The organism is Pedobacter sp. A2324, from assembly GCF_059693705.1.
Window position 1 is genome coordinate 346,029 of sequence record NZ_JCASSK010000004.1, and the last position, 57,671, is coordinate 403,699.

At 41.7% G+C, this 57,671-nt stretch carries 49 protein-coding genes (1 of these 49 only partly in view); 26 read left to right on the plus strand and 23 right to left on the minus strand.

The window, feature by feature from the left end; all coding sequences use genetic code 11:
* Window positions 1-164: 164 nt before the first annotated feature.
* From AC570I_RS14150 to AC570I_RS14160, 3 genes are all read left to right on the plus strand, one after another.
* Entirely contained in the window at window positions 165-1,907 is a 1,743-nt protein-coding gene (locus tag AC570I_RS14150) for an ABC transporter ATP-binding protein (RefSeq protein WP_497405934.1), read from the plus strand.
* A 205-nt stretch (window positions 1,908-2,112) separates the two neighbouring features.
* Entirely contained in the window at window positions 2,113-3,366 is a 1,254-nt protein-coding gene (locus AC570I_RS14155; protein WP_497405935.1) for an NAD(P)/FAD-dependent oxidoreductase, read from the plus strand.
* A gap of 197 nt (window positions 3,367-3,563) precedes the next feature.
* Window positions 3,564-6,152, plus strand: a complete 2,589-nt coding sequence (locus AC570I_RS14160) for a phosphatidylglycerol lysyltransferase domain-containing protein (RefSeq protein ID WP_497405936.1) — start codon at window positions 3,564-3,566, stop codon at window positions 6,150-6,152.
* Between the two features lies 1 nt (window position 6,153).
* On the opposite strand, the gene AC570I_RS14165 is transcribed toward AC570I_RS14160, so the two are convergent.
* The 3 genes from AC570I_RS14165 to AC570I_RS14175 are packed head-to-tail and all read right to left on the minus strand — an operon-like array spanning window position 6,154 to window position 8,127.
* The gene (locus tag AC570I_RS14165; RefSeq protein WP_497405937.1) at window positions 6,154-6,828 is read right to left on the minus strand and encodes an AcvB/VirJ family lysyl-phosphatidylglycerol hydrolase; all 675 of its coding nucleotides are present in this window, start codon (window positions 6,826-6,828) and stop codon (window positions 6,154-6,156) included.
* A complete protein-coding gene (locus AC570I_RS14170; protein WP_497405938.1) occupies window positions 6,825-7,553 on the minus strand; it encodes an AcvB/VirJ family lysyl-phosphatidylglycerol hydrolase in 729 nt (242 codons plus the stop codon). Before AC570I_RS14170 ends, AC570I_RS14165 begins: the two co-directional genes overlap by 4 nt.
* Window position 7,554: 1 nt before the next feature.
* Window positions 7,555-8,127 carry an outer membrane beta-barrel protein gene (locus tag AC570I_RS14175; protein WP_497405939.1) on the minus strand — a complete coding sequence of 191 codons (573 nt, stop codon included), beginning with the start codon at window positions 8,125-8,127 and terminating at the stop codon, window positions 7,555-7,557.
* A 369-nt stretch (window positions 8,128-8,496) separates the two neighbouring features.
* On the opposite strand from AC570I_RS14175, the gene AC570I_RS14180 reads away from it, so the two are divergent.
* From AC570I_RS14180 to AC570I_RS14245, 14 genes are all read left to right on the plus strand, one after another.
* Window positions 8,497-9,576, plus strand: coding sequence for an efflux RND transporter periplasmic adaptor subunit (locus AC570I_RS14180; protein WP_316800750.1), 1,080 nt, complete (start codon window positions 8,497-8,499; stop codon window positions 9,574-9,576).
* A 21-nt stretch (window positions 9,577-9,597) separates the two neighbouring features.
* A complete protein-coding gene (locus AC570I_RS14185; RefSeq protein ID WP_497405940.1) occupies window positions 9,598-12,759 on the plus strand; it encodes an efflux RND transporter permease subunit in 3,162 nt (1,053 codons plus the stop codon).
* A 4-nt stretch (window positions 12,760-12,763) separates the two neighbouring features.
* On the plus strand, window positions 12,764-14,197 hold the full coding sequence (locus tag AC570I_RS14190) for a TolC family protein (RefSeq protein ID WP_497405941.1): 1,434 nt from the start codon (window positions 12,764-12,766) through the stop codon (window positions 14,195-14,197).
* Between the two features lie 166 nt (window positions 14,198-14,363).
* On the plus strand, window positions 14,364-14,573 hold the full coding sequence (locus AC570I_RS14195; protein ID WP_497405942.1) for a hypothetical protein: 210 nt from the start codon (window positions 14,364-14,366) through the stop codon (window positions 14,571-14,573).
* Window positions 14,574-15,066: 493 nt separating this feature from the next.
* The gene (locus tag AC570I_RS14200; RefSeq protein ID WP_497405943.1) at window positions 15,067-15,444 is read left to right on the plus strand and encodes a DoxX family protein; all 378 of its coding nucleotides are present in this window, start codon (window positions 15,067-15,069) and stop codon (window positions 15,442-15,444) included.
* 103 nt (window positions 15,445-15,547) lie between these two features.
* Entirely contained in the window at window positions 15,548-15,979 is a 432-nt protein-coding gene (locus AC570I_RS14205; RefSeq protein ID WP_047799262.1) for a DUF2147 domain-containing protein, read from the plus strand.
* 6 nt (window positions 15,980-15,985) lie between these two features.
* Window positions 15,986-17,002 (plus strand): WD40/YVTN/BNR-like repeat-containing protein, encoded by a 1,017-nt coding sequence (locus AC570I_RS14210; RefSeq protein WP_497405944.1) that lies wholly within the window; start codon window positions 15,986-15,988, stop codon window positions 17,000-17,002.
* Between the two features lie 125 nt (window positions 17,003-17,127).
* Window positions 17,128-17,943 (plus strand): TerC family protein, encoded by an 816-nt coding sequence (locus tag AC570I_RS14215; protein ID WP_047799260.1) that lies wholly within the window; start codon window positions 17,128-17,130, stop codon window positions 17,941-17,943.
* 96 nt (window positions 17,944-18,039) lie between these two features.
* A complete protein-coding gene (locus AC570I_RS14220; protein ID WP_497405945.1) occupies window positions 18,040-18,735 on the plus strand; it encodes an HAD family hydrolase in 696 nt (231 codons plus the stop codon).
* Window positions 18,732-19,568 carry a phosphoribosyltransferase family protein gene (locus tag AC570I_RS14225; protein WP_497405946.1) on the plus strand — a complete coding sequence of 279 codons (837 nt, stop codon included), beginning with the start codon at window positions 18,732-18,734 and terminating at the stop codon, window positions 19,566-19,568. The genes AC570I_RS14220 and AC570I_RS14225 overlap by 4 nt, the downstream gene beginning before the upstream one ends.
* Window positions 19,569-19,570: 2 nt before the next feature.
* Entirely contained in the window at window positions 19,571-20,125 is a 555-nt protein-coding gene (locus AC570I_RS14230; protein ID WP_497405947.1) for a TerD family protein, read from the plus strand.
* A gap of 3 nt (window positions 20,126-20,128) precedes the next feature.
* Complete coding sequence (locus AC570I_RS14235) at window positions 20,129-20,743, plus strand: TerD family protein (RefSeq protein ID WP_497405948.1); 615 nt, start codon at window positions 20,129-20,131, stop codon at window positions 20,741-20,743.
* Window positions 20,744-20,761: 18 nt separating this feature from the next.
* Window positions 20,762-21,862, plus strand: coding sequence for a toxic anion resistance protein (locus AC570I_RS14240; protein WP_497405949.1), 1,101 nt, complete (start codon window positions 20,762-20,764; stop codon window positions 21,860-21,862).
* Window positions 21,863-21,864: 2 nt separating this feature from the next.
* Window positions 21,865-22,827 (plus strand): hypothetical protein, encoded by a 963-nt coding sequence (locus AC570I_RS14245; RefSeq protein WP_497405950.1) that lies wholly within the window; start codon window positions 21,865-21,867, stop codon window positions 22,825-22,827.
* A gap of 14 nt (window positions 22,828-22,841) precedes the next feature.
* Here the strand turns inward: AC570I_RS14245 and AC570I_RS14250 are convergent, their stop codons facing one another.
* The 7 genes from AC570I_RS14250 to AC570I_RS14280 form a co-directional block, all read right to left on the minus strand.
* Window positions 22,842-23,702: a dienelactone hydrolase family protein gene (locus AC570I_RS14250; RefSeq protein WP_497405951.1), complete on the minus strand. Its 861-nt coding sequence runs from the start codon at window positions 23,700-23,702 to the stop codon at window positions 22,842-22,844.
* Window positions 23,687-24,448: a peroxiredoxin family protein gene (locus AC570I_RS14255; RefSeq protein ID WP_497405952.1), complete on the minus strand. Its 762-nt coding sequence runs from the start codon at window positions 24,446-24,448 to the stop codon at window positions 23,687-23,689. Before AC570I_RS14255 ends, AC570I_RS14250 begins: the two co-directional genes overlap by 16 nt.
* Window positions 24,449-24,578: 130 nt before the next feature.
* Complete coding sequence (locus AC570I_RS14260) at window positions 24,579-25,499, minus strand: helix-turn-helix domain-containing protein (protein ID WP_497405953.1); 921 nt, start codon at window positions 25,497-25,499, stop codon at window positions 24,579-24,581.
* A 23-nt stretch (window positions 25,500-25,522) separates the two neighbouring features.
* The gene (locus tag AC570I_RS14265; RefSeq protein ID WP_497405954.1) at window positions 25,523-26,620 is read right to left on the minus strand and encodes an efflux RND transporter periplasmic adaptor subunit; all 1,098 of its coding nucleotides are present in this window, start codon (window positions 26,618-26,620) and stop codon (window positions 25,523-25,525) included.
* 12 nt (window positions 26,621-26,632) lie between these two features.
* Window positions 26,633-29,917 (minus strand): efflux RND transporter permease subunit, encoded by a 3,285-nt coding sequence (locus tag AC570I_RS14270; protein WP_497405955.1) that lies wholly within the window; start codon window positions 29,915-29,917, stop codon window positions 26,633-26,635.
* Window positions 29,918-29,929: 12 nt separating this feature from the next.
* The gene (locus AC570I_RS14275; protein WP_497405956.1) at window positions 29,930-31,321 is read right to left on the minus strand and encodes a TolC family protein; all 1,392 of its coding nucleotides are present in this window, start codon (window positions 31,319-31,321) and stop codon (window positions 29,930-29,932) included.
* A 130-nt stretch (window positions 31,322-31,451) separates the two neighbouring features.
* Window positions 31,452-34,034: a PAS domain S-box protein gene (locus AC570I_RS14280; RefSeq protein ID WP_497405957.1), complete on the minus strand. Its 2,583-nt coding sequence runs from the start codon at window positions 34,032-34,034 to the stop codon at window positions 31,452-31,454.
* Window positions 34,035-34,368: 334 nt separating this feature from the next.
* On the opposite strand from AC570I_RS14280, the gene AC570I_RS14285 reads away from it, so the two are divergent.
* On the plus strand, window positions 34,369-34,611 hold the full coding sequence (locus AC570I_RS14285; protein ID WP_047799246.1) for a hypothetical protein: 243 nt from the start codon (window positions 34,369-34,371) through the stop codon (window positions 34,609-34,611).
* 60 nt (window positions 34,612-34,671) lie between these two features.
* Here the strand turns inward: AC570I_RS14285 and AC570I_RS14290 are convergent, their stop codons facing one another.
* The 4 genes from AC570I_RS14290 to AC570I_RS14305 form a co-directional block, all read right to left on the minus strand.
* Window positions 34,672-35,403 carry a hypothetical protein gene (locus AC570I_RS14290; RefSeq protein WP_497405958.1) on the minus strand — a complete coding sequence of 244 codons (732 nt, stop codon included), beginning with the start codon at window positions 35,401-35,403 and terminating at the stop codon, window positions 34,672-34,674.
* Window positions 35,404-35,405: 2 nt separating this feature from the next.
* Window positions 35,406-36,098, minus strand: coding sequence for a hypothetical protein (locus tag AC570I_RS14295; RefSeq protein ID WP_497405959.1), 693 nt, complete (start codon window positions 36,096-36,098; stop codon window positions 35,406-35,408).
* Window positions 36,099-36,261: 163 nt separating this feature from the next.
* Window positions 36,262-37,011: a DUF3667 domain-containing protein gene (locus AC570I_RS14300; RefSeq protein WP_497405960.1), complete on the minus strand. Its 750-nt coding sequence runs from the start codon at window positions 37,009-37,011 to the stop codon at window positions 36,262-36,264.
* Between the two features lie 7 nt (window positions 37,012-37,018).
* A complete protein-coding gene (locus AC570I_RS14305; protein WP_497405961.1) occupies window positions 37,019-37,264 on the minus strand; it encodes a hypothetical protein in 246 nt (81 codons plus the stop codon).
* Between the two features lie 141 nt (window positions 37,265-37,405).
* Here AC570I_RS14305 and AC570I_RS14310 point away from each other — a divergent pair, with 141 nt between their 5' ends.
* The 8 genes from AC570I_RS14310 (at window position 37,406) to AC570I_RS14345 (ending at window position 45,307) form a co-directional block, all read left to right on the plus strand.
* Entirely contained in the window at window positions 37,406-38,032 is a 627-nt protein-coding gene (locus tag AC570I_RS14310) for a TetR/AcrR family transcriptional regulator (protein WP_497405962.1), read from the plus strand.
* A gap of 94 nt (window positions 38,033-38,126) precedes the next feature.
* Complete coding sequence (locus tag AC570I_RS14315) at window positions 38,127-39,512, plus strand: mercuric reductase (RefSeq protein WP_497405963.1); 1,386 nt, start codon at window positions 38,127-38,129, stop codon at window positions 39,510-39,512.
* Window positions 39,512-40,474, plus strand: a complete 963-nt coding sequence (locus tag AC570I_RS14320; protein WP_497405964.1) for an ABC transporter ATP-binding protein — start codon at window positions 39,512-39,514, stop codon at window positions 40,472-40,474. The genes AC570I_RS14315 and AC570I_RS14320 overlap by 1 nt, the downstream gene beginning before the upstream one ends.
* Window positions 40,467-42,038, plus strand: a complete 1,572-nt coding sequence (locus tag AC570I_RS14325; RefSeq protein WP_497405965.1) for an ABC transporter permease/substrate-binding protein — start codon at window positions 40,467-40,469, stop codon at window positions 42,036-42,038. Before AC570I_RS14320 ends, AC570I_RS14325 begins: the two co-directional genes overlap by 8 nt.
* Window positions 42,038-43,189, plus strand: a complete 1,152-nt coding sequence (gene egtB / locus AC570I_RS14330) for an ergothioneine biosynthesis protein EgtB (RefSeq protein ID WP_497405966.1) — start codon at window positions 42,038-42,040, stop codon at window positions 43,187-43,189. The genes AC570I_RS14325 and egtB overlap by 1 nt, the downstream gene beginning before the upstream one ends.
* A 46-nt stretch (window positions 43,190-43,235) precedes the next feature.
* Window positions 43,236-44,207 (plus strand): L-histidine N(alpha)-methyltransferase, encoded by a 972-nt coding sequence (locus AC570I_RS14335; protein ID WP_316800780.1) that lies wholly within the window; start codon window positions 43,236-43,238, stop codon window positions 44,205-44,207.
* A 15-nt stretch (window positions 44,208-44,222) separates the two neighbouring features.
* Window positions 44,223-44,696 (plus strand): DinB family protein, encoded by a 474-nt coding sequence (locus tag AC570I_RS14340; RefSeq protein WP_497405967.1) that lies wholly within the window; start codon window positions 44,223-44,225, stop codon window positions 44,694-44,696.
* Between the two features lie 80 nt (window positions 44,697-44,776).
* Complete coding sequence (locus tag AC570I_RS14345; RefSeq protein WP_497405968.1) at window positions 44,777-45,307, plus strand: GNAT family N-acetyltransferase; 531 nt, start codon at window positions 44,777-44,779, stop codon at window positions 45,305-45,307.
* 424 nt (window positions 45,308-45,731) lie between these two features.
* On the opposite strand, the gene AC570I_RS14350 is transcribed toward AC570I_RS14345, so the two are convergent.
* The 9 genes from AC570I_RS14350 to AC570I_RS14390 form a co-directional block, all read right to left on the minus strand.
* Window positions 45,732-46,523, minus strand: a complete 792-nt coding sequence (locus AC570I_RS14350; protein ID WP_497405969.1) for an SDR family oxidoreductase — start codon at window positions 46,521-46,523, stop codon at window positions 45,732-45,734.
* 152 nt (window positions 46,524-46,675) lie between these two features.
* Window positions 46,676-47,476, minus strand: a complete 801-nt coding sequence (locus tag AC570I_RS14355; protein WP_497405970.1) for a helix-turn-helix domain-containing protein — start codon at window positions 47,474-47,476, stop codon at window positions 46,676-46,678.
* Between the two features lie 17 nt (window positions 47,477-47,493).
* Window positions 47,494-48,405, minus strand: coding sequence for a helix-turn-helix domain-containing protein (locus tag AC570I_RS14360; RefSeq protein WP_497405971.1), 912 nt, complete (start codon window positions 48,403-48,405; stop codon window positions 47,494-47,496).
* A gap of 65 nt (window positions 48,406-48,470) precedes the next feature.
* Window positions 48,471-49,274 (minus strand): SDR family oxidoreductase, encoded by an 804-nt coding sequence (locus tag AC570I_RS14365; protein ID WP_497405972.1) that lies wholly within the window; start codon window positions 49,272-49,274, stop codon window positions 48,471-48,473.
* Window positions 49,275-49,420: 146 nt separating this feature from the next.
* Window positions 49,421-51,919 carry a glycoside hydrolase family 2 TIM barrel-domain containing protein gene (locus tag AC570I_RS14370; RefSeq protein ID WP_497405973.1) on the minus strand — a complete coding sequence of 833 codons (2,499 nt, stop codon included), beginning with the start codon at window positions 51,917-51,919 and terminating at the stop codon, window positions 49,421-49,423.
* Window positions 51,920-51,921: 2 nt separating this feature from the next.
* Entirely contained in the window at window positions 51,922-53,844 is a 1,923-nt protein-coding gene (locus AC570I_RS14375) for a glycoside hydrolase family 43 protein (RefSeq protein ID WP_497405974.1), read from the minus strand.
* Window positions 53,845-53,917: 73 nt separating this feature from the next.
* Window positions 53,918-54,601 carry a DUF3823 domain-containing protein gene (locus tag AC570I_RS14380; protein ID WP_316800789.1) on the minus strand — a complete coding sequence of 228 codons (684 nt, stop codon included), beginning with the start codon at window positions 54,599-54,601 and terminating at the stop codon, window positions 53,918-53,920.
* Between the two features lie 8 nt (window positions 54,602-54,609).
* A complete protein-coding gene (locus AC570I_RS14385) occupies window positions 54,610-56,442 on the minus strand; it encodes a RagB/SusD family nutrient uptake outer membrane protein (RefSeq protein ID WP_497405975.1) in 1,833 nt (610 codons plus the stop codon).
* Between the two features lie 11 nt (window positions 56,443-56,453).
* Window positions 56,454-57,671, minus strand: the 3' end of a protein-coding gene (locus tag AC570I_RS14390; RefSeq protein ID WP_497405976.1) for a SusC/RagA family TonB-linked outer membrane protein. It continues 1,914 nt past the right edge of the window; the window shows 1,218 of its 3,132 coding nt (coding positions 1,915-3,132); its start codon lies beyond the right edge, outside the window — the gene reads right to left on this strand; it ends in the stop codon at window positions 56,454-56,456.

A 57,671-nucleotide genomic window follows, 5' to 3' on the forward strand; every position in this document is an offset into this window, starting at 1 on the left:
CCAAATGTCGGGATTATTTAACTGTGATTTGGCTCGAATTCAAAACTTATTGTTGTAATGTTGCCGATCAGGAATATGGTTAGCAGGAGCCTTGCAATATATCCTTATTATTGAAACCATTTTTGGGGCACGGCGTTGTAGCTTGTGTTGATTAATACCATATCATGAAGATACTGTTCAGATACCTGATTCCCTACAAATGGCTGATTGTTGCATCGCTGGCACTGGCTGCAGCATCGCAACTTCTGAGTTTACTTGATCCCGTTATTTTTGGGAAAATTATTGATGATTACTCAACAAATAAACTTGGCCTGAGCCAAAAGGAGCTGATATCAGCAGTAGTTTACTGGTTAGTAATCGCACTGGTGATTGCACTGGTTGCCAGGTTATGTAAATCGGTTCAGGAGTTTATTACTCGCAAGGCAGTGGCCAGCTTTGGAATGAGCATATTCAACGATGGCTTAAAGCAGACGCTTCGGCTTACCTTTCAGGAGTTTGAAGAAAACAGGAGCGGAACGACATTATCTGTATTACAAAAGGTTAAAACTGATGCAGAAAGGTTTATCAATGCTTTCATTAATATTCTGTTTTCATCGCTCGTTGGTATTGCTTTCCTTTTGTGGTATAGCATTAATAAAAACTGGTTGCTGGTTCCGGTTTTTTTTATTGGGGTACTGGTTCTGGGTTCACTAACAGGACTGGTTTCGAAAAGAATAAAGTTTATTCAACGCTCCATTAATCGTCAGGCCGATAAGCAGGCCGGTATTATCACAGAAAGCCTGCGAAACATCGAGCTGGTGAAAAGCCTTGGTTTAACTTTTGCAGAAATCAGACGGCTGAATGAACAAACTAAAAAGATATTTGATCTGGAAATGCTGAAGGCAAAAAAGGTGAGTAGTTTGTCTTTTCTTCAGGGTGGACTATTGATTTTATTAAAGCAATCTGTACTATTTATATTGTTGTGGTTAATATTCCGGAACATTCTCAGTACAGGTGAACTTATTGCCATGCAGTTTATTTCTACGGCTATATTTACGCCGCTACAGGATCTGGGTAATATGATCATTCTGTACCGGGAAGCCGATGCTTCGCTGAATACTTTTGATATGCTGATGCGAAAATCTATAGAGACGCGTCCTGAAAACTCAGTTGAAGTGGCAGACCTTGAAACACTGGCGTTCAAAAACGTGGTCTTTCGTCATAAAACAGCATCTTACAATGCCATCGACGATTTATCCTTCAGCATCAGTAATGGGCAAACGGCTGCCTTTGTTGGTCCCTCGGGATCTGGTAAATCAACGTTAGTGAAATTATTGGTTGGACTTTATTTGCCTATGGAAGGTGAAATTTCTTTCAATGGCATTACTTCCAGCCAGGTTCGCTACAATCCCCTTCGCCGGCAAATCGGATTTGTTACTCAGGAAACTCAGCTTTATGCCGGCTCAATCAAAGATAATATGCGCTTTGTAAACCCTGCAGCAACCGACCAGGAGATACAGGATGCCTTAAATAAAGCTTCTGCAACTGGTTTAATTGCCAAAGCAACCAACGGTATAGACACTGTGCTCGGAGAAAATGGCATGAAACTGTCGGGAGGAGAGAAACAGCGTATTTCCATCGCCAGGGCACTACTGAGAAAACCAAGGCTGTTGATTTTCGACGAGGCCACATCAGCGCTCGATTCTATTACTGAAGAAGAAATTTCAAAAACCATTCGGGAAATATCTGACAAGAGGGAACAAATGACGATTTTGATTGCACACAGGCTTTCTACCATTATGCATGCAGACACCATCTATGTATTGGAAAAGGGAAAGGTTTCTGAAGTCGGTTCACATGATTCGCTGCTTGATCAGAAGGGATTATATTATTCCATGTGGAGGCAACAAATCGGGGAACGCAGATAAGTAGTTTAAAACTATAGTTAATGTAACTTTTGATTAACGTTGCGCTGTTGTACCTTTGCGCGGAAATGATGAAAGTAATTTAGGTGTCTTAATCGACTGTAGATGCTGATCGATTCAAACTTTATGCGCCCCAGTGGGTTGATTAAAAACCGGATCTTATTTACATCCACCATTTGATCCCAGTGATCCATCAATATAAAATAAAATGAAAAAAGTTGTTATCATAGGAGGAGGTTTTGCAGGACTTAACCTGGCGAAAAAACTCTCCAAATCACCTGAACACCAGGTTACGCTGGTTGATCAGCATAATTACCATTTCTTTCCGCCACTGCTTTATCAGGTAGCCACTGCATTTATAGAGCCATCCAATATCAGCTATCCATTCCGGAAATTATTTCAGGAGAAAGGAATACGTTTTTTTATGGGCAAACTGGAGTCAATTGCGGTTGAAGAGCGCAGGATTACAACAAACAATGGTGTGCTGGACTACGATGTACTGGTACTTGCCATGGGAGCGGAAACTAATTTTTTTGGAAACGAAGAAATCAGCCAGAATGCACTCCCAATGAAAAGCATAGAAGATGCCGTAGAAATGAGGAATCATATTTTGCTACAGTTTGAAAAAGCCGTGCGTGCGGAGCATGTGGACGATAAAAGAAGGCTTTCTAATATAGTTATTGCCGGCGGAGGACCTACAGGTGTTGAACTGGCAGGTATGATGGCCGAAATGGGAAGAAATGTACTCGCAAAAGACTACCCGGAAGCAGGCTTTAAAATGGGTAAAATATACCTGGTAGATGGTTTAAAAACTTTGCTCGCACCCATGAGTGAAAAAAGTCAGAATGAGGCAATTAAAGTTTTGAAAAATTTAGGTGTTGAGATATTGCTGGATAAACTGGTGAAGGGATATGATGGGACCAAAGTGAGTTTGTCTGACGGTACGGATATAGATGCGGCAACGCTAATATGGGCATCGGGGGTTATTGCAAGGTCAGTAGAAGGAATCCCAAAAGAGTCGGTTGGAAAAGGCAGGAGAATTCTGGTGAACGCCAATAATCAGGTTAACGGATTAAAAGGGGTTTATGCCATTGGTGACCAGTGTCTCCAGCTTACCGATCCGAAATTTCCTGATGGGCACCCTCAACTGGCGCAAGTTGCCATTCAGCAGGGAGATTTATTAGGAGAGAACCTAATGCATGAAGTACAGGGGAAGCCTTTGAAATCTTTTGCTTATAATGATAAAGGCTCGATGGCGATTATTGCTAAATTCAAAGCTGTGGTAGATTTACCTAAAGGTTTTTTCAAAGGATTTTTTGCCTGGTTAGTGTGGTTGTTTATCCATATCATTCCAATAGCCGGATTTAGAAACAAAGCGAAACTGGCTTTTAACTGGTTATGGAGCTTTATTACCAACGATCCGACATTAAGGCTGATTATCAGACCAGATAAGAAAGATTAAAGTTTCTATTCGGTTTTACTGTAAAAATGGGCGCTTTGATGATTTCGAAGTGGTGTGTCTGTGGTGTAATAAAAATTTTACAATTTCTGTTTGATAATTGCGAAATCTTTCTAATTTCGTAACAGAACTAATAATTAATTATCCTACAAACTCACGCAGCAGATATCTGTCAGAGGTATTGTTGCATCCATTTTTTTATGCATAAAGCGAAATCATTCCTGTCAAGTCTGGTGTACAACAAGTTTTTCTGGCAATTTTTTCTGGCAATATTCATGTTGGGCATGGCCGTCTTCTTCATCAGGTCTCAACATGTAGAGGTTGTTCAAATCACCAGACAACTGGATACAGCAGTCCCGGCCTATATGGTTTTGGGTATGCTGCTAACAGGAGTTTACATCATAGCACAAGGGCAAATGTATGTTTACAGTTTTAAAGCACTAGATGTAGACATTTCCCTGGTCAACTCCATCAAACTTTTCTTAAAACGGAACCTGATCAGCATTTTTCTTCCTGCCGGTGGGTTTTCATCTCTCATATTTTTTACCAGGGAAATAGAGGAAAAAGGCATTTCGAAATCAAAAATTCACCTCTCTTCTACACTTTTTGCATTTTGCGGTATTTTATCGGTGGTACTGGTTGCCATTCCGGTTCTGGGAGTTGCGTTATTGTCGACCAAGCTTGGGCAGACAGAAATACTCAGCTTCTTGTTTCTGCTGGTATTAACCGCATTTCTATTTATCACGATTTATTCCATATCACAGAAAACCTGGGCATACCGTTACATTTCAAAATTAAGACCATCACTATCCACTGTGTTTGATGACATGATTGAAGAACAAATCAGTCGCAAGCACTTTTGGCTCACCCTGCTTGTATCCATTGCAATTGAATTTATCGGTATACTGCACCTGTATATCTGCATGCTAGCCCTGGGTTTCGAGGCCAGTATTCCGGCGGCAATTGTGGGGTATATTGTAATGGTAATCCTACTTATAGCTTCTCCCTTTTTACGGGGATTAGGAACCATCGAAGTTTCTCTGACCTTTATTCTCGGACAATTTGGTTTTCCACTCATTGCTGCTGCAACGATTACCCTAATGTTCAGGTTTTTTGAATTCTGGCTTCCACTAATCGGGGGGATTATTAGCTTCATTATGAAAAAGGATAGCATTGTTCTTCGTTTATTGCCTGCGTTTATTATACTTATCCTCGGGGTAGTTAATATTATTTCGTCCATTACGCCATCCATCCCGACCCGTTTACGTCTGGTAAAGAATATTATACCGGAAGATTTGATTGTGACCAGCAATGCTTTGGTATTGATTTTCGGTCTAATACTGGTTATGCTCAGTATTTTCCTGTTACAGGGATCGAAAAGAGCATGGTATGTAGCTTTGGCGCTGACCTTGTTTTCGATTCTCGGACATTTACTAAAAGCAGCAGACTATGAGGAGGCGCTACTGGCTTTGGTTGCCGGAGCATCATTATTTTATACCCGCGAGAATTACCAGCTGAAGCCGCATCCAAGGTTTGTTAAAATTTCCTATGCTGTATTTATTTACGCCATTGTTGCCGTATTTGCCTACGGAGTTGTCGGTTTTTACTTTATGGAGAAACGGCATTTCGGCGTAGAGTTTAAATTTACAGATTCTATAGTTGCCGTATTGAAAGTGATTTTCTTTATTGACGACCGTGCATTGCATCCCCTTACTACTTTCGGCGTTCATTTCGAAGAATCTATTTATGGCGCAAGTGGGTTGGTTATGCTGTTTATTATCTTCAGTTTACTTAAGCCGTACTTTTCCAAACCATACAACACTGCTGAGGATTTTACAGAAGCGGATGCTTTATTGAAGGACAATGGTATTTCCGCACTCGACTATTTTAAAACATACCCTGACAAGTTTGTGTATTTCAACGAAGCCAGAACTGCATTCATCAGTTTTAAGATCACGCGCCACTTTGCGCTTGTTCTAGAAGATCCTGTGGCCGGATCGGTTGAGGAGAAGCTCGCCATGATCCAAAAGTTTGAGGAGCGTTGCCGCGATACTGGTTTTATTGCCGCTTATTACCGGGTGCCTGAAGAATCACTTGACATGTATAAATCGCTTGGTAAAAAATCAATCCCGATTGGGGAAGAGGCTGTTTTGGATCTGACTAAATTTACCATTGATGGCGGAAAAATGAAGACCACCAGAAGTGCGATTAACAGGCTAAGCGGAGAGGGTTATGTGTTTAAGGTATATAAAGGACAGCAGAAGGAGGGGTTATTACAAAAGCTTCAAACTGTTTCTGATAACTGGCTTAGGGATTTAAATCAAAAAGAGGTAGCATTTACGCAGGGTGTATTTGATAAAACAATCTTAAAAAATCAAACGATCTTAACTATAGAAGATCAGGAAGAAAAAGTATATGCATTTTTGAATCTGGTGCCGGATTATGCTCCGGGAGAAGCAACTTATGATTTAATCCGTAAAGAGACAGATGCTCCAAATGGCGTGTTAGATATGTTGCTGGCTAAAACATTTTTATTTTTGAAAGAAGAAGGTTATCAATATGTGAATATGGGCTTAGCGCCTTTATCAGGTATTGATGGTGAAGACCTTACCCAGAAGACCATTAAATATGCTTATGAGAATCTCAAAGCCTTTGCCCAGTTTAAGGGCTTAAGAAAATATAAAGAGAAATTCTTCCCTGAATGGAAAAAGAAATACCTTATTTACGGACACCATTACCATCTGCTTCAGGTGCCAAACGCGCTGAAAAGAATCTCTGAAGGAAGCTAGATCAAAGGGCTGTTTGAATGGTAGCAACTACTTTTTTAATGTCATTATCAAATTTGTGCGATCCGGGTATTTGTGTTTTGGTGATGTTTTTCTTTTCCGGGATTAATTTATAGAGATCACTTTCTTCATTTTTGCCGAAAATAAATAATAACGGGCTATTGATTTTACTAATTTCAGGAACCAGTTTATATTTGGCTTCCTTATTGCCAAAACCCATCATATCCGTAAGTTTAATCACCAGATCGGTAGAGGTTGAAGGCGAAAGCAGGATCGTGGCTTTCAGCTTCACCTGCAAGTCTTTTGATAAGCGATGGCTCAAAAACAAAGCTGCATCTGCACCAAAAGAATAACCAATAATCGCAAATTCATCCTTATCCCATACTTTCAGGTAATATTCTATCGCCGCACTTAAATCCTGTGTCAGCTTTTCAGGAGATTTTTGCTCCCAGAAATACTTTCTGCTGTCGATGCTTACCACGGCGTAATTTTTATCATTTAATGAAGTGGTTAAACTCTCGGAAAAGCTATTCATGCCACCATCGCCGCTTAGATAAAAGATGACCTGTTTTGCCGTTGATTTTGCTTTAGCCGTTAGAGGTAATTTTGATATATCTTGCGACTTAAGGTTTGTTGCAGTTAGCATTAAAAAGGTGATAAGTGATAACTTGTACTTCATTGCGGCGATTTTTGATTGAGAACTGAGATGATTTTATCATATTCTGACTCCTTATAATGATGATCGCCTGAAAGGCTGCCAATTACAAAGTTCTTCTGAGCAATAGTTTTCAGGGCCTTTTCATTTTCGTCGATGCCATAAAAGCAAAATACGGGTATTTTTAATTTCTTCACCTCCAGGTCGACTTTATAAGGGTAGTTATCGCTGGAAATATTTGCCAGATCACCAAAGTGAACCATAAAGTCGGTAGTTGAAAAGGGGGAGAGCATTTCCAGTGCCATGACATGTCTTTTTGCACGAAAGGGAAGTTGATTGTAAATAAACGGCAATACGTCGGCACCAAAAGAATAGCCTAACAGGTAAATCTGATCAGTTTTATATCTTAAGGCATATTTCCGGATCAACTGGACCAGGTCGTGTGCAGTTTGTTCGGGCGTTTTCTGATCCCAGAAATAATCACGGGAATTTATCCCGATGGTAAAAAAGTTATTTTCAGCAAATTTTACAGACAGATCATCTTCAAATTTGATCCAGCCACCGTCGCCCGAAAGAAAAATAAGCAGCTTTCTGGTCTGCGGTTTTTTAGCAGGATATAAAAATATAGGAAGGTTGAATTCTCTGCTTTCAATTGCATTGTGTTCGTGTACCCTGGCACGTTTGAACAAGGCACAGCCGCTCAAACTTATGATTCCAGTGACCAGTAGTAATAACCCCGCTGTTTTCATTTTAAAGGAATGTAAAACCCAGCATAAACGATAACCCATGTGGATTAATATCTAAATCATTGGTACTCATTTTATAACCTTTAAAGCCTACGGCTAAAAACGTATTTAACCCAGGAGTAATGCTGTACTTGGCACCAAATCCTGTGTAAACATAAAATCCCTGTTCTTTAACTTTAGACTTGATATCAGGCGTGGCATCTTCGGCGATATCATATTTGTTAAATGATATCCCCAGTGAAGATTCTCCATAAGGTTTGATTTTATGGCTTGTTTTAAAGTTGTATTTCAGGTTCCCGTAAACAGGTAAAAACTTAAGTTTGTACAGTACATAGCCGTTATCGTGATGGAGTGGTGTGGTAGCATACTCGAATCCAAAACCAGGTTCCAAGCCATTTGCAAGCAGATAATTTGTTTTTAAAGAAGGAGCATAAAACAGGTTGCCATGTGTTGATCTTAACAATTCAAAGGCGGGTGATATGGAAAATTTACGAGTACCGTTCGCTTCTTTCTGGGCATAAGTAACCATAGGAGCATAGATTAATAACAGGTAAATGAGTGTTCTTTTTAGCTTCATGAAGGGATAGTTTAGTTTGTTTTTTCACTCGCTGGAATCGAATCTTAAGCGTAATGTTATCATAGTTTGTGTAACAAATATATTATAAATAAGAATTTCCGCAAATAGCGGTTATTTTTTTTCGCTAACATGAAATTGTTATATAGTAAACTTCAGAGTAAGCCTTAATGACGGTTCAGGGAGGTAAAGCTTCTATGCAGAAAGCCAACTTCATTATAACTTCATAATTCTGTAGTTATTTCGTATTAGAAAATTAAGAAATGGAGCATGGTTTATTGAATATACCTGGTCATTAGCAAAAAAAGGTATTTTAAATCGGCTTACCGTCTCATAATCAGTAAAATAATCAGATAAACTATCAGACAAACGATGAAAAGAGTTTTCATTTCCCTTAGCCTGTTTACGATGCTTTACGTAACAGGTTGTTCTCAAAAGAAAGAAGAAAAAGCAGAAGAAGTTACTTACACCGCAACATCGCCGCTCACAATCGACACCTCTTTTACCAAAGAGTATGTGTCACAGATTAAGTCCGTGCGTAATATCGAGGTGAGGGCTTTCGAAAAAGGTTACCTGCAAAATATTTATGTTGATGAAGGTCAACATGTAAAAGCAGGGCAGGTTTTATTTAAAATTATGCCTAAAATGGCACAGGCTGAGTTATTGAAAGCGCAGGCTGAAACCAAGGCGGCAGAAATTGAATTGGAAAACACCAAACTGCTTACCGACAAAAATGTAGTTTCTAAAAATGAACTGGCTATGGCGAAAGCTAAATTACAGCAGGCTAACGCTGAAGCGAGTCTGGCCAGATTCCACCTGACCAATACAGAAATCAAGGCGCCATTTGATGGAACCATCGATCGTCTCCCGATTAAGATAGGCAGTCTGGTTGATGATGGCGCATTGCTTACGAGCCTGTCTGATAATAGTCAGGTGTTTGCATATTTCAATGTTTCAGAACCAGAATACCTTAACTACCAATCATCTAAAAATAAGGGCCAGCAGGAAGTCAGCCTGCTCATGGCTAACAACGAATTACTGAAATCAAAAGGTAAAGTGGAGGTAATTGAAAGCGAATTTGATAATGAAACCGGAAATATCGCATTCAGGGCACGCTTCAATAATTCGGATAATCTGCTGAGAAATGGTGAAACGGGTAAAATTCAAATGGTTGTTCCTTTGAAAAAGGCGCTAATCATCCCTCAAAAAGCCACTTACGAATTGCAGGATAAGACCTATGTGTTTGTAATTGACCATAACAATACCGTTAAATCGAGAGAGATTACCATTGGGGGTGAGCTTCCGGATATTTATATCGTGTCGGGAGGCCTATCATCAGGCGATAAAATCCTTTTGGAAGGTGTACAGAAAGTGAAGGATGACGATAAAATCAAGTTCAAATTTGTATCCCCTAAAGAAGTGATAAGCCAATTGACATTAAAAGCCGAATAGTTTAATCTAAAGAGATTTATCATGTTTAGTAAATTTATTAAGAGACCCGTTCTCTCTATAGTAATATCCCTTGTCATTGTGTTTTTGGGTATTCTTGCCTTAACAGGTTTGCCGATTACACAATTTCCCTCCATCTCTCCGCCAAAAGTTAATATCACGGCAGAATATCCGGGAGCAAACAACGAACTATTAATTAAGTCGGTTGTGATTCCGCTGGAACGTGCATTAAATGGTGTACCAGGGATGAAATATATTGCTTCCGACGCAGGTAACGACGGCGAGGCATCCATTCAGGTTATCTTCAACCTCGGAACCGACCCGAACCAGGCTACGCTTAATGTGCAGAACAGGGTAGCCGCAGTGACCAACAAATTACCACCTTTGGTTATCCGTGAGGGGATCAAAATCAGCCGTGAAGAATCGAGCATGTTAATGTATATCAACTTGTATAGCAAGGATAAAAACATGAACGAAAACTTCCTTTATAATTATGCCGATATTAACCTTTTGCCTGAGCTTAAACGCGTTGACGGGGTTGGTTTTGCTGATATTTTGGGTAACAGGGAGTATGCCATGCGCGTTTGGCTGAAGCCTGACAGAATGCTCGCCTATAAAATCTCGGCTGATGAGGTAATGGAAGCTTTGAATAATCAGAGTTTGGAAGCATCGCCGGGTAAAACAGGTGAAAGTTCCGGAAAGCGTTCAGAATCGTTTGAATATGTATTAAAATATTCAGGCCGTTTTACCACGAAAGAAGGATACGAAAACATCGTGTTGCGGGCCAATCCGGATGGGCAGTTGCTCCGCTTGAAAGATGTAGCCAATATTGAATTTGGAAGCTCGATGTACGATTTGTATTCACACCTGAATGGCCGCCCCTCAGCAGCAATTGTTTTAAAGCAATCTTATGGAAGTAATGCACAGGAGGTAATTGATAATATTAAGGCCAAAATGAAAGAGATCAAAAGTGCATCTTTTCCAAAAGGTATGGATTATGAAATCAGTTACGACGTTTCTAAATTTCTCGATGCATCAATTGAAAAGGTTATCCACACGCTGGTTGAAGCATTTATTCTGGTAGGATTGGTTGTATTCATCTTTCTTGGCGACTGGCGTTCAACATTGATTCCGGCTATCGCTGTTCCCGTATCACTGATTGGTACGTTCATGTTTATGCAATTTTTTGGGATCACGATCAACCTGATCACGCTGTTTGCACTTGTACTCGCTATTGGAATTGTGGTTGATGATGCCATTGTAGTAATAGAGGCGGTGCATGCAAAGATGGAAAAAGACCGGCATTTATCGGTACTTAAAGCGACCCAGCAGGCCATCAGTGAGATTGGAGGTGCCATTATTGCAATCACTTTCTTAATGGCATCAGTGTTTATACCTGTTGCATTTATGGCTGGTCCTGTCGGTATATTTTACCGCCAGTTCTCTATCACCATGGCTACAGCCATCATCTTGTCAGGTATTGTAGCACTTACCTTAACACCGGCATTATGTGCAATCATGTTGAAGAAACACGATCCGCACCATACCAAAAAGAAAACTATTGTTGATAAAGGCCTGGATGCCTTTAATAACTGGTTCTTTAAACTTACCGGCCGCTACCAGAAAATTCTCGACAAGGTAGTTACGCGCAGACTGGTAACCTTTGGAGTACTTGCGGCTTTCTGTGCCGGAACCTATTTCCTGAGCAGTACCGTTCCATCAGGTTTCATACCGAACGAAGATCAGGGAATGATTTATGCCGTAATTCAAACCCCTCCGGGATCTACGTTGGAGCGTACCAATCAGATTTCTGAGCGTTTGGAAGAAATATCTGAACATATTGAAGGTGTTAGATCCGTTTCAGCGCTTGCAGGTTATGAGGTACTTACGGAAGGTACAGGTGCCAACTCAGGTACTTGTTTAATTAACCTTGATGACTGGAAAGACCGTAAACAAACTGCCCAGCAGATTATCGAAGAACTTGAAGAAAAGGCCAAGGATATTCCCGGGGCGACCATCGAGTTCTTTCAGCCACCCGCAGTTCCTGGTTATGGTGCAGCAGGAGGTTTTGAGCTTCGTCTTTTAGATAAAGCGGGAAATAACGACTATGCAAAAATGGAGCAGGTGAGTAAGGATTTTGTAAAGGAGTTAAATAAACAAAAAGAACTACAGTCTGTATTTACCTTTTACAGTGCCAGTTTCCCACAGTATATGCTTGATATTGATAATGATAAGGCACAGCAAAAAGGGGTAACACCTGATAACGCGCTCAATACCTTATCTACATTGATTGGTAGTAACTACGAAACCAACTTCATCAAGTTTGGTCGTCAATATAAGGTTATTGTACAGGCTTTACCTCAATACCGTGCTTTGCCAGAGGATATCATGAAACTTTATGTTAAAAATGATAAAGACCAAATGGTTCCTTACTCGGCCTTCATGAGAATGAGAAAAGTGTACGGACTTTCGGAAATTACCCGTCACAACATGTATAATGCGGCTGAGATCAGTGGATCTGCCGCACCTGGATACAGTAGTGCCGAAGCGATTAATACCATTAAAGCCGTTGCAGAAAAAACACTTCCAAGAGGTTATGGGATTGATTGGGCTGGTATCTCTAAAGATCAGGTATCAAGAGGAAATGAAGCGATTTACATCTTCTTAATTTGTTTAGGTTTTGTTTATCTGGTTCTTTCAGCACAATATGAAAGCTTTATTCTGCCTTTGGCTGTAATCATATCATTACCTGCCGGTATTTTCGGGGCTTTCTTCTTCCTGAAGTTATTCGGACTGGAAAATAACATTTATGCACAGGTATCAATGGTGATGCTCATTGGTTTACTGGGGAAAAACGCGGTACTGATTGTAGAGTTTGCAGCTTTGAAACATGCTGAAGGCAAAACTATTCTGGCGGCAGCCATGGAAGGGGCAATTGTAAGGTTCAGGCCAATCCTGATGACTTCATTTGCCTTTATTGCCGGATTGATTCCATTGGTATTTGCTACAGGACCGGGTGCCATTGGTAACCGCACTATTGGTTCGGCTGCGGCAGGCGGGATGTTGTTCGGTACCATTTTCGGTGTAGTGCTGATCCCCGGACTTTACTATGTGTTTGGTACCATTGCCGACAAACGTAAGTTGATCAAAATTGAAGAAGAACATCCTTTAACCGAAGACTTATAATATCATGTTAAATAAAAATATATATAAAATCGTTGGTTTAGGCTTTATATGCGCTGCTTACAGTGCATGTAAAGTGCCTGATTTCGCTCAACGTACAGAAAATAAAAATGTACCGGGAAGTTTCAATACTTCAGTTGATACATTGAGCAGTGGTAAAGTACAATGGCGTCAGTTTTTTACTGATCCATATCTGGTAAGTCTGATTGACACAGCTTTAAAAAATAATCAGGAGCTGAACGTTACTTTGCAGGAGATTGAAATCTCCAGGAATGAAATCAAGGCCAGAAAAGGCGAGCTTTTACCCACAGTTGGTTATAGAGTTGGAGCAGGTTTAGATAAAGTTGGCCGCTATACCAGCAGTGGTGCTGGTGATGCATCAACCGATATTACACCTGGAAAAGAAGTTCCTGAGGTTTTACCGGACTACGCTTTTGGTTTGGAAGCAAACTGGGAAGCTGATATCTGGCACAAGTTGCGCAATGCAAAAAAGGCATCTCTAACCCGTTATTTAGCTACCGTAGAGGGCAGAAATTTTGTAATTACTAACCTGGTTGCTGAAATTGCAAATACTTATTACGAGTTGCTTGCACAGGATAACCAGCTGGAAATTGTAAAACAAAATATTGCTTTACAAAGTAATGCGCTAGAACTGATGAAAGTACAAAAGCAGGCCATGCGGGTTACTGAACTGGCAGTTCGTAAATTTGAGGCAGAAGTAATGAGTTCCAGAAGTCTTGAGTTTGATATTCAGCAACAGATTACAGAATCTGAGAATAAAATTAATTTTCTGCTCGGTCGCTACCCACAACCAATTTCCAGAGATCATTCGGGCTTTACTGATTTAGTTCCGCCAACGGTTCAGGCAGGTATTCCTTCGCAATTGCTGGCGAACCGTCCTGATATAAAACAGGCAGAGTATGATCTGGCGGCTGCAAAATTAGATGTTAAAGTGGCTAAAGCTCAGTTTTATCCTTCATTGGGTATTTCAGCTACCTTGGGCTATCAGGCATTTAATCCTTCATATTTATTGAGAACACCTGAATCTTTAGCTTATTCATTGGCAGGAGAACTGGCTGGTCCGATTATAAACAAAAATGCAATTAAAGCAGAGTACCTGACGGCAAATTCTAAGCAGTTGCAGGCGGTATTCAATTACGAAAAATCCATTCTCAATGGGTATATTGAGGTGGCCAACCAACTGTCGAATATCAACAATCTGCAAAAAAGCTATGATTTAAAGTCAAAGCAGGTAGTGGCGCTAACACAGTCAATTGATATTGTGAACGATTTATTCAAGGCAACGCGGGCAGATTATTTCGAAGTACTGATGACCCAGCGGGATGCTTTACAATCAAAACTAGAACTAATTGAAACCAAAAAACAACAGCTTAATGCGGTGGTGAATATTTACCATGCCTTAGGTGGCGGCTGGAATTAATATATTTTTTGTAGATCCCGTAAAGACAGCCCTGAAAAGCTGTCTTTTTTGTGTCTTATGGTTTCGTTATATTTGCTTTTGTTTCTTTTTTTTAAGCTTTTCTTTAAACAAAATTTTGAAATGGGACGTAATAGATTAAATTTGCAATACTAACTGAGTATTTTTTATGAGCGATAATCTTAATCCGGAACCAGATCAACAGGAAAAGAGGATTGACAATGACCATAATAAATTTAACGAACCTTATCATCCTAAATCAAAGCATAAGTTTGAGGGCTGGCCGATTTTATGGATACTGATCGTAATTTTTCTGATCGCAGCGGTGATCTGGTATACGGGTTCGGCAGGAAATTTACTAAGGTGGATAGACCGCTAAAGCGGTACCAGGTGGCTTTAAGCGATGGCTGAATGATTATTTGAAAGGTGAGAGGTTAATCCAGATATTATAAGATTAGAACTTTTCGTCATCACTTGGAATCTGCTCCGCAGAGAAGTAGCAATAAAGCATTAGTGAAAATGATACTACGTAAAAAGCTGCGGTAACTAATAGGAATGTGCTCATAAATTTAATTTTTTTGGTTGTTTGTTTGGTTAATTGGGATTGCGCTAGTGTAGGTTTGGTTAGTAAGTTTTCTCTCTCTGGTTTCTTATCATAAATATAATATTTCGTTAACGTTTTAATAACCTTAAGTTATAGCTATTTTTTAATCATAACGAAACTTTGTGAAATTAATTATTAACATTTCGAAAACGAATTGTGGATAACTCGTTCCCTTACTTTCGGTCATTCTGTTGCGGAAATAGACTATGGTGCTTGATAAAAAAAATATTTATATTTAACATAACCAACTTACTAAATAAACTTTATTATGAAAATTGTAACTATTGTAGTCCGCGTGCTACTTGGCGCGTTGTTTCTATGGGGCGGAATTGCCTTTTTTTTCCATATAGGCCCCAAGGAAATGCCTAAAATGTCAGCTGATCAAACCACTTTTATGTCTGGTTTAAGTGTATCTTACTTGTTTACTTTTGTAAAAGCAACCGAGCTTTTAGCTGGCTTGCTGCTGCTGATCAACAGAACGGCTGCTTTAGGGGCAATTGTTGCCTTTCCCATTACATTGAATATATTCTTATATAATGTGATTTTAGCACCAGAACAAATGATAATGGGAATAGTGATTCTGTTATTTAACCTTTATCTGTTCTACGCTTACCGTGAAAAATATTTACCGATGGTATCAAAGTAATTTTTTCTTTCTTAAAACTTTCTAATACTTTTTGCCTTTATTTAGAGTTTCGATATAAAAGTCAAATTGCTATATTTAAAAACTAACTAGAAAATAAAAAATTATGAGAAAGCTTCCATTTTTAATGCTACTTTTCGTAGCGGTGTCTTTTACGGCAATGGCACAAAATAAAGACGCCATCGTTGGTAAGTGGTTAAATCCAACCGGAGAAGGACAAATTGAAATTTATAAAAAAGGGGATAAGTATTTTGGTAAACTGGCCTGGATGAAAGAACCTAATTTGAATGGTAAGCCGAAACTGGATGCTAAAAACCCTGAGGCAAGTTTACAAAAAAGACCTTTGCTCAATTTAGAAATTCTTAAGAATTTCGTATTTGAAGATGGTAAATGGACAGATGGGACGATATATGACCCGAAAAGTGGAAAAAACTATAGTTGCAATATGACCTTGAAGGGTGCCGATGTTTTAAATGTGAGAGGCTATGTAGGGATTTCACTATTAGGACGCTCGGAAACATTCAGGCGGGTTAAATAAGTTAATATGAAAAAAGTAATTTGGTGCCTTTTAATGGCACCTTTTTTTTGCGCTGCGCAATCGTATTCATTCAAGCCACTGAATGAAAATACAAAAACAAGTTTGCGCGGATTGTCAGTCGTCTCTGATCAGGTATCATGGGTAAGCGGAAGCAATGGTTCAATTGGTAAAACCCTGGATGGTGGAAAAACGTGGGAATGGTTGAGGCCGAAGGGTTACGAAAAACTTGATTTTCGCGACATTGAAGCATTCGACAATCAAAACGCCATAGTTGTGAATGCGGGATCGCCTGCCTATATTCTTAAAACAACAGATGGGGGAGCTAGCTGGACAACACATTATAAAAATCTCGATTCTGCCATATTTCTGGATGGTTTTAGTTTTTGGGATAAAAATAAAGGGATTGCCTTTGGTGATCCAATCCTGGATCAGCTACAACTGCTTGGCACATCGGATGGGGGAGCTAGCTGGCAGGATATATCTTCGAACCTTAAAACTGCTATGAACAAAGGGGAGGCAGCCTTTGCCGCTAGTGGAACCACTATTAAAGCGCTGCCTGGGGGCAAAGTATGGATTTCAACAGGAGGGACGGTCTCTAATATTTATTTTTCTGCTAACTATGGCAAAACCTGGGCGGTTTATAAATGTCCGATATGGCAGGGAGAGAGTACTACAGGTCCGTTTTCGATCGACTTTTTCAACGATAAAAAAGGCGTTGTGGTTGGCGGAAACTATGTAAAGGATAAGGAAAATCCAAATAACATCCTGCTAACGGCAGATGGAGGGAAAACCTGGCAGAAACCACTAACGCCCATAGCCGGATTCAGATCTGCGGTGGCCTATATTAATGCCAATACTCTTGTGGCAACAGGCACTTCCGGAACAGATATGTCAACAGATGGCGGTCAAACCTGGAAACACATTTCCGATAAAAGTTTTAATGCGGTGCAGAAGGCGAAGAAAGGTAAACAGATCATTTTGGCTGGTGAAAAAGGTTCGGTGTATCAGCTGGTTATCAATTAAAAAAAATAAGCCTGTAACAGTATTGACGCTTCTGTTTCTAAATATTGAAATAAAGCTTCAGGATTCAAATAATTTTGTTTCTTTGCTCAGCTAAATGATTAATAATATAAAAGGATACGCTCAATATGGATTTTTTACATACCGTTCTTGGTGATGACATACAGGCTGGTTTACTGATTATTCTAAACCTTGTTGTAATTGAAAGTTTGCTCTCGGTAGACAATGCTGCGGTATTGGCAACTATGGTGATGGATTTACCAAAAAGCCAGCGCGATAAAGCATTGAAATATGGTATCATCGGTGCATACGTTTTCAGGGGTATCTGTTTGTTCCTTGCTGCATGGCTGGTTAAAATCTGGTGGTTAAAACCGTTAGGTGGTTTGTACCTCCTTTATCTTGCCTTCGATTATTTCAGAAAAAAGAATAGTGGTAAAAGCGAGGAAGAAGAAGACCTGGATAAAAGTAAAAGCTGGATATACAAATCGACAGTTGGTCTGGTGGGTACGTTCTGGGCTACAGTGGCGCTGGTGGAAGTCATGGATTTAGCTTTTTCTATTGATAACGTTTTTGCCGCGGTGGCATTTACTGACAATATTTACCTGATATATATCGGTGTATTTATCGGAATACTGGCGATGCGCTTTGTGGCACAGGCATTTGTCAAGCTGATGGAGAAGTTTACTTTTTTGGAAACTGTTGCCTTCATCGTGATTGGTGTACTGGGAATCAAGCTTACTGCGTCTGTATTTACCCATTTTAACCCTGAATCAGAAATTTCTCATGTACTTGAAAGCGAAAAGACCGATCTCTTCGTTTCGATTTTTACCGTTGGTATTTTTATTATTCCTGTGGTAACTTCTCTGCTGTTCAATTTTCCAAAAAAACATATTACTGATGCCCATGTTGCTGAACAGGCAGAAGATGTACTCGATAAATCTTAAAGATTAGCTTACCTTTCGAAAAACTTACAATCTATATTTCTATAAATGAATCATTTTGGCAATATTAGAATTTTAAACAGATAAGGAATAAGTGCAATGGCTTTTTACAAACATTACTCATTTGATCTCTGGCTAACATTAATCAAATCCAACCCAACTTTCAAACTTGAACGTTCGAGGTATTTCTTTGAAAAGTTTAACAGCAAAAATAAAACTATTGAAGAAGTCAGCTCAATTGTCCGTCGGGTAGATTTAATGGTAAATGCCATGAACGAAAAAACGGGCAAAAATGTTGATGCTGACGAAATGCACCTGATTGTGATAAGCATGATTAATGATTACAACTTTTCCTTTTCAGAGATTAATCTTGAACAAATTTACGCAGATATAGAAGCTTTGTTTTTTGAGTTTATGCCACTGGTGTATTGCGAAAACTGTTTGCCCGTTTTAGCAAAAATTCAGGACTCACGAAGCAGTACGGTTAACATCTTAAGCAATACGGGCTTCATCAGAGGGCATACGCTTCGTCAGGTGATTCAGCAGCTGGGCATTGCTCCATTTATCGATTTCCAGCTGTATTCGGATGAGGTAAGGATGTCGAAGCCCAGCGCCGGCTTTTTTCAGCTGATGCTGGATGGCATCTGCAGGAAAACGCATCCTGATCTGCAACTCTCAGACGTGATGCACGTGGGCGATAACCCGGTTGCAGATGTATTGGGAGCAAAAAACATCGGCATCAATAGCATGCTCATTAATTCAAACAAGCAATCTATCTTAACGCTACTTTCATGATTCCATATACCTTTTCCTTACATAAAATAGAAAACACCGCTGATTTTGGCTTTGATCCGGATGATTACAGCAGGTTTAAATTTGGCGATGATCTGGTAGCCAGAACTTTTGGGAGAAACCTTGCCGACGCTTTTATCAGGTATTATTTAACTGATAACCTGATCAGTGGTCAGATTGTTGTGATATCCAGCCCTTACAGTTTTATACCAACAGCCACATTTGCCATGAAAAACTATTTCGTTTCTCAGTTGAACCGCTGGCTTGTAGAAAACGGAGCACAATCCGTTCAGGAAGCTAAGGTGCACCGGACAATTACCTATAAGGAAGACTATGGCGAATTAAGTGCTGAGCAACGCTTAAGCCTGATTGGTAATGATTCATTCCATATTGATAAGGATTTTTTAAGCGGCAAAACATTATTGTTTCTCGACGATATCAGAATTACTGGAAGCCATGAAAAGATGATTTTAAAAATGGCAAAAGAATATGATCTGACCAATGAAATACACATGCTGTATTTTGCAGAGCTGATCAATAAGAATATTCATCCGAACGTCGAAAATTTCCTAAATTATCACCAGATTAAGTCAATATTCGATCTGGAGGAAATCATTGACAGTGGTCACTTCTGTTTCAACACGAGGATTGTAAAATACATTTTGAATACACAGGAAAATAGTTTTAAAATCTTTCTGGAACGCCGTAGCAGTGATTTTATTAATCAGCTTTACGATTTGTCGCTGGGAAACAACTACCACACCATTGAGGCTTATGCCAATAATTTACATTCAATAAAAGACTACATTAAAAACAATAACTATAAATTAATTTAGATATGGCTATTAACTTACAGAAGGGGCAAAGAGAAAATATCGAGGCACCTAAATTCACCATAGGCCTGGGCTGGGATACAAACAATTCAACTACAGGAAGTGCATTTGATTTAGATGCCTCGGTTTTCATCTTAAACGATCAGAAAAAGCTGGTTTCAGACGAGAATTTTGTTTTTTACAACAACCTGGTTTCTCCTGACGGAGCGGTGGAACATACCGGCGATAACTTAACGGGCGATGGTGATGGTGATGATGAACAAATTAAAATTGACTTAACTAAAATTGACAGCCGTGTTAACGAAGTATGTGTGGTGGTAACCATTCATGAAGCTGATGTGAGAAGACAGAATTTTGGTCAGGTAAGAAATTCATTTATCCGTATTTTTGATTCAGTTAGTAATGAAGTGATCTTAAAGTACGAACTGGAAGAAGACTTTTCAATTGAAACTGCAGTTGAATTTGGTCGGATTTACAAACGTGAAGGTAAATGGAAGTTCGAAGCAGTAGGTTCTGGTATGAAAGGTGGTTTACAGGATTATTTAAATAAATATCAATAAATTATGGCAATCAATCTCGAAAAAGGACAGCGTATCAGTCTCGAAAAAAATAATGGCAGTAAGCTGCAAAATGTTTGTGTAGGCATCAATTGGGGCGCTATCGAAAAGAAGGGCTTATTTGGCTTTGGTTCATCGAAAGAAGCGGTGGATCTGGATGCAAGTTGTGCGCTCTACACGGAGAATAAGCAACTATCCGAGGTTGTATACTTCGGAAACCTCAAATCAAAAAACGGTTCAGTAAAACACAGCGGTGATGATTTAACAGGTGACATGGGGGGAGATGATGGTTTAGATAACGAAATCATCACTATAGATCTTAGTCAGCTGGATGCGAGCGTAAGCTATGTTGCATTTGTTCTAAACAGCTTCAGGGGGCACGATTTTGGAACCATTCCTTTTGCTTCTATCCGCATTTATGAAGGGACTACGAAACGTGTAAATGAAGTTTTTGCTAAATATGATATTGCCAATGGAGCTGCCTTCAAAGGATCAGTTTCAATGGTACTTGGTGTTTTCTACAAAAAAAATGGTGAGTGGAAATTCAATGCCATCGGAGAACCAACCAAAGACCGTAAATTGGAAGAAACTGTAAAAACAGTAACCCAAAACTATTTGTAGCCTGCAAACCTATTCACTATGGAAACGAACCCAAATGCAACACCATCTTTAACACCGGTAGTACTGGATAAAGATGGGAATGTAAATGTTGAACATATTAGTCCTGAAAGTACCGCAAAGTACAGGGAGATCGCTAAATCCCTCGAGCCATCTGACGTGAACTCGATCCTGAATTATGGAAGTGAAGCTCAGAATTCGATGGAGAAGTACAGTAACGATTTCCTTGCTTCTGTAAGAACTTACAACAGTGGCGAAGTGGGTGGTTTAATCAACGAACTACTTACTGAGCTTAACTATATTGATGTAAACGAGTTAGAGCAGAGTGGTTTCAAGAGTTTCATTTCGAAGATTCCTTTTCTGAAAGGTTTGGTTGTAGACGTGAAAAAGCTCTTTCAGAAATACGATGTGGTGGTTAATAATATCGATAAAATCACCAATAAAATTAAGGCAGGGAGGTTGAATTCGATTAAAGACAATACAGCTTTACAAACGATGTTCGACAGCAATGTGAGCTACATTCATCAAATGGAAGAGCTGATCATTTCCGGACAGCTGAAATATAATGAGCTTCAGGTTAAGCTTGCTGAAATGGAAGGAAGGCCAGCAGATTATCAGGATTACGAAATTGCCGATCTGAGGGATTTTACGAGCAGGCTGGATAAGCGGCTGGCTGATATGAAAATAGTACGGTTTATTATGCTGCAATCACTGGCTCAAATCAGAGTAGTGCAAAATAATAATACTTCGATAGCAGAAAAGGCGCAGTCGATTATTTCGACCACAATACCCGTATGGAAAAATCAGCTCACCATTGCGGTGGCCCTTCAACGCCAGAAAGCCAACGTGGAGATGCAGAAGAAAATTTCTGATACTACCAACACAATCTTACAAAAGAATGCAGAAATGCTGAAACAAAACAGCATTGATGTAGCTAAAGAAAATGAGAAAACGGTAGTATCTTTGGATACCTTGAAGCAAACCACCTCTTCATTGATAGAAACGCTGAACGAGGTTAAAAAGATCCATGAAGCGGGAGAACAAAGCCGCAGGGTACTTGACGGTGAGCTTAAAACACTTGAAAGCGAGCTGAAAAAGAATGTGACCCGGGTGGGTAATTAAATATGGACGAATATCGCTTAAATATTTTAAAGAAATCAAACACAGAGATCAGCAGGTTGCAACTGCTCTCTGTGTTTTTTGATGAAGAGATTATCTATAAAATTTATTTAAGAACACAGGTTATTCACCAGCTTTTTAACAATAATGAAGATCTCGAAATTGAAAAACTGGATCTTTTTCACCTCCAGTTTACCGATAGCGTAACGGCGTTGCTCAAAAAAATCAAAAAGAGCAATGAAAAAAATGTGTCTCTTATTTATGATGAAATCCACTTAAATGAGGAACTGATTGCAAAAATGGGTACAACCTTTAACGATCAGAAAAGCTTCAATCTTGAAAAACAACAACAGTCTTTGAAAATAAATCAATCGCTGAGGCGGCTCTATCAGGTGCTTTCTGATTTAAGCAGTGATTTTCCATTTTCGCGCAATATCAATGCCTTCAGTGCGAAATATGCAAACGACTTTTATTTCGATCTCAATACGGATCAGTTTTCCCGCCTGATCGACTATAGCACTAAAAATGTTTACACCAGTAGCTATGCCGTTATTGAGAAAAAGCTGATGGGCAAACTATGTAAGCATGATTTCCGTACAGCTTTTCATCTGGGTTTAAAATCAGGTGAACTGGTGATAGAGGTTTACCGGTTTCTGGATGAGGATAATTATTATTTGTTTTTCCCAGCCCGGAATCTTTTTCTTTTCTGCGATTTGAGCGTAATTGAGGGGATAGACATTTCTACCAACTTATCAGAACGTGAGCGTATTGTTCAGGAACTGCAGTTCAAAAATGATAAGCTGAAGAGTAGTGCAGCAATCCTTAAAACTGCTATTCCAAATGAAATCACACATTTACTGGAAAACAGTTACCAGAAAATTTCTGATGTTAATTTCCTCAATCACCTGAGCAATTTCGATGTTCAGTCAAACATATTAAAAGAGATGCTAAAAACAGATCTCTTTTAAAACATCATCAACGCCTATCTGGTCAAAATAGCCAGTTCTTTTTTAAACAGTTCAATTGTTCTTCCCCAGGCCAGTTTTGCAGCCGCTTCATTATACCTTGTTGGTGATGTGTTATTATTAAAGGCATGGTTAACACCATCATAGATATAAATTTTATAATCGATATTGTTTTCTTTTAATGCCTTTTCGTAGGCGGGGATTCCAGCATTAATTCTTTCGTCCAAACCTCCATAATGGCACATGATACTGGCTTTAATTTTAGGAACATCAGCTACATTTGGTTGTGCACCGTAATACGCTACTGCGGCTTGAAGTTTAGGATCATTTACTGCCAGTTTATTAGCCATGCCACCTCCCCAGCAAAATCCTACACATCCCACTTTTCCATTGCCATCTTTTCTGGTTCTCAGGTATTCAAGCCCTTTTAAATAGTTCTGCAGATTTTTATCCAGATCTAGTTTACCAATTAGTTCACGGCCTTTGTCCTCATCGGCAGGTGTACCGCCCAGAGGCGAAAGGGCATCAACACCCAAAGCCAGAAATCCTTCTGCAGCGACTCTTTTCGTGACGTCAATGATGTGTGGGTTAAGTCCTCTGTTTTCATGAATAACCAAAACGGTACCCAGGCTTTTTTTGCCTTTAGGTTTCGCAAGTACTGCTTTTATCTCTCCATCTACACCCGAATAGCTAACGTTGCTGACTTCAATTTCATCATTTACATAGCTGGCTGCGGCATAATTATTCTCTAATAGTGGGAGAACAGTCATCGCTAAAGCCGTACTACCGGCAAGCGTAGCCAGTTTTTTCATGAAATCTTTTCTACCCATCTGGCTGTGGGTGTATTCGTCGTATAGCTTAATTATTTTCTGATCCATTCACTTAAAGCAGTTTTTATCGCCATTTTTAGATCGGGTACAATTAGTCTCGAACTACCGGCGACAGCATATGTAATAATCTGATTCTTGTCGCTTACAATATACGCAGGAAATTCGGTGATTTCATAGGCATCTGCGATAGTTCTTCCTGAACCGATTACCTCAGTATTTGGAAGTGGATTTTCTTTAAGCTTTTTATTTACCAGTGCGATATCATCAGTAGTGATGATGGCAAATGACAAGTTTTTAGGGTTGTTGAGTTCTTTTACGAATGCAGAAAGTTGGTTAAGGGATTCATCGCAGCTTTTGCATCCGGCATACCAGTAAATCTGAACAAGAACCTGGTTGGTTGATCTGGCGGCTTTGAAATGGGGGATAAGCACTGACACATCAAGCTTTTTACCTGTAGATATATGCTCATTTTGAATGCTGGTATTATCCCTTATAAAATGGTTAAGCTTTTCGTATGCTTCGGAAGATAGTTTTTTAAGTGATATTCTTCTGGGGTTAGTGATTTCGTCAGCAGGTTTAGCGACGTACTGGCCGCTGATCAGTAGTTTATTAAACTGCGTATAACTCAGCGCTACCCCATTATCGTCAAAATATAATTGATTGGTATCAGTTCTCTGAGCTACTGTTGGCTTTAGCTTAATGATGTCGTCAGGAACATTTCTGACAGCCGTATAACTTTGCGCATTTGAACTGATGTAGCTGAAAATTAAGCCCAGGGCAAAAAAGTATTTCATTTATATTTGGTTTGAAACTGCAATTTAATATTAAATTTAAAATAACCGAAAGGTTAAGCAGCATTTGAGGCTTAAAGCATTGATTTTGTTACTTTAACACCACGATCCAAATGTTGGATGAGCTTGTTTTTTAGCTTCTGTAGGTTCGTGGTGTACAATTCATACGCCTTTTGAAGAACAGGTTGAAATTTGCAGGATACTCAAAACCCAGACAATAGGCAATCTGAGAGATGTTCCAGTCTGTATTCTTGAGTAGAGCAACAGCCTCTGCGGTAATCCGCCCGGTAATGTGTTCGGACGTTGTTTTGCCGGTTACTTCTTTTACTACATGGTTCAGGTGATTTACATGCACTAATAAACGCGACGCAAAATCCTGTGCGGTTTTTAGCTCAAGCGAGTGTTCTGTCGACCCAATAGGAAATTGTCGCTCTAAAAGCTCGATAAACAGGGAGGTGATGCGAACAGAAGCGTTGTTTTGTTTCAGTACCATCCCTGTGGGTTGAACCTTTAATGCCTCATGTACAATCAACTGCACGTAGTTGCGGAGCAGGTCGTATTTATGGATATAATCACCATCCATTTCATCCATCATTCTGGCAAAAATGCGTTTAATGTAGTCCTCTTGTTCCTGATCAATGCAAATCACCGGGCAATTGTTCAGCCTCAACAGCAGGGAATCTTTCAGGCTTTCGTTTTTGCTATGGATGAAATTGTCGGTAAAAAGGCAGAAATAACCATTAGGCTGAGGGGAAGTGCTTTGCCAGGAGTAGGGGATATTGGGATTGGTAAATAATAATGCCCGCTCTTTAATTTCGATGGTGGCATCGGCATAGTTTAAAATCCCATTACCGATAATGAGTGAAATCTTATAGAAATCCCTGCGGCTAAATTCAGAAGGAAGATTGGAGCACACTATTGCCCTGTTGAACACATTAAAGTGTCCGATATCATTGATCATTCCCAGGCTGGGCATGGGGATTTCAGGCAGGCGGATTTTTAGGTTATTATAAAAATCTACAAGTGTCTCCTTCTTCGCAATTGAATTTATCATGGTTTCTCTTCCTGAACGTAAAGTTAAGGATTCACAACTGTTCCGTCGTGCATTTCTTCACTTGGTTCTGCAACAAGTTTTTCACCTTCTTTCAGGTCGCCAAAAATCTCTATTTTATCTTCCGTTTCCCTGCCTGTTTTAACAGCAACCTTTACTGTCTTGTTATTACTTACTTTAAGCACGTAAAATCCTTCGCTGGTATCCAGCAAGGCTTTTTTCGGGATAATGAAAGTACTGGCGTTAGCGGGTAAAGGTATATTCACTTCTGCAACCATGCCCGGCAGGAGTGTTTTATTTTGGTTTGGAACATCCATTTCTATGCGTTCAGCCCTTAAACGCAAGTCTAACGCTCCTGAAAGTCTTTTTACCTTCGCTTTGAATTGTTGATTCGGTAGAGATTTAACGGTAAAGTTAATCTCGTCACCGGCAGTCAGATAGCCTGTATAAATTTCGGGTATGGACACTGCAAGACGCAGGTTTTTCTGATCCTGAAGCGTAAAGATAGGTAAATCAGAACCTTTACCTGTAGGCCCGACATAGGCACCAAGATTCACATTTCTTGCTGAAATCACACCGGTAAAAGGTGCTCTAATGGTGAGATAGTCTTGTATTGCACCAATCTCTTTGAAGGCCGCTTTTGCGGCATCCAGCTGGGCGAGGTCTGCATTTTTCCTGGCAAGTGCCTGGTCTAAATCATTTGTTGAAATGGTGCCCGGGGTTTTGCTGGTTTCATACAAACGGTTATAATTCGCTTTGCTCGCCGTATACACCGCCTCCTGCGCTTTTAATCGTGATTGTGCTGCAGCCGCTTGAGAAACCATTTCCGGTGCTTCCAGTGTCATTAGCAATTGTCCCTTGCTTACTTCTGAACCAATATCCACTTTAAGTGTTTTTACAAAGCTGCTTACCTTTGCATATAGATCTACCTGCTGCAAAGCAATCAGTTCACCGGGGAGGCTCAGGGCTGTAGACAATTTATCTTTTTTAAGATCAAAAGTAGCAATTGCTGCTTCTTTTTCTTTTTTAGCCGCTTGTTTTTCTGAATGATTACAGCCGTAGATTGCGCTTAATATGATTAAGGCAGTAATGGTAATGGATGATGAGAATGTGTTAGTTTTCATTTGTTTGTGCTGTTATTCGTTTTCGGCTAAACCTTTAATGTAGTGTAAACTTTCCGGATCTTCGGGATCCAATGACAATGAATTGGTATCTTGTTTGCCCTGTACCCATGCAAATACAAGAGGGAGAACAATTAATACCGCAAATGTTGATGCCAGCAGGCCTCCGATTACGGCACGGCCCAGCGGAGATACTGCACCACCGCCTTCGCCATGGCCAATGGCCATCGGCAGCATACCTGCAATCATGGCAATACTGGTCATAATAATCGGACGCAAACGCAAGGCCGCAGCCTCTCTTGCTGATTCAAGCGCGTTTCCATTATGCTTTCTCAGCTGTTCGGCGTTGGTGATCAGTAGAACAGCATTGGCAATGGATACACCTACCGACATGATGATACCCATATACGACTGAAGGTTGAGAGTAGAGCCTGTTAAAGTTAGTAATAATAATGAGCCCAGGATTACTGCCGGAACAGTAGCCAGGATGACTAACGGAACTTTAAATGACTGGAAGTTTGCAGCGAGCATGAGGAAGATCACCACAATGGCTACCAGTAAACCCGATTGCAGACTATCCAATGTCTCGGTTAATACTTTACTTAAACCCACCGCCGATACATTCAGCCCCCTTGGTAGTTCGCCTAAATTTTTAATCGCTTTATCCACATCTACCGAAGCCTTGCCCAGATCTTTGTGGTATAGGTTGGCGGTAACAGATAGAAAAGGCAAAGCGCCCACATTATCGTTTTCACCGTAGGTAGTATCGGGAGTAATTTTTGCCACATCGCTCAATACTGGTCTTGCCGTGTTTCTTAACAAGGGGATTTCACCAATATCATCTTTACTGGTCATCTGGTTTAGTGGTACCTGAACCTGTACACTATAAGGTAGTGCAGCTTTTTCATCCAGCCAAATGTTTTTATCTGTATAGCGGGATGAAGAGGTAGATGCAATCAGCGACCTGGAGATGTCAGCCATATCCACGCCAATCTGTGCTGCCCGGGTTCTGTCGATGTCGATATTCAGTGACGGGTATTTAATCGGCTGTGCAATCTGAACATCACGCATGTAAGCAATTTCTTTCAACTCCTTCAACACCTTGCCGGCGTACTTTTCGTTGAGCTTTTTATTTTTTCCCGAGATGCGGATTTCAATAGGTGTCGGGGAGCCCTGACTTAATACTTTATCTGTCAGCTCTATAGGTTCAAATGAAAGCTGAAGATCAGGTGATGCTTTTTTGATCCGTGCACGAAATTCATCCTTGAAATCATCCATATCTTCTTCAAAGTCCTTTAAACTCACCTGGAAAACGGCCTCATGAGGTCCGGCCATAAACTGATAGATGGGATTCACTGAATATTGAGCAGGATGCTGACCAACATAAACAGATGATATGCCAACGTGTTCAGCGCCTACCATTTTTTTAAGCTCCGCTAATACAATATTTGCTTTCTCTTCTGTACGTTCCAGACGGGTGCCATCGGCAGCTTTGATCCGGAGCTGGAACTGGCTTGAGTTTACTCTGGGTAGTACGTCGCGACCGATATTCATCAGCAGCAGTGCGGCAAGGCTAACGATGGCGATCAGGTATATGATTACCACCGGCTTCCGGTACGGCATAATCCTGTCGATAAAGCGCATGAATCTGTTTCTGAACTTATCGAAGAAACTGATCTTACCGTCGTCATTAAAATCTTCACGCTCTACCAATACTTTCTTCTGATTTAAAGTGTCTTTTTCTGATTCGAGGGGAATTCCGGTAGCTTTGAAATCTGCTTCGTCCTGAGTCATCCCCGGGTGATGTTCAGCACCTTTTTTAGGATGGGCAACCATCAGCCAGTTTGCCATAATGGGAACAAAAGTCTGCGACAGTAAAAAGGATACGACCATGGAGAAACCTATGGCCAGTGCCAGTGGTAAAAATAGTGCGCCGGGTATGCCTGTCATGGTAAATGCAGGGGCAAAAACGGCTAGAATACAAAGGAGGATCAAAAGCTTTGGAAATGCAATTTCCTTACAGGCATCCCATATGGCCAATGCCTTGGGTTTTCCCATGTCGAAATGCTGGTGGATATTCTCAATGGTAACGGTTGATTCGTCTACCAGAATACCAATGGCCAGAGCCAGGCCACTAAGCGTCATGATGTTAATGGTTTGCCCAAAAAGCTTAAGGAATAAAACGCCGGCAATAATGGAGGTTGGAATAGTTAAAATTACAATTAATGCGGCCCGTTTATCACCCAAAAAGAGCAATACCATCAGGCCGGTGAGAATTGCTCCGATTGCACCCTCACTCACCAGACTCTTGACAGCATTAATTACATACACTGACTGGTCGAATTCGTAGGATAATTTTACGTCTTCGGGCAGGGAGTTTTGAATATTCGGTAAGTTTTTTTTCAGGTTCTTTACTACATCCCAGGTGGACGCATCACCAGATTTTGCAATGCTCAGGTATACCGAACGTTTGCCATTGATCAGTGCATAGCCTGCAACCAGATCTGCACCGTCTTTGATGGTGGCCACATCTTTCAGCTGCAAATTCTGTACGCCACCTTTAAACAATGGAATAGTTTCAAAATCTTTAACTTTTTTGATGGTATAGTTTGTTGGGGTCAGGTAGTTTTTATCGCCAATTCTGACATTTCCTGATGGGGCCGTCTGGTTATTCAGTCTGATGGCTTCTACCACCTGATCTACCGTAAGGTTGTGTGAACGCAGCAGCGAAGGATTAACATTTATTTCAATTGTACGCGGACTTCCACCAAAAGGGGCGGGGGACAACAAACCCGGAATTGCGGAGAAGCCCGGACGGATATAGGTGTTTGCCATATCCTGCAATTCATTGTTGGTTCGCGTGGCACTGCTCAATACCAGCTGCCCAACAGGCAAAGACGAGGCATCAAAACGGATGACGAAAGGGGGCTGTGATCCCGGCGGGAATATCGCCTGGGCCCTGTTAGAAAGGGCACTAAGCTCTGCCGCCGCCTGCGCCATATTGGTTCCCTCATAGTAGGTGAGTTTCATCAGCATTAAACCCTGCGTATTTTTAGTTTCAATGCTTTTGATGCCATTTGCAAAAAGAAGGATGTTCACATATTGCTTTCCGAAATAAGCTTCCATTTGCGATGGAGTGTAACCGCCAAATGGGTGGGCAATATAGATTACAGGCAAATTCATCTGTGGTAAAATATCAACCTTGATCTGGTTGATTGCACCTATCCCGAAGAAAAATAATCCCGCTACCAAAACGAGTATGGAAATGGGCTTGCGTAGTGCGAAACGTATTAAATTCATTGATATAGCCTGTTAAAATTCGTTAATAAATACTTCGTAGTTACCAATCGCAGCCGATTTAAGTAGCAGCGCCTGCCATACATTAGTGTAGGCAATGTCGCGGTCGGTCTCTGCCCTGTTCAAAGCGAATAATGTCTGGGTAAGATCGACAAGGGTCGTTAGCCCGTTCTTGTATAACGTACTTTTCTGCAGGTAGGCATCTGATGCAGCTTTTACCTGTATTGGTGCCTCACGATAATTTTGAAGGGCGTTATTTAGCTTGGTTTCTGCCAGGAGTAGCTGAGCTTTCAATTGCTGATCAACCTGATTGTATTCTTCTTTCAATCCCTGGCTCGTATATTCCTGTGCCCTTACCTGCGGGTGGTTCCTGAGCAGGCTGCTGATATTCCAGGTCATTCCTATTCCAATCAAATAGTTTCCACGGGTTGGATTAATTCCGTCGGCGTAGCTCGTACTGAATGCCGTCTGGTCAAGTGCATAACCAGAACTAAAGCCTGAGCCTCTGCCTTGTAGCACACCGAAGAGTGAAAAACTAGGGTAATAAAGTTTTTTAAGGTAATTCACCTGCTGCTGACTTACGTCGAACCTGTTCTGGTAGAATTTCAGCAGGGGATGTGCTGATTTACCAGTGGTATCAGTAAGCAGGTTTGATGGTATGCGGGTAATGGAACTGGTATCGAGCTGATAAGAAACCGCACTTGATCCCATTAACACGCTCAGTCTGTTGGCTTGTTCCTGTTCCAGATCTCTGGCCTTTGTCAACGATATTTTTGCTGCTGAAACTTCTGCATTCGCGAAAGAAGAATCCACACCTGGATTCAATCCGTTTTTAGCCCGGACTGTAGCTGTGTTTTTGAAGGTAACGGCCCGAGAAAGGTTTTTTTCCTGCGAGCGTGTAATGCGTTGTGCGGCAAGGAGGTTGAGGTACGCTGCGGAAACCCTGATTTCCTGCTGAAACTTTTCCTGTTCCAGGTCTTGCTGATCTCTCCGGTAAGCCGCATTGGCCACCTGGATGCGCTCCCTTATTCTGCCAAAAGTAAAGAAGTCCCAGTTAACGTTGGCTAGATATAACGCACCAAAGGCAGCATTCCAGTTCTGTTTATCAAGGGCTGGTCCTGATGAAGCTGTCCCGAGGCCGCCAAGTCCGTATTGGGGTCCATTCTGACCATTAATTGTACCAAAATCCTGCTGCGCACTCAGGTTAAGATTAGGCAGGTATTCTCTTTTTGTTTGCTGTATGGTTGCTCTCGATGCATTTGCATAGCTTTCTTTGGCTCTTATCGTGCCATAATTCTTTAATGCGGTATTTACAGCTTCTTTTAACGTTAAGGTTTGAGCGGCACAGTAACCTGATGAAAAAAGAATTAATGAAAGTAGTGGATGAAATAAGAATCTACGCGACATAGTGTATAATTTACACGGCAAATGTAATTTTTCACAGCAATATCAAAGTATGTAGTTCAAATCAAAACTTATTCAAATCAAATAATATTGGAATTGTTACTTAATGATGATTTCAAAATAACAAAGATCGTTATAACGGCAGACTAAACAGGAAGGTACTTCCTTCACCTTCGGTACTTTCTACCCATATCTTTCCACCATGACGCTGAACAATTTCAGCACTCAGGTATAGGCCAATACCAAAGCCAGATATCGTTTGGTTGCTGCCAACTCTATAATAGCGTTGAAATAACTTTTTCGCATCATCGCCGCTGATTCCGATACCTTGATCAGCGACGCTCACCGTTACTTCATTCCCGGTAATGTTACAGCTGACATGAACAGCTGTGCCTGCTGCTGAGTATTTTATTGCATTACTTAACAGATTGGAAATAACGTTGCCGATTTTATCCCGGTCGGCATTAATGGTAATGTTTTCTTTTACTGATAATGTAATGGTGTGCGAATATTGAATCAGGTCGCTTTCTTCAACCATTTCAGCAAGGAGCTTGTTCAGGTTGAATTCAGCTTTCTGAATGACAAGCTGTGCAGATTCTAACCTCGAAACATTCAGAAATCCATTGATCATGGTGGTCATTTTTCTGATCTGATTTAGTGTTTTATCCAGGGCGAGCAAAAAGTAATCGTTACTTTCCTTTTTTGCTTTGCTTTGCAGAACCTGTACAAAGCCGTTTATAGCCGTTAAAGGCGTTTTTAGTTCATGGCTCACCATTCCAATGAAATCATTTTTACGTTGCTCATCTCTTTTGAGATCAGTAATATCAATGCATGAACAAATGTAGCCTTCAAATGATCCGTCTTCATTAAACCGCGGAGGGCCTTTGGCCAAGAGCCAGCGATAATCACCCTCTTTATTCAAAATTCTGAACTCTCCGGTAAAAGGAATCTGTTTTTCAAAAGCGGAAAGGTAAGCTCCCCAAAACAGGTCTTTATCTTCCGGATGAATGAGCTTAGTCCATTGCGTGCCTAACAGCTTGTTCATTTCAATCCCGGTAAGATCTATCCAAGCCTGGTTAAAGTACACTGCGTCTCCAGTTTCATCACCTACAGAAATCAGCACATCGGTACCTTCAGCCATCGTTCTGAATCGTCTCTCACTTTCCTCAATTTCATTGCGGTGTTCCACCTCCTGAGTAATGTCGATGATGACACCAATAAACTTTCCGGATTTGGCTTCTGTAGCGCTAATACTCTTGCCAACTACCCGGATCCATCTGATCTGGTTGCCAGACTTGGGAACAATAGGGTATTGCACATCATAAGGTAGTCCATTGAGAATTGCATCTTTCCTCGCCTGTTCGATCACCGGAAGGTATTCAGGCACAACCGTTGCTGTGATTTCGTTCCAATAGACATCTCCATCAGGTTCAAGCCCATAAAATTCTCTGGCTCTTGCAGAAATATTAAACTTTCTGCTGGATAAATCTACACTGTAGGTTCCTAAATTACCGGATTCCAAAGCCAGTCGCAGACTTTCTTCAGCGTTGCTTAGTGCTTCGTTATTTTTGAAAAGGTTTTCCTGCGACTCCTGCAATTCCTCGTTTGTTGCTGCCAGCTCTTCGTTTGTAGCAGCCAGTTCTTCATTGGAAGCTGCGAGTTCTTCTCCGATTACCTGAAGGTCGAAGCGGTTGGTTTCCAGTAGTTTTCTGTTTTCTACGATTTCCGTAATATCTATTACTGTTGCCAGAATACATTCCGCTTTTCCCGCATCATCGAAAATTGGATCGTATGAAAAATTAACATAGATCAGTTTGCGGCTACCATCGGTATATGATATGTCTACAGGTACCTCCGGCATAGCAATTTTCTTGCCTGTCTTAAAAACTTCCGCCAGCAAAGCGGGAAATTGCTGCTCGTGAAGTTCGGGAAATACGTCGGTTATTTTTCTTCCAACGGTTTGCTCACGACTTCTTTGCCAGATGTGCAGCATGTGAGGATTAGGATGTTCAATAATTAAATCATCTCCGCGCAACAAAGTCATGGCAACAGGAGTGGTTTGAATAATATTCTCCAGGAGATGCCGATTGGATTCCAGGTCTTTCGTGCGTAAAGCTATCCGTTCTTCAAGTTCAATATTGAGGAATTCAAGGTCTCCCTGCGATTGACTTAATGCCTCATTTGCACTCAATAGTTCTTCCACACTTGCCTGTAACTCTTCATTTGAAGCCGCAAGCTCTTCATGTGTTTCGGCCAGGGCCATATTTAAATCTTCTTCACGTTTTAAAGAAGAATTCAGTTTTCGTTCACTTAAAATCTGTTCAGTAAGGTTGCGGTTGTTTGTAATTAACAGGTCAACCTCTCCGGTAGCATCCAGCACCGGAATAATTTCAATCTGCCACCAGCTGTCCTCTTTTTGAGATCCCTCTGTTGTTGGGATCTGGTATTGGAAAACAGGAAGTTTAAGGTTTTTTTTATCTCCTGTAACAGTTAATAAACCCTCTGAGAGCAGCATTTTCGCTACAGGAGAATCGTTATCGGGATAAGCTTCCCACAACGAGAGTCCTGTTAAATTTCTGCCATGGTTATGGGTACTATCATCATAAGCCTGATTATATGCCAAAATAGTAAAATCCGGCGCATTGGCTTTCAATACAACTCTGGGTATATCAGTTTCAAAAATAGCCTTAAACAAGGGAGAATTTAAATCGTTCATTAATTGGGGGGATGCTTACAAAACTTTAACGAATATAACATCTTCATACAAATTATTCTATATCATTCAAACACTTTCACCTTGTACGGGGATGGAAGATCGGCTTTTCAGGCGGCTGCAGGATAATTTTTTATGTATCTTAAAACGGATATGAACGTATTGCTGATGCATTTGGTTTTATTTACTTTGATTTTTCGTTTGTATCTATTTGGTATACAGTTGTTAATGCAGGTGCCGTTTAAAATTAACTTTGAGATTACAGGAACAATCATCTATTCACATATTTTTGACCGCGTTTTTGAATAACACATAAAAGGAAGAACGAGCCGAACAAATGAAATACTTAGTCAAAGAAATAAGTGAGGGAAATTGTGACATCACCTTATTGCCGGAAAATTTAAGCGACAGGAATTTATTAACTGAACCAAGGGAGCGCGCAGAGAAAGAACTTCAGTTTCATTTTGAAGATGCACTCAGGAATGAACTGCATCAAAATGCAGCTTTCGTTTCTTTAAATTTTGAGGAGAGCAATTACCCGAAAAGGGTGAATGTGAACTATCAGATTATTGAAAATTAACAGTTAAAGGCTTCCAATAGGAAGCCTTTATTGTTTTACGATTGCTTTTGATCAGATCCCTTAAAAATTACATGCCGCGGGCATATCGATAGTGAGGTTATAGCTGGTTTGTTCAATTTTCTGGTTCACTTTATAAGTGTCGCCACCATATACAATCTGAAAATCGTAAGTTTCATTCAGCTGTAGTAAATTGGTTGTAATATTTCCCCTTTCCATATAACCCAGATACTGGAAAGCGTCGACTGAACCTGTTTTTTTAAAGTAAATATAAACGCTTGGCCTGATTTCAATATCTGTACGGCTTGGGCACCTTCCGGTAAAGGTTAGAGAAGTATTGTTATAAACGGGCGGTGGTGGGGTTACTATTGGCGGTGTGGTTGAACCGGTTTTTGTAATCGGAATATTGATTACCTGTTGTTTCTGGGACGTGGTAAATGTAATTTGTTTAGTAGCCGTGTTATATCCACTGGAAGCTATGCCAACATTGATGGTAATCGGATTGTTTTCTGCAGGTACTACATTCGGCTGTAAGCCAATGGTCACCATGCCTGAAGTAAGGCGGATGTCTTTCTTCCCTGACAGTTCATAAATGTTTGATGCCTGGTCGCCCGAGATGGTAATGGTAGTATTGGCTGGTGCGGGTGCGCCGGTAGAGGCGTCAGTAACATTAATCATTGCCGTATATTTGATTACATCCGTATCCACTACAATTTTAATATTTTCTGTAGGTTTCTTACATGCCGACAAGATCAGGAGCATCAAAACCACGGGAGTTATTCTTGCTGTTGACATAATTAATTATTTTTAAATTTATAACTGAAGTTCACCTGAATGGCAGGAAGCCAGCGGTAGTCTTTAATGTTTGACTGAAACTGTGGTGTTTGTGAGGAGTTCCCTTCCAGCAATCCTGTTCCGGTAATGTCGGCTTTCGGTTTAGTAAGGTAATAGGTGCCCAAATCAACGCTCACATTGAAATTTTTCTTCGGGAAAGTATGAGCCAGTGCAATCCCTAAATAGGGTGCAAATCCCTTCCAGTCTACCGTGAGGTCAACATATCCGATCTGATCCTCGTTTAGCACCAGGTCGCCATATTTGTAATCATCAGACGGGATTACCCTGATATCGCCACGTGCTTTCAGGAAATAAGCAAAGCCGCCTACAACTCTAAACCATGAAAGGTTTTTCGAGGGTACATAGTCGGCCAGTACATGAATATTATAGAAATCGGCCGACAGATTGGAGGTGGAATTAAATCCTGAAATTTTGAATACATTATTGGCTTTAAGGGGTATGAAATTCAATCCTCCGCGAAGCGCCAGTTCGGGCAACACGCCGTAAACATATTCGGCGCCTATCCCCTGGGTACCCAGATTTAACTGAAGTGATTGCTGTCCTTTTAAAGATTGGAAACTGCTATCGGTTTGGGCATTGGTTTCTTTACAAATTAAACCAAGCAATAAAAAGGTTACGAGTGATCTTCTTTTCATGGTAAACAGTAATTAGCTCATTAATAACGCTGTAATGACTAGCAAATTACTGGGATAACACTTTGCAGAATAAATGGTTCTATTTTATTTGTATTGAATATAATGAATAACAGATCAATTATCAAGAAGGATATCACCAAAGAACCCATGGTAGATAGATTACTTAGTGTGCTTTCGCCATCAGCATTCCTGCGATGAGTCCCATGATCATTGGAATCATGAAAAAAGAAATGAGTATGAGCACACTTCTTAATAAACGACCTTTTGCACCGTATGCGCTTTTAGAGAAAAACTGATAATAGAACCATATACTGTAGATAAATCCAAAAACAGCGGGGATCATGATACACAATACGATCAATACCTGTTTATTAGCGTAAAAGATGGATACGACAGATCCAAATAAGTTAAACAACATTTCCGGAATAATCCGGTAAGAATTCATCACCAGATGCTCAGAATAGTTAAACTTAGCCTTTTTGAACCAGAGGAAACTGAGTAATGAGTAAATTGGAATGGTAACGATGAGATAGAGTTTTGGATAGCGCGAGATCGTTTTTTCAAACTCATTCGTCATGGCTTTACTCACTTCAGGTACCAGATCTGTAGCCGTAATATGGATATACGGAGCCAACAGACCTGATACCGTAAGAATGAGCAGGATGAGCGTTATAAAACTAAAGTATGGGACACGTTTGCCCTCAATAAATTCTCTGACACTGTTTCCAGGTCGCGTAAAAAGTTCTTTTAAAGTAAAAAAAATGCCTTTGTCTACATGCCATACACTATGTACGAAGTCGTGCAGCAGGAAATGTTTAATGGAATAACGGTGCGTACTCGATTTCTGCCCACAGTTTGAACAATAATTTTGTGATACAGGCGAAGCGCAGTTCAGGCATTCTGACGACATCATGATGAAATTAATTTCGCTTTTTAATTTCGTTGTTGATCTGAGTCAGGCTAATCACCGTTGGCAAAAATGTTAGCGGACAAGCCACTGCAATACCAGTGAGGCTGACATTATGTGTTTTCACAGCAAGATAGATGAGGGTAACGCTACTGATCAGCATCACAATACCTAAACCCAGTACAATCCCGGTAATTGTCTTTTTTCTTTCTTTTAGCTCGTCGAGCGTGAATTCTGAGAGCGCTTTGCCTTTTTTCATGTTTTGAGTCTGTTGGTCCTGGTTAATCAGATGAGCGGTTAAATCACCTTCTGATGCAAATATAAATACTTATCACCAAAAGGTGATAATAAATTTAAAAATGATTGTGTATTTTGAGCACATTATCAAAAACGTTTATCAATGGAAGAAAAACCAGAAGCAGGAAGCCAGCGAAACAAGGCCAGGAGTAAGCAGCGATTTTTAGATGCGGTTGGAGAAATTATCAATACGGTAGGTTTCTCAGGACTGAAGGTAAATGATATTGCGCGTGTTGCCGGGTTGGATAAAAAGCTGATGTATAACTATTTTGGCGGACGTGATGAGCTTATTGATGAATATATCCGTACGAAAGATTTCTGGACGAATGTGAAGGGGGAGGAAAATCCTGTTCCAACCGACGGCGGAAGGGCGTTTTCAAAATCGATGCTTCTATCTCAATTTGACTATGTTTTTAAAGATGAGGAAATGCAAAAGATTTTACTTTGGGGATTGTTGGATGACAGAAAAGAACTTAAAAAACTAGCCCAGGCTAGGGAAGACAGCGGGGCTTTGCTTTTTGAATCAATAACGGACCCTCATTTTGGCGATCAGGCAAAACGTTACCGGGCGGTAACGGCCCTGATGGTGGCCGGCATTTACTATCTGGATATTTATGCCAGTACCCAAACGACAACTTTTTGCGGCCTCGATCTTAAAAGTAACGAGGGGCGACGAGCCGTTGAAGAGGCCATCTCCTTTCTCATTGATAAAACCTATGATGCTAAATAAGCTGATTATTCCCTAAACAGTTTCAATTTCAAAAACATTGATCTGTTATTGCGGTTATTTCTTAAATCCAGTTTATAAGCGTAACAACAAATCAATGAAACACTACGATGCAATTATCATAGGCGCAGGGCAGGCTGGCGTTCCCCTGGCCAAAAAACTTGCGCTTGCAGGCAAAAAAACAGCTATAATAGAAAAAAGAATGATTGGTGGTACCTGTATTAATGATGGGTGTACCCCAACGAAAGCGATGATCGCATCTGCCCGGATGGCCTATCAGGCCAGGAAATCGGGCGATCTTGGAATAGAGACTGGCACTGTCAAAGTGGACTTCAAAAAAATTATCAAGCGCAAAGATCAGATTGTAGCTCAATTTAGAAAAGGTGCTGAAGATGGTTTAGAATCCACAAAAGGATTAACCATTTTGATGGGCACTGCTAAGTTTACCGGAAAAAAAGAACTTTTGATTACGGGTAAAGACGGAAAGGAAGAAAAGGTATCAGGCGAGTTGATTTTTATCAATACCGGCGCAGAGACGGCAATTCCTGCTATTGAGGGTTTGCCCGAGAGTCATTATCTTACCTCAACCACGATTCTGGAACTTACAGCAATACCTGAGCATTTGGTTGTGATCGGTGGAAATTACATTGGACTGGAGTTTGGACAAATGTTCAGCCGTTTTGGTAGCCAGGTGACCATCATCGAGAAGTCGGACCGGATTCTGGCAAAGGAAGATCAGGATGTTTCCGAATCACTGACAGAAATACTGGAAAAGGAGAAGATAGCGATATTCACATCGGCTGAAATTAAAAAGGTTAAGGTAAACGGTAAATCCTCACTCGAGGTTGAAGTAGAAACTAAAGGTAAAAAAAGTAAGTTCAAAGCGACCCATATTCTGGTTGCCGCGGGCCGCACACCTCAAACCCGGCATTTGGGGCTGGATGCATGTGGGGTTAAAACCGATGAGAAAGGGCACATCCTGGTTAACGATAAGCTTGAGACCAATATCAAAGGGATTTATGCGCTGGGCGATGTAAAAGGGGGACCTGCATTCACGCACATTGCGTATAATGATTATACTATTGTTTATCGTAACCTGATAGAGGGTACTGATTATTCGATAAAAGACCGTCCTGTTCCCTATTGCATGTTCACCGACCCGCAATTGGGTAGGATTGGACTTTCGGAAACGGAGGCACAGGAGAAGAAACTTGATTATCAGGTTGCCGTGCTGCCGATGTCGTCAGTAGCGAGGGGAATCGAAACTAACGAAACGCAGGGCTTAATGAAAGCGGTAGTTGATACAAAGACTAAAAAAATACTTGGAGCTGCTATTCTTGCATCGGAAGGAGGAGAGATCATGTCGGTATTGCAGATGGCGATGGAAGGTGGTATCACCTACGACAGGATCCGTTATTGTGTATTCGCACACCCCACTTATTCAGAATCACTGAATAACCTTTTTATGAAAATTGAAGACTGATGATGATTGAGCTAAACGGGGTAACTAAAACATATGGTTCTGCAAAGGCTGCAAACCAGGTTACTTTTAAGGTAGCTGAAAGAGAGAACCTGGTTTTGCTTGGTACCAGTGGTTGTGGCAAAACCACAACGCTGAAAATGATCAACCGGCTGATAGAACCGGATGAGGGGGAAATCCTGATAAATGGAAGCCCTGTTCATCAACAGCGGCCTGAAACGTTACGGCGTAGCATTGGTTATGTGATGCAGCATATCGGATTGTTTCCACATTATACGATTGAAGAAAACATAGCGGTTGTACCGAAGTTACTGAAATGGGAGCAGCAGAAAATTAAAAGCAGGATAGCCGATCTGATCGGGAAGCTTCATTTGCCAGAAAATATACTCCATCTTTTTCCGGCTGAGCTGAGCGGCGGGCAGCAGCAAAGGGTGGGTCTGGCCAGGGCACTGGCTGCCGATCCACCTGTTTTATTGATGGATGAACCTTTCGGAGCACTTGATAATGTTACCCGTTCCAGTATTCAGAAAGAGTTCCTTGAGCTGGAAGAATTACAGCAGAAAACTATTGTGATGGTTACCCATGATGTTGAAGAGGCTTTTATTTTAGGCGACCGGATTTGTTTAATGGACAAAGGATCGGTGGTTCAGACGGGCAGCCCGAAAGCGCTTCTTTTTAAGCCTGTGAACGAGTTCGCGCGGACTTTTCTGGATAGCCAACGCCTGGCGCTGGAGTTTAAAGTAGTTACGCTATATGATATCTGGAAGAGTTTGCCCGATGACAGGGCAAAGGGAAATTATAATATAACGGTAGATACCAGTGTTTGGCATGCGATGGAGAAGCTTCGCTCAGGTGAATTCAGCGAACTTCAGGTGGTTAGCCCGGAGGGGAAAACCAAAACATTTAATCTGGAAGATTTAGTCAGGGCATTCAATCAATATAAAACTTCCGGAAGCTATGAATGATCAGCAACAAAACCTTTGGCAATTTATGTCGATGGAATCGGATAAACTGCTCAGTCAGACCTTCCAGCACATCGGTTTAACCTTTATATCGTTGCTGCTGGCAGTGGGTATTGGGTTACCCCTGGGAATTTTTATTGCCCGTAAAAGACGTTGGTCGGGTCTGGTGCTCGGGGTTGCGGGCGTATTGCAAACGGTACCCAGTATTGCCTTGCTCGGCTTTATGATTCCGGTTTTGGGAATCGGCGCGAAACCTGCAATTGTAGCCTTGCTGATTTATGCGTTACTTCCGATCATCCGTAATACTTACACAGGTATTATCGGTATCGATCGCTCCATCACCGAGTCTGCAAAAAGTTTAGGGATGAGCCATTCTCAAATGCTTTTTAAGGTAGAATTGCCTCTAGCTATGCCGGTAATACTAGCGGGTATCCGGACGGCAACGGTTATTAATGTGGGGGTAGCTACCCTGGCATCCTATATTGCTGCGGGCGGGCTGGGTGAGTTTATTTTCGGAGGAATTTCGTTGAACAACAGTAACATGATTCTGGCCGGAGCCATTCCTGCAGCTTTGCTGGCTATTGTACTGGATACGCTGCTGGCCCTCATGCAGAAGATGAATGTCAGAAAGCTTCGGAAGGCATTGGTTGCTTTTCCTGTTTTGGTTATTTTGTTAAGTGCTTTCTATATTCTGCCATCCGCTTATGGTTCTGCATTAACGGCGGGCTTTACGCCTGAATTTATGGGACGCCAGGATGGGGATCTGGGACTGAAATCGGCTTACGGACTCAAGATCAGAACGGTAGTGATTAGTGATGCGGTGATGTATAAAGCGGCTTATTCAAAAGCGCTCGACGTGATTAGCGGATATTCCACAGACGGCCGCCTGAAAGCATTCGACCTTAAGATTCTTAGAGATGATAAGGGCATTTTTCCACCTTATTATGCTGCGCCCATTGTGAGCGAAAAAGCACTCCACAAATTTCCTGAACTTGAAAGCACACTGAATCTCCTGGCAGGAAAGATTACCGATTCGGTGATGACAGAATTAAACTATCGTACAGATTACCTTCATCAATCGCCCGCCAGGGTCGCCAGGGATTTTCTGATCCGGGAGAAACTTTATCGTAGTCAAAAACAAGCCGGTGCAGAGACTGTAAAAATCGGTTCAAAGATTTTCGGTGAGCAGTACATTCTGGCCGAGATTTACAGCATGCTGATTCGCGGTTATACCCGCTATGGGGTAGAAACTAAAACCGGACTTGGCGGAACTAAAATCTGTTTTGATGCCCTGACGAATAACCAGATTGACTTCTATCCCGAATATACCGGAACAGGCCTGCTGGCCATCTTAAAGCCTGATGGAAAAACCATAGCGGCGATTACCGGAGATAAGGATAAAACCTACAAATATGTGCAACAGGAGTTTTTAAAAGAGTATCAGATCAAATGGCTTAAACCTATTGGTTTTAATAATTCTTATGCTTTAATGATGCGGCAAAAACAATCGAAGGAACTAAATGTTAATACCATAACAGAACTTAAGAACCATCTCGATAAAAATTAATGAGTCTTATTGAAAAATATCAGCGTATCAGGAAATACTCTGAGCAGCTTTGCGCGCCATTGCAAACTGAAGATTATGTGGTGCAGCCTATTGCGGATGTTAGTCCTCCCAAGTGGCATTTGGGTCACACCACCTGGTTTTTCGAAACCTTTATCCTAATCCAATACAGCCATCAGTATCAGGTTTTCAATGCCGACTTCAACTTTGTTTTCAACAGTTATTACGAAACCATAGGGAACAGGGTAGTCCGCACCGACAGGGGAAACCTGAGCAGGCCAGGTGTTAACGAAGTATATCAATACAGGGCCTATGTTGATGAAGCCATGAGTCGTTTTCTTTCTAACGAACCAACTCGAGAAATAGTAGCGCTTATTGAACTTGGTTTTAACCATGAGCAACAGCATCAGGAGTTATTGCTTACAGACATTAAATACATTTTAGGGAATAATCCCCTGTTTCCGGTTTATGATGATACTGTTGCTGAATCTATCAATCTGATTGAAGATGAAGGTGAAATGCTTCAGGTGGATGAGGGGGTATACGCAATTGGATTTGAAGGAGATGGTTTTAGTTTCGATAATGAACACAACCGTCATCAGGTATATCTGCAGGGCTATTCCATTAGCCAGGCATTGGTATCAAATGGTGCATTTATTCGTTTCATTGAAGAAGGTGGCTATCAGAACTTTAACTACTGGCATGCCGAAGGCTGGGACTGGGTTAATAGTCAGCATATCATTGCCCCCTTGTACTGGTATAAAATTGAGGGCAAGTGGTTTCACTACAGCCTGGGCGGTTTAAAAGAGGTTAACCTCAAGGAGCCGGTAACCCATATCAGTTATTATGAAGCTTATGCTTTTGCGAGCTGGAAAGGGATGCGGTTACCTACTGAATTTGAGTGGGAGGTTGCTGCCAGGCAATTGAACTGGGGCGAAAGATGGGAATGGACGGAAAGTGCTTATTTACCTTATCCGGGTTTTAATAAAGCGCCGGGAGCTATAGGCGAATACAATGGTAAATTTATGGTGAATCAGAAGGTATTAAGGGGCGCATCTGTGGCAACACCAGATGAGCATAGCCGTATGACTTACCGGAATTTTTTCCATTCACATCTTCGCTGGCAATATACCGGAATCCGCTTAGCTCAATAAGAACAACAATAACAAAACAAATATTCATCCCTGATTTAGCAAATCTATGATACTCACCACCGAAACAAATACTGAGGTTAACAGTCAGTTTTTAAATGAAACGATTACTGGCTTGAGTGCAAAGCCAAAATATATGCACTCTAAATATTTTTATGACGAGGCTGGTGATTACATCTTCCAGCAGATTATGAATATGGAAGAATATTACCTGACTGATGCAGAAATGGAAATTATGCAATATCAGGCTGATCAGATTGCAAATGTGATATCTGATGGCAATGCGGGCTTTGACCTGATTGAACTTGGGGCGGGGGATGCGACCAAATCTATTCATTTGCTCCGCAAGCTCATTAATAATAAATTGAATTTTCAATACTTTCCGATCGACATTTCAGCGCACGTCATTTCAGATTTAAGTGTGAAGTTGCCTCAGGCGCTGCCCGAATTGCAGTTTACAGGATTGAACGGTGACTATTTTGATATGCTAAAGGCTGCCAATGAGATTTCAGACAGACAGAAAGTGGTTTTGTTTATGGGGGCTAATATTGGCAATATGAACGTTGATGAAGCTGAAGCATTTTGTGTGAAGGTGAAAGCCCTGTTGTCACCCGATGATCTGTTAATTATTGGTTTTGATCTGAAGAAGAATCCAAAGCAGATTCTTGATGCTTATAATGATAAAAGCGGCATTACACGTTCATTTAATTTAAACCTTTTGAACCGCATCAACCGCGAGCTGGAAGGGAATTTCAACGTGGATCATTTTGAGCATTATGCCAGTTACGACCCTGAAACGGGCGAATGCAAAAGCTATTTAATTAGCCTGGAGAACCAGGTGGTAAACATCGGCGAACACGCTATTCAGTTTCAAAAAAACGAGTATGTTTATATGGAAATTTCACAAAAATATGCCATTGCAGAAATTGAAAGGCTGGCACACCGGTCTGGATTTAAAGTGCAGCAATATTTCTTCGACAGCCGTCAGTATTTTGTAGATGCGATATGGAAGGTTGCTTAATCATGATCAATAGTTATGGAACACGAAAACATATTAATCACCGAATTAAAAAAGCTTATCAATGGTGGTACAGCCCATGCGGGTTTTGAAGATGCTGTTGCTGATTTACCTTTTGAATTAACAGGTGAACGCCCCTATGGCTTGCCTTACAGTATCTGGCAGCTGGCAGAGCATATACGGATTGCACAATGGGATATGCTCGAATTTAGCAAGGATGGAAATCACCAGTCGCCGAAGTGGCCGGAAGAGTATTGGCCCAAAGAAACCGCACCGGCAAATTCAGAAGCCTGGGAAAACTGTTTGAAGCAAATTGACCAGGACAGAAAGGCTTTTATCAATCTGATTGATACACAAGATTTATTTGCTTCCATTCCACATGGTACTGGTCAGAATATTTTACGGGAAGCCTTACAGGTAGCGGATCATAACGCTTACCACATTGCTGAAATCATTGTGGTGCGCAGATTACTGGGTGCATGGAAATCATAACAACAAAAAAAGGGCTTCCTTACTATGCTTTCTTTATTTATAGATAAATTTGGATACCTAAAATTTATTTTAAGAAGCCTATGTCTGTTATCTATTCAAGTCCAACCATTGTAATCAAACAGTTTGCTAAATCAGAGGAGTCACTTTTTTGCGATTTTTTCAATGACCCGGAAGTGATGCGTTATTTACCAGCATTTAGTATCAGCGACTACAAAGCGTTGTTTGCGAAAGTGTTTGATGATTATGAGCATGGTCCCTTTGGCCGCTGGGGTGTATTTGATGCGATAACCGGTGCCTGCATTGGGAACTGCTTGCTGAGGGTTTTTGCAGAGGATTCATCGGCCTATGAAATCGGGTATAGCATTGCCAGAGCTTACTGGGGTAAGGGCATAGGCAGCGAGATTGCGGCCGCACTTGTGGCCTACACTTTTTCACACACAGAGACTGGAGATCTGACGGCGCTTACTCATCCTGATAATATCGGATCGCAGCGGGTATTGGAGAAAGCCGGATTTGTCCGTACGGGCAATATTGTAAGGCGTGGGGCTGATCTTTACTTCTTTGTTTTAAAGCGGGGCAAGATGGAAGGCAAAAAATTTGAGATGGGGTGATCGACTTTTCATAGGTAACGGATTACAAAGACTCCCAGACAAATTCATATCAAATTCGGGAAAAGTTCGGGTGGTAATCGGGGATTGTTTTGGTGCCGGCTGAAGGATTTGAGGCGGCATCCTGCAGACTTTGGTCAAGGAAATGGCTGTTTTTTCGGAGCCTTCCCGCAGTTGCGTCGAAGTTTTCCCGGAGTTCTCTGCCAGTTGGTGTAGACTGGAGGTAGAGAAAAGGTAGACTGGAGGTAGACTTGACGTGGACTTTGGAAAATTTTTTTGAATTTTTTGGAGGCAGGGAATTGGGGTATCCCTTGATTTCACTAAATTAATAATTTTTCTTCGCAAAACAGCCACCTGCTAAAAAAGCGCTATTTGCATCTGATTTACCGGATGGCTGCCTGTTCAATGATAATTTGATCAACTGTTTCTACACTATTCCATAGGCATTAGACTGGCCACCATCAATGGCGATGATCTGACCATTTACATAACTGCAATTTTCGCTCATCAAAAACACCACAAGTTTCCCCACTTCCTCTGGTAAGCCCAGTCTTTTGGTTGGATTGGCCTGTGCATATTCTGCTTCTGCTGCCTTTGGATTTTCGGGATTTACCTGTTTAAAGGCATCTGCCACCATTGGTGTAAGGATAGCACCCGGAGCGATGGCATTGGTCAGTATGCCAAAACTTCCATATTCAAGAGCAGTATTTTTGGTGATTCCGGCTACAGCATGTTTGGTGGCTACATAGGCAGTCTGGTTTTTTACACCTCTGATTCCACCCACTGAAGCGACGTTTACAATACGGCCGTATTCCTGCTTCTGCATCACCGGAATGATGTATTTGAGTCCGTAATACACCCCCATCAGGTTGATGTCTACTACTTTTTTAAATACTTCCAGATCATATTCCGTTAAGGGTGCCTGTTTGCCTTCAATTCCTGCATTATTGTAAAAACCGTCTATACGGCCGTAGGTTGCTACGGTTTCATCTACATAATTTTTAACTGCTTTTTCATCCGAGACATCGGCAATCGTTAATAGTATTTCTACTTCCGGATGTAAGGCTTCAATCTCTTTCTTTGCTTTTTCAAGGAGCTCGCCATTATAATCAATCAGCGACAATTTTGCGCCTTCTTTGGCTGCTTCTACTGCTGTTGCATATCCCAGGCCCATGGCTGCGCCTGTAATTAATATCACTCGATTTTTAAGGGTTTCCATATTCTCTTTTTATTATAAACTGATTTAATCAGACTAAGTTGAGGGGAATACCATCAAATGATCAGCACAATCCGGAGTTTGATTAGCACTATTTGAACATTTTGGTTATTTTACGGTGATGCGACTTTCCTCAGGAGTTCCTGCTGGAATGCTTATGGGGTAAGACCGGTACGTTTTCTAAAAAAACGGGAAAAGTAAGATTGGTCATTGAAACCCAGATAGTAGGCTATTTCTTTAATTGATTTTTCACCTTTGAGCAATTCCTTTTTTCCTTCTGTAAGCAGTAGTTTATAACTTAACTCACCAATTGTTGTTGCTGCGTAGCGTTTCATAATTTCATTGGCACGTTTGGTAGTTAAGCCTATTTGCCGGGCATAGAAAGCTGCCGGCTGCTGTTCGGTGTAATGTTCTTCGATCAGTTCTATTAATCGAATAAGCCGCAGATCTTTACTGAGTAGTACAGGAAGCTGGTGGCGGGCTAGGCGGTACAACTGAGTCAGAAATGCTGAAGTGTATTTATGCAACAATCGGTTATCAGCGAGGGTTGAGTATTCTAATACAATGAGCGAGAAAAGGTTATTGAGGTGGTGTTCCAACTCATCCGGGATTTCTATCGCCCGCTTGTTGATGGGCAGGAATAACAGTTTCAACTCTTTTTCTTCGATTGATAAATGAAAGTCGGAAGAGAACACAATTACCCTGGCATCAGGAAGAATATTTGTTGGGATGGAGTGGATTTGATTTCTGGCCAGCAGGTAAACGAGGTTTTTTCGGACAGGATAAGGTTCGAAGTCGATGTAATGCGTTCCCCCATCGGCCGTAAACCAGATTATGGCGTAAAAATTTATCCTGTGGTTAATGGCATGTTCCCCAAATGCAATCCGTTTTTCGGAGGCCAGAAAGTCGATTTCCGGAAGGATATGGAGTGGGATTTGTTTGTGCTTCATCATCATTCGATTACCTTAGATACCTAGTTAAAGGCCTTGCGGAAATCGCTGGGTGACATTTCCGTTTTTTTCTTAAACAGTTTGCTGAAGGATTGCGGGTATTCAAAGCCGAGGGAAAAAGCAATTTCACTAACGGACAAGTTGCTGGTTGACAGTTTAATCTTGGCTTTTTCAATGAGTGTACTGTGAATTTTCTGCTGGGCACTTAAGCCTGTAAGAGAACGGAGCAGATCACTTAAATAATGGGTTGATAAGTTCAATTCTCCGGCCATGAACTCGACTGTGGGTAAGCCATTTTTTAAGGCAGCGGAATCCTGAAAACAGCGATCCAATAATTGATCGACTTTGGTGAGGATATCGCTGTTAACGGCTTTCCGGGTTAAAAACTGACGTTCATAAAAGCGTATGCTGTAGCTCATCATCAATTCAATCTGAGAGATGATGATATCCTGGGTATGCCTGTCGATAAACTCATATTCCTGTTGTATTTTCTTAAATATCTGGATCATGTTTTCCTGCTCGCGCCCTGAAAGATGTAATGCCTCATTGGTTGCATATGCGAAGAAACCATAATTTGCCATTTCGGCGGCAAGCTTATAGCCATGCAGAAAATCAGGGTGAAGCAGCAATACATAGCCTGATCCGCTGTTGATATATGGCTTATCGGTACGCTCCAGATCAAGAAAATTTACTTGCTTGGGGGCAGTAAAAGTCATCACGCCTTTATCATAATCATAATACTGCTGGCCGTATTTCACCCTGGCTTCCACTCCATCTTTAAGCGATATGGTGTAGAAATCGAGAAAGAAGTGATTCCATATTTCAGGATCTGAAAAGTGTATGTTTTCTACCCGGACCACACTTACCAAAGGATGTTGCGGTTCGGGTAGCGATAATAGCTTATGAAATTCGATGATTGACCTGATGTGCTTCATGTTCTATCGTATAAAGTTAGCAAAAGGCAGCGTGATGTTTACAAAACTATTGATTAATCTGGCTTTTATCCCAGAAACTGAGCTGCGATGCTTTTGCGGAACTCTTCGGGACCTACGGACATTCGTTGTGCGTACATCTGACTGGCATCGGCCCCGGCAACATATCTGAGCTGATCTTTGCCATCAGTTGCGGCTTCATAAACAATAGCTGCGATGTTCGCGGGGTCGGCAGCCTGATCCATCATATGGTCCACCATTCCAAATAATTTATCTTCCAGGATTTGATATTCGGGATGGCTACTCCTGTCGAGCGATCGCGTGGTGAAATCTGTAGCAATAGCCCCAGGAGCAACGGTTTTGATTCCAATGTTGTGGAGAGCTAATTCGAAAGACATACCTTCCGACCAACCCTCAACAGCAAATTTTGCGGCGTGATAAATGGAATGAAGCGGGAAGGTAAGAAAACCACCCATGGATGTGGTGCTGATGAAGAGGCCTGACTTCCTTTTTCTGAAATAGGGGATAAATGCTTTTGTGGTGTTGATTACCCCAAGCAGGTTGGTGTTGAGCTGGTTTAAAATCTGTTCATCGCTGAGGGATTCAAGCGCACCCATTAAACCATATCCGGCATTGTTAAAAACTACATCGACATGAGTGATTGCGAGGGCGGTTTCTACGGTTTCCTTAATCTGATTTGAATTTGTTACGTCGAGCGGTAACAGGGTGATGTTTTCCATTGCGTTCAGTTCCGTTTCTTTTTCGGGATTACGCATGGTAGCGATTACCTTCCAGCCTTGCTGCTGAAAGTATATGGTGGTTGCTTTTCCTAAGCCTGATGAGGCACCTGTGATGAATATTGTCTTTTGCATTTTATATTTTATTAAATGATAAGACAAAATTCGTTTTATAGCGGGGGCCTGGCGTGTCCGTATTACTGAATGATGTGTTCAAAACGGAGGAAGATGATCTGTTTCCCCGGATGATGCTTTATATCCGGGGATCAGACATCTGGTGACTACAACAATTTTATTTTTACGATTGCAGGTTTTAACCATGGTGCACTGAAGCGCACGGTTACTTCTTCTGTTTTTTTAGCTCTTGATTGGATATATACAATCATTTTACCGTGGAATACGCGCTGTTTATTGTCGGTATAATCCCCTTTGTCGGCATTGTCTCCGGCTTCCATACCCAATAAGCGGGCGTTGCCTGCTATTTCACAGGTAATCTCATCGTCAGCACCTGCTACAACAATACCGTTTTCATCTACGAGTTGCAGTTCGAGTTGGGCAAGACCATCTTTTGCCTTCAGTTCGATTTGTTCCCCCTGCAGCACTTTAATGGCCTGAGGGCGGCCGCTCGACTGGATATGATGGCGGACAGTTTCCTGTCCTTTTATATCGAGGCCAACTACTTCGAGTTTCCCCTCCGTATAAGGAATGTCCCAAAAAATGATGCCGGTTTTATTGTCGTAATCTTTTGTTTTTCCGACCACAGATCCATTTAGTTCCAAGCGAGCTTTAGCCGAATTGGTATAGCATACCACTCGGATCATTTGTCCGGGTTGGTAGTTCCATGAGGCCCATGCATCCATTGATGGCGTTTCGTTTTTAGACTGTCCCTGTTCAGATTCAAGTACCGACCATACATCGGACGCAGCGCCACCGCCTTTAAGTGGATAGGTACCGAGGTACGCCATGGGTTTATCAGACCATAGCGACTGGCGGAAATAGCCACGGGGTTTTATAAAACCACCAAAATCAAGCAGGCCGGAATAAAATCCACGTGAAGGCCATCGTCCGGATTCGCCAAGGTAATCGATGCCTGTCCACAGAAACTGGCCGAAAATATGCTCATTATCCTGCACTGCTTTCCAGGCGCTGAAATCATGACGGTTTTCACTGCCGAAAATCACACGTTTAGGGTAGCGCTTATGGTCCTGCAGGTAACGGCTTTCCGTGTAATTATATCCGGCAATGTCGAGCGTTCCGGGATAATCTGTTTCGTTCGACATGGCTACGCCGGCCAAACCAGCGGTAACCGGGCGGCTGGTGTCATATTTTCTCACTACAGCTGCGAGTTTTTTGGCGATAATACCCAGCTGCATGGCATCAGGGGCATCCTTTTTGTAGCCTCCAAAAATGGGCTGTGTAAAACCACCCTCGCCATTGCCTGCCAGAACAGGGTGGGAGTAGGGATCATTTGGATAATCTACCTCATTGCCAATGCTCCAGGCAAAAATCGAGAGGTGATTTCGGTCTCTTTTGATCATGTCGGCCAGGTCTCTCTCTCCCCATTCTTTAAAGAAATCGGAAGAACCCTGAAAACCAGGAGTACCTACGTTCCAACCCTGAAGCCATTTGCGTTTTGGAAATTCCCATTCATCGAAAGCTTCATCCATCACCAGGAGACCTAATTCGTCGCAAAGGTTATACAGGGATGAGGCCTGGGGATTGTGGCTGGTCCGGATGGCATTTACGCCGAGCGATTTCAAGGTCAGTAAACGGCGGCGCCATACTTCGGGATATACTGCAGCACCCAACACACCAGCATCGTGGTGCAGGCATACGCCTTTTACCTTCGTTTGTTTATCGTTCAGGGCAAAGCCTTTGTCGGGATCGAAAGTGAATTTACGGAAACCGGTGACGATCGTAGCGCTGTCGATAATTTTATTGTTTTGCAGCACCATGGTACGTAAGCGGTAACGATTTGGAGCATCGATGCTCCAGAGTTGGGGATTGCTGAGTGCTAGGCTGGTATTAATCTGTTGACTGGCACCGGTTGCAAGTGTGATTTTGTCTGATTTTTTGACCAATACTTTGCCACTTTTATCCAATAGTTCATTTACTACGGTTAATGATGTATTTGCTGCGGATTCATTTATTAAAGCCGCCTGTATGTTCAGTGTTCCTTTATTGCCATCGAGTGTTGGGAAGGCATAAAGCCCCCATTGTTCTAGGTGTACCGGATTTGACCGTACCAGATAGACGTCGCGATAAATTCCAGAGCCCGTATACCAGCGTGAATCAGCATCCAGGCTGTGGTCTACACGAACGGTGATTTGATTTTCTTCTCCGAATTTTACAAATGGGGTAATGTCGTAACTGAAAGAGATGTAACCGTTGGGCCGTTTGCCCAGAGATTTCCCGTTCAGGAAAACCTCACTGCGGTTGTACACGCCTTCAAAATAGAGTAATAGTTTTTTTCCCTGGTCTTGTTTTGTGATGTTTAGCTTTTTCTGATACCATCCTATACCTCCGGGAAGGTATCCGGTAGCACTGGCATAAGTTGGGCTATACGTTTGTTTAATGGTCCAGTCGTGCGGGAGCTGTACCGTTCTCCAGGATCTGTCGCGCTGATCCGGTTCTTTCTTGGGATCAATATCTCCGAGATGGAAACGCCAGTCGGCATTTATTTTTTCGGCTGTACCAAAACCGGGCTGGGCCGAAACGCTGAATGCAGTAAGTAAACTTACCGCAATTGCGAGCATGGGGAATTTATAAAGTTTTATCATTGTTAGTGTGTTGGCTTTACAGGAATTATATGACCGGCTTCATCAAAATACATGCGGTCCATGCAAACTTCACGGTTAAATCCGGCTGCATCGCCCATGTTAATTCCATCTGGGTAGTTAAATCTGTGGTAAACGATGTACCATTCATCTTTTCCGGGAATTTGGAGGACTGAATTGTGGCCAGTTCCGAAGATACCTGATTTTGGATCTTTCTGAATCACCAGGTTATTTTCACTTGTCGTGATTGGTCCTAAAGGTGATTTGGACGTTCCATAGCGAACACGATAGTTTTCGCTGCGTGTATCGTCTTCCGACCACATGAAATAATAGGTTCCTTTTCTATAGAAAACATAACATCCTTCTCTGAAAGTTTTATCGGTGTTCAGTACTTTGGTGGTGTTAGGTTTTAGGGAAATCATGTCCTTATTGAGTTCAGCAACTGCCAGGTATCCATTGCCCCAATAGAGGTAACTTTTTCCACTGTTTGGATCGGTGAATACGGCCGGGTCTATTTCCTGTCCTCCTTTAATGCCCTCGGGTTTAAAGTTAACCAGGGGTTTTCCGGAATCAGTAAAAGGGCCGGTTGGGAGATCAGCTGAAGCCACTCCAATTTTCTGTGCCGCCGTAAAGTAGTAGAAATATTTATAATCCTTTCCAATTTTCTTTTCTGCAATCGTTGGTGCCCAGGCATTGCGGTTGCCCCATGGAACATCTTTTTTTAAGTCGAGGATTACCCCTTCATCTTTCCAGCTGGTAAGGTCGGTGGAAGAAAAGGTTTTAAAATAATACCCTCCCCAGCCATCAAAACCATCGCTGGTAGGGTAGATGTAGTATTTTTTAGTTTTGTTTGAATAGAGGACGTCGGGATCGGCATAAAAGCCATCGAGTACGGGGTTTTTCGCCAGTTTGAGTTCCATTCCCTGAGGAAGGCCCCATCTGGCCGTTAGATTTCTGAGTTCAGTACGGGAAACCGGGATGATGGCTCCGTGGCGGGGGTGGAAATCCATTTTTACTTCGTTATCGATTACCTTAAACCTATCGAGATCGGCACTTTCGCAAAACTGATATTTGCCTTTGCCATATACATCGTACATCAGAATGTATTTATCTGAACGGTTCAGTTTGAATACGCCAGAACCTTCAACGGCGTCTCTGGTTTGCTGTTTATATCCGGGTTGTTCCAGCCACTTTCCCGACATAAGTGAATCGGTAATGGCGAGTTTAATTCCGTTTCCATTACCTTCGGTTTTGTAGAAAAGGTAAAACAGGCCGTTTTTGTTGATGATGTCGCCATCGATACATGATTTACCGTTTTTAGGATTGAACAGCACTTTAGGTTCGGCTTCAAAACCTGTAAAATCAGCGTTGGCGTAGGCATAATAAATGATATCGGCACCATTGCCATGTTGCATGGAAAAATAAACCATGTACTTCCCTTTTGCGGGATCGTAAATGGTTTGGGGCGCCCATACCCGTTTAAGGTCGTCGTGTCCCTTATAATCTTTCTGGATATTGATTACCGTGTGTTTCCAGTTGATCAGATCATCTGATTTCATTAGGATCATCGCCCGGTTAGAATCCCACCCTTTGGATGAGGTCATATCGGTTACCACCATATAAAAGGACCGGCCATCTTCTGCACGTAAGATATGGGGATCGCGAACACCACCGGTTGAACTGATGATTTTCGAGTCAATTACAGGTTCATTATTATTGAGGGCGCGGTAATTGTAACCATCGGTACTGATGGCGAAGCAAATGGCTTCATCTTTTACGGCGTTTCCTTTAAAATAGGTAAAGAGGTATCCTGCAAAATCTTTATCAGCAGGGCCAGACTTGTAAGTCTGGCCCGATGTTTTTTTAACAAAAACTAACTGTAAAGTGGCTAGTAAAATAAAGCACAGGCTTAGATAGTTTTTAATCATTGGTTTGGGTCGTTAAATGGGTTATCTTCTTAAAAAACTGGGTACGTATCTGCATGACCCGTATTTGAACTGATTATTTTAATGCTATTTTTTGTACTTGTGAATATACATATTCGCTGGCAACTGTGGCTTTCACCCCGACTCTTGCGTAAATAAAATCTAGGGTCTTCAGGTTGTCGGGGATGTCGGCAGACAAGCTGGTTGGTGCACCAAATACCAATGAAGATACATTTCCATCTATCCGCACATCGCGTAGCACCTGGTCGGTTAACACTGATTTGCCCAGGTAAAGGCGAACCAATTCAACATTGGCCGTTTGCACCACCTTATTCACTACAAAACTGGTGTTAATGGTATTTCCGGATTTTGTAAAGGTTTCATTGGTGATGGAGAAATAGGGTGTTACCGGTACATCCAGATTTGTATTTGCTGTGAGGTTTACCCTGATGGTATCGGTAGCTTGCTGAAGCCATGGAGCGTCAGGGCGTCGCGTAAGTTTATACTGGCCTGCAAATAACTTTGCCGAGAAACTTCCATCCTGGTTCATGTAGACATAAATAGGGGATTTCAGGGGGTAGCCATCCTGCCACAATTCCAGTTGCGGACCATTATTGCGCACGCCTAATGCTCTGCCCTGATATACCACTTTACCTGATAAAGTTAATTCTGGGGCATCAAAGTTATCGTATTCAGCGCAGCTGGCCAGAAATAAACTGGCTGCTGCTGCTATTATCGTTAAAAATTTAGTTTTCATCATGCTGAGGATTAATGGAATGGATTACGAACAATTTTCGGGTTGTTGTTTAACACGGTCTGATCGATTGATGAGTAGTAGTTTGCCATACGGAACAACCTGGCACGGCGGAAGCGGGTTGGGCGTACGCGTGCATAAATGTATTTTCCATTGTCGGGATGGCCTGGTCTTACCACGCGGTATGAATAAAGGCCCATTACTACAGCGTTCGGATCCGTTTCGGTACCATCCCAAACCAGATGGGCAATACGCCATCTCTTCAGGTCGAAATAACGGTGATCTTCGAAGGCAAGTTCTACGCGGCGTTCATTACGGATGATGTCGTTGGTTAATGCGCTCAAACTGTTAGCCGAGAATCCCGCACGTGCACGGACCGTATTCACATAGCCTAATGCTTCGGGGCGGCCTAACTCAAAAGCAGCTTCTGCGGCATTTAAGTAGATTTCACCTAAGCGGAACCATGGCCACCAGTTTACTGCTGATGTTCCGCGGGTGCTTGCTGCAGGGGCATCGCTGACCATTTTGCGGATATAAAAACCAGTGTTACTTACGTCTACAGCGTCATCTTTAGGACCGTCAAAGCCTGTCCATACCTGGCCGTCGGTATAGTTGCCACCTAATACTGCTGAGGTGGTGAGCTGATAGGCGCCGTTGGTGTATATTGCCACACCTGCCTGTATCCTTACCGGATTGTTTTTAAATGTAGTGCCCGGATAAATGACCGTTCCAAATAAGCGACCGTCTTTATTGGCAAAGATATCGGCCGGGTTGGTATAGGCAATGTAATTGCCATTGGCGTCTTTGTCTTTTAGTGTACCCCTGCTTCCATCTAAATAATTAAAGCTTTCAACCAAACTCAGGGATGGCGAAATGGCTGATGACGCCTCATTATCTTCTGTCATACTTTTGATGATGTTATCATAAGTAAAGCGGTGTACCTTTGTACCTAAGGCAAAGTCTTTTGCAAAGATGATTTCATTTACCGGCTTTTTGTTCAGCATATCGTAGAAGTTAGCACCCTTATCCGGATTGGTATTGTATAAAGCATAAGGACCTGCTAATACCTCTTTCGAAGCGGTAAGTGATTTGTTGTAATAATCGGCTGCCATTGCTGCCGGAATGCCTACTTCGCCACCGGTAGTGCTGATTGGTGCTGCCATTAAACTGTTATATTTGGCGATGGAAGCGGCGTACAACATGGCACGGCTTTCCAGTGCCAGTGCAGTATATCGGTTGGCACGCGTTGCTACGCCATTATTAGGGACCAAGTCAGCTTTAATTTCTTCCAGTTCTTTGTAAATAAAATCGTAAACCTCCGATTCTTTAGCGCGGGGTACCTGTAATGGGGTAGGATCGCCACTGAAGTCGTAAATCAGTTGTTTGGTAACCAAGGGCACACCACCCATACGTTTTACCATTTCAAAATAAACGAAAGCGCGGATGAAACGCATTTCAGCTATAAACTGGCTTTTCTGGGCTGGTGTTAATTTGCCTCCTAAAGCGGTGATGTTTTCCAGTGAAAGGTTCAGGTCGCGGATTAATCCATAGTCCCAATAGCGGCCATAGTCGTTACCATACTGGAAATCGTTTCTGCCGTTCTGATCGCGCGTTCCCGACCACATGGCGTCGTCAATTTCTGTCATCCCACCGGTATTAAATACGCCGTGGAGGGATGGTAAGCGGTTATAGTAGTTCGCCAGCAGCGAGGTAATCAAATTGGGGTCGTTCCACAACTGTTCATCGGTGATGGTGGTTTTTGATTCGCGGTAAAACCAGTCATCATGTTTGCAGCTGTACATGGTTAAGCCCATCAGCAGTGCAAAAGCTATATAAATTTTTTTCATCTTAATTTTGTTTAAAATGTGATGTTAAATCCTGCCATAAATACTCTTTGCTGCGGGTATACCACCGCTGCTGCTGCCTCGATTTCCGGATCGATCTGGAAATCTTTTACATTGTCGAATGAGATCATATTCGACCCATTTACATAGAAGCGGATTTTCTGCGCTTTAATTTTTTCGGCAAGCGACTTAGGAAAGCTATAAGCGAGCTCCATGTTTCTTACGCGGAGGTACCTTACATTTTTTAACCAGAAACTGTTGTTTCTACCGTTTGGACCTGAGTTGCCGTTGCGGATGGCCGGGTAGTATCCCGGAACCCATGCACTTGTAGGATCGTAAGGGTCGGCACGGTGCCATCTGTCTTCCAATAAATAGGCAGGAGAGTTTCCGCCGCCATGGAAAGCATTTCTTAATTCATAATCCTGGTTCCATGATTGCATGGCTCCACCTGCTAAATCAATGTTCAGGTCAATTCCTTTGTAGCTTAAGCCGATGCGTCCGCCGAATGACATCATTGGTGCCCAGCCTGTAGGGTAACCAATCGGCCGCTGATCAAGATCGTTGATCACACCATCACCGTTTACATCTTTGTAGATAAAATCACCTGGTAGCTGTGTTCTGTTGTTCTGACCATCATTGTTGATGCCATAACTCCTGATTTCTTCTTCAGACTGGAAGCGGCCTACCACTTCGTAGCCCCACCAGATACCTCCCCAACGGTTTTCGCTTGAGTTGGTATATTCATTATATGAATTGCTGAAACGTGGTTTGTAGGAATCCAATACTTTATACCTTGAGAAAGTAAAGTTTCCACTTACCGTATAGTTCAGTTCACCTACTTTACTGGCATAGGTAATAATACCTTCTGCACCATAGTATCCATTACTGTTTAAGTTTTCATTCGGTAACGTGTATCCGATTTCGGAAGGCAGTAATACATCATATCTTGTACCCGGATAACCTGTACGAATAATTTTAAATGCATCGGCTGTGAAGGTTAATTTATTATCAAACATGCCTACATCGATACCGACGTTGTAATTGGTGTTTTTTACCCAGGATAGATTACGCACCGGAAGACCCTTAGGCTGAATGCCAGGGTAATAGGTTCCGTTTAATACTGCATTTCCTGAGTTCCAGTTGTAGCCTGACAGGTAACCATGCATACCTACACCTTCTTCCAATCCGGTTTGCCCTACTGAAACGCGCAATTTCATATCATTTACCACACC

Coding starts and splice junctions, on each gene's coding strand:
- AC570I_RS14160 (WP_497405936.1), top strand. CDS start 3,564: ATGCATAAAGCGAAATCATTCCTGTCAAGTCTGGTGTACAACAAGTTT.
- AC570I_RS14230 (WP_497405947.1), top strand. CDS start 19,571: ATGGCTATTAACTTACAGAAGGGGCAAAGAGAAAATATCGAGGCACCT.
- AC570I_RS14320 (WP_497405964.1), top strand. CDS start 39,512: ATGATGATTGAGCTAAACGGGGTAACTAAAACATATGGTTCTGCAAAG.
- AC570I_RS14175 (WP_497405939.1), bottom strand. CDS start 8,127: ATGAAGCTAAAAAGAACACTCATTTACCTGTTATTAATCTATGCTCCT.
- AC570I_RS14365 (WP_497405972.1), bottom strand. CDS start 49,274: ATGCAAAAGACAATATTCATCACAGGTGCCTCATCAGGCTTAGGAAAA.
- AC570I_RS14190 (WP_497405941.1), top strand. CDS start 12,764: ATGTTAAATAAAAATATATATAAAATCGTTGGTTTAGGCTTTATATGC.
- AC570I_RS14275 (WP_497405956.1), bottom strand. CDS start 31,321: ATGTCGCGTAGATTCTTATTTCATCCACTACTTTCATTAATTCTTTTT.
- AC570I_RS14210 (WP_497405944.1), top strand. CDS start 15,986: ATGAAAAAAGTAATTTGGTGCCTTTTAATGGCACCTTTTTTTTGCGCT.
- AC570I_RS14185 (WP_497405940.1), top strand. CDS start 9,598: ATGTTTAGTAAATTTATTAAGAGACCCGTTCTCTCTATAGTAATATCC.
- AC570I_RS14215 (WP_047799260.1), top strand. CDS start 17,128: ATGGATTTTTTACATACCGTTCTTGGTGATGACATACAGGCTGGTTTA.
- AC570I_RS14225 (WP_497405946.1), top strand. CDS start 18,732: ATGATTCCATATACCTTTTCCTTACATAAAATAGAAAACACCGCTGAT.
- AC570I_RS14250 (WP_497405951.1), bottom strand. CDS start 23,702: ATGGATCAGAAAATAATTAAGCTATACGACGAATACACCCACAGCCAG.
- AC570I_RS14300 (WP_497405960.1), bottom strand. CDS start 37,011: ATGATGTCGTCAGAATGCCTGAACTGCGCTTCGCCTGTATCACAAAAT.
- AC570I_RS14155 (WP_497405935.1), top strand. CDS start 2,113: ATGAAAAAAGTTGTTATCATAGGAGGAGGTTTTGCAGGACTTAACCTG.
- egtB (WP_497405966.1), top strand. CDS start 42,038: ATGAGTCTTATTGAAAAATATCAGCGTATCAGGAAATACTCTGAGCAG.
- AC570I_RS14305 (WP_497405961.1), bottom strand. CDS start 37,264: ATGAAAAAAGGCAAAGCGCTCTCAGAATTCACGCTCGACGAGCTAAAA.
- AC570I_RS14340 (WP_497405967.1), top strand. CDS start 44,223: ATGGAACACGAAAACATATTAATCACCGAATTAAAAAAGCTTATCAAT.
- AC570I_RS14285 (WP_047799246.1), top strand. CDS start 34,369: ATGAAATACTTAGTCAAAGAAATAAGTGAGGGAAATTGTGACATCACC.
- AC570I_RS14245 (WP_497405950.1), top strand. CDS start 21,865: ATGGACGAATATCGCTTAAATATTTTAAAGAAATCAAACACAGAGATC.
- AC570I_RS14310 (WP_497405962.1), top strand. CDS start 37,406: ATGGAAGAAAAACCAGAAGCAGGAAGCCAGCGAAACAAGGCCAGGAGT.
- AC570I_RS14180 (WP_316800750.1), top strand. CDS start 8,497: ATGAAAAGAGTTTTCATTTCCCTTAGCCTGTTTACGATGCTTTACGTA.
- AC570I_RS14240 (WP_497405949.1), top strand. CDS start 20,762: ATGGAAACGAACCCAAATGCAACACCATCTTTAACACCGGTAGTACTG.
- AC570I_RS14235 (WP_497405948.1), top strand. CDS start 20,129: ATGGCAATCAATCTCGAAAAAGGACAGCGTATCAGTCTCGAAAAAAAT.
- AC570I_RS14360 (WP_497405971.1), bottom strand. CDS start 48,405: ATGAAGCACATCAGGTCAATCATCGAATTTCATAAGCTATTATCGCTA.
- AC570I_RS14260 (WP_497405953.1), bottom strand. CDS start 25,499: ATGATAAATTCAATTGCGAAGAAGGAGACACTTGTAGATTTTTATAAT.
- AC570I_RS14345 (WP_497405968.1), top strand. CDS start 44,777: ATGTCTGTTATCTATTCAAGTCCAACCATTGTAATCAAACAGTTTGCT.
- AC570I_RS14375 (WP_497405974.1), bottom strand. CDS start 53,844: ATGATTAAAAACTATCTAAGCCTGTGCTTTATTTTACTAGCCACTTTA.
- AC570I_RS14165 (WP_497405937.1), bottom strand. CDS start 6,828: ATGAAGTACAAGTTATCACTTATCACCTTTTTAATGCTAACTGCAACA.
- AC570I_RS14350 (WP_497405969.1), bottom strand. CDS start 46,523: ATGGAAACCCTTAAAAATCGAGTGATATTAATTACAGGCGCAGCCATG.
- AC570I_RS14170 (WP_497405938.1), bottom strand. CDS start 7,553: ATGAAAACAGCGGGGTTATTACTACTGGTCACTGGAATCATAAGTTTG.
- AC570I_RS14355 (WP_497405970.1), bottom strand. CDS start 47,476: ATGATGATGAAGCACAAACAAATCCCACTCCATATCCTTCCGGAAATC.
- AC570I_RS14195 (WP_497405942.1), top strand. CDS start 14,364: ATGAGCGATAATCTTAATCCGGAACCAGATCAACAGGAAAAGAGGATT.
- AC570I_RS14335 (WP_316800780.1), top strand. CDS start 43,236: ATGATACTCACCACCGAAACAAATACTGAGGTTAACAGTCAGTTTTTA.
- AC570I_RS14295 (WP_497405959.1), bottom strand. CDS start 36,098: ATGAAAAGAAGATCACTCGTAACCTTTTTATTGCTTGGTTTAATTTGT.
- AC570I_RS14315 (WP_497405963.1), top strand. CDS start 38,127: ATGAAACACTACGATGCAATTATCATAGGCGCAGGGCAGGCTGGCGTT.
- AC570I_RS14270 (WP_497405955.1), bottom strand. CDS start 29,917: ATGAATTTAATACGTTTCGCACTACGCAAGCCCATTTCCATACTCGTT.
- AC570I_RS14265 (WP_497405954.1), bottom strand. CDS start 26,620: ATGAAAACTAACACATTCTCATCATCCATTACCATTACTGCCTTAATC.
- AC570I_RS14370 (WP_497405973.1), bottom strand. CDS start 51,919: ATGATAAAACTTTATAAATTCCCCATGCTCGCAATTGCGGTAAGTTTA.
- AC570I_RS14325 (WP_497405965.1), top strand. CDS start 40,467: ATGAATGATCAGCAACAAAACCTTTGGCAATTTATGTCGATGGAATCG.
- AC570I_RS14280 (WP_497405957.1), bottom strand. CDS start 34,034: ATGAACGATTTAAATTCTCCCTTGTTTAAGGCTATTTTTGAAACTGAT.
- AC570I_RS14150 (WP_497405934.1), top strand. CDS start 165: ATGAAGATACTGTTCAGATACCTGATTCCCTACAAATGGCTGATTGTT.
- AC570I_RS14200 (WP_497405943.1), top strand. CDS start 15,067: ATGAAAATTGTAACTATTGTAGTCCGCGTGCTACTTGGCGCGTTGTTT.
- AC570I_RS14220 (WP_497405945.1), top strand. CDS start 18,040: ATGGCTTTTTACAAACATTACTCATTTGATCTCTGGCTAACATTAATC.
- AC570I_RS14290 (WP_497405958.1), bottom strand. CDS start 35,403: ATGTCAACAGCAAGAATAACTCCCGTGGTTTTGATGCTCCTGATCTTG.
- AC570I_RS14380 (WP_316800789.1), bottom strand. CDS start 54,601: ATGATGAAAACTAAATTTTTAACGATAATAGCAGCAGCAGCCAGTTTA.
- AC570I_RS14385 (WP_497405975.1), bottom strand. CDS start 56,442: ATGAAAAAAATTTATATAGCTTTTGCACTGCTGATGGGCTTAACCATG.
- AC570I_RS14205 (WP_047799262.1), top strand. CDS start 15,548: ATGAGAAAGCTTCCATTTTTAATGCTACTTTTCGTAGCGGTGTCTTTT.
- AC570I_RS14255 (WP_497405952.1), bottom strand. CDS start 24,448: ATGAAATACTTTTTTGCCCTGGGCTTAATTTTCAGCTACATCAGTTCA.